The organism is Sphingomonas sp. ERG5 (assembly GCF_000803065.1).
In the GTDB taxonomy this organism is placed as follows: domain Bacteria; phylum Pseudomonadota; class Alphaproteobacteria; order Sphingomonadales; family Sphingomonadaceae; genus Sphingomonas.
Genome location: NZ_JSXI01000029.1, coordinates 1 through 57,671 on the forward strand (window position 1 = coordinate 1; position 57,671 = coordinate 57,671).

Genomic DNA, 57,671 nt, shown 5'->3' on the forward strand with positions numbered 1-57,671 from the left:
GATCAATTGCCGATGAGCTATCAGCGCTATCTCATCAACGGCATCCGACGCGACCTCGGCTTCGGCGCCGTCCCCGTCCGCCTCACACTCCGCGCTCCCAAAAATCCCTTCGATCGGTAAATTGGATGAATTTTTTCCGGATCGGATGAGGAACCCGCGAACCTCAAACCACACGCTTACTCCCGCAAGATGTGACCAGGCTGAGGAAATAGCGAAAGCCAGGTGATATCGAGCGTAGCTTTCTGTTCACTTGGCTGACCCTGAGCGGTAGAATGGCTTCCATCGATCGGCGCATCGGTCCTGCGGTCGTGTTGACGTCGCTGGCCGAATCGGCGCTGCCGTCGGTTTGACGGAAGCGGTAATGGACGGCAGTCGCGCATTGTCCCTACGGAGAAGCCATGAGCGAGCATCACGAAGATGGCCATGACGCCACAGCCGACCGCTCGGTTCCCGGCATTGCGCCCTATGACGGACCGGCGGGCGGTTGGGGCGCACTCAAGGCCGTGGCGCTGGCGGTGCGCGAACAGATGGGGGCATCGAGCGACACGCGTGCGCTGATGAAGATGAATCAGCCCGACGGCTTCGACTGTCCCGGTTGCGCCTGGCCCGATCCGAAAAAGACCTCCTCATTCGAATTCTGCGAAAACGGCGCGAAGGCGGTGACGTGGGAAGCGACCGCCAAGCGCGTCGATGCCGATTTCTTCGCGCAGCATTCGGCGACCGACCTTATCGGCTGGTCGGACCATGCGCTGGAGGATGCAGGGCGCCTGACGCATCCGCTGCGTTACGATGCCGACACCGATCATTTCGTGCCGATCGCATGGGACGAAGCATTCGCGCGCATCGGTGCCGGGCTGACGTCGCTGGCAGATCCCAACGAAGCGGAATTTTACTGCTCCGGTCGCACCTCGAACGAAGCCGCGTTCCTCTATCAATTGTTCGTGCGCGCCTTCGGCACCAACAATTTCCCCGATTGTTCGAACATGTGCCACGAAGCGACCAGCGTGGGCTTGCCGCTGTCGATCGGCGTAGGCAAGGGCACGGTCACGCTGGAGGATTTCGATCTGGCCGACGCAATCTTCTGTGTCGGGCATAATCCCGGGACCAATCATCCCCGCATGCTCACCACGCTGAGCGATGCGGCGAAACGCGGCGTCCCGATCGTCGTCGCCAATCCGATGAGGGAGCGTGGACTGGAGCGGTTCAAGTCGCCGCAACATCCCTTGGAAATGCTGACGCCGCATTCGACCGAGCTTGCCTCGGCCTATCACCAGGTGAAGGTCGGAGGTGACGGTGCGATGCTGAAGGGTATCATGAAAGCGCTGTTCGAGGCCGATGCCATGGATCTGGGTACGGGTGGGGCGGGGCTGCTCGATCGCGCCTTCATCGCCGAACACACGGTCGGGATTGAGGCGCTGCAGCGGGACATCGCCGCGACCGGCTGGGACGAAATCGTGGCTGGCTCCGGCCTGTCGCAGGATGCGCTGCGCAGCATGGCCGAAACCTATTGGAAAGCTGACCGTGTGATCCTGTGCTACGGCATGGGCGTCACGCAGCACGCCAATGGAACGGCCAATGTCCAGCAGATCGCCAACTTGCTGTTGCTGCGCGGCAATATGGGCAAGCCCGGCGCGGGCATCTGTCCGCTCCGCGGGCATTCCAACGTACAGGGTGACCGTACCGTCGGCATCACCGAAATTCCCGGCGAAGCCATGCTTGCCCGGCTCGATGCGCGCTTCGGGATCACCAGCCCGCGTGCGCACGGCCATGCTGCCGTGGAAGCGATCCAGGCGATGCGCGACGGGCGCGCCAAAGCGCTGATCTCGCTCGGCGGTAATCTGGCGGTGGCGATGCCCGATCCGGACATATGCTACGCCGCATTCGGTAAGCTCGACCTTTCGGTCAGCATCATCACCAAGTTCAACCGAACCTGTCTGATGCGCGCGCGGGAGACGATCGTGCTGCCGTGCCTCGGGCGCACCGAGCTCGACGTCCAGGCATCGGGACCACAATGGGTCACGGTCGAGGATTCGATGTCGATGGTCCATGCGTCGCGGGGGATGCTGAAACCCGTCACGCCCGATTTGCGATCGGAGCCCGCGATCATCGCCGGCATCGCGAATGCGACTTTACCCGGCGTGGCGATCGACTGGGACTGGTTGGTGGCGGATTACGACCGTATTCGCGACGGGATCGAGGCGGTATTTCCCGATTTCCGCGATTTCAACCGGCGCGTGCGCAAAAAGGGCGGGTTCCGCCTGACGGTGGGCGCGTCGCAGCGAAACTGGGCCACCGCCGATGGCAAGGCGCACTTTCTGGCTCATCCCTTGAGCGGCGCTTCTGGAGAGCCCGGCGTGCTTCTGCTGACGACCGTCCGTAGCCACGACCAATATAATACGACGATCTATGGCATGAACGATCGCTATCGCGGCGTGACCGGACGACGCGATATCGTCTTCGCCAATGCGGAGGATCTGGCGGACCTGGGATTGAACCATGGCGACCGCGTCGATATCCAGGCCGGACCGGGGCGGTCGCTCGATGGCTATACCGTGATCGCGCATGAAATCGCACGCGGATCGCTCGCGGCCTATTATCCCGAAGCGAATTGCCTGGTGCCGCTTGACGACCATGATGTGCAAAGCGGCACGCCGTCCTACAAATCGATCCGAGTGACGATGCGTGCGTGCGTCGCGCCAGACGTGACGGTTTCGGATGCCGCCTGACCCGCAGCCGGTCGAAACGGGTCAGGGAGCGGAAGACTACGCGTTCGAGCGCATCGCACCGGATGACGAGCGCACATCGCTCGCTCGCCCGATCGCCGAGGAAATTCCCGTCGCGATCGAACTTAACGGCATCGGTTATGCGGTGCTGATGGCAACGGGCATGGCGCTTGAAGATCTTGCCTATGGATTTGCCCTTAGCGAACGACTGATCGATACGGTCGACCAGATTGTCGATCTGGATGTTCACCACGCCGATCTCGGTATCATCCTCCGCTTAACTCTGGCGCACGATTGTACGGCCCGAATCCACGATCGCGTTCGCCACCGCAGCTCTGACTCATCCTGCGGGCTGTGCGGAATCGAAAATCTCGAACAGGCGGTGCGGCCCCTGCCCCGTCTTATAGATCCGGCACCCGTCGCGACCGCGGCGATCTTTGCCGCGCTCACTGCACTGCGCGATCATCAGCCGCTCAATGCCATCACTGGCGCAGTCCATGCGGCGGCGATGTGCGCGCCCGACGGCACGATCGTGATCGCGCGCGAGGATGTCGGGCGGCACAATGCGTTCGACAAGCTGATCGGGGCGATGCTGCGCGAACGGCGGTCATGGGGTGCGGGGTTCGCCTTGCTGTCGTCGCGCTGCTCGTACGAACTGGTCGAGAAGGCGGTGCTGGCAGGTTGTCCAACGCTGATCACGATCTCGGCACCGACCGACCTGGCGCTCAAACGCGCGGCGGCGGCCGGGCTTCAGCTCATCGTGCTGGCCCGGTCGGATAGCATCTTACGTACGGTGAAGCCGTGATGCGCATTCTCGGTGCGATACTTGCCGGAGGCGCGTCGCGGCGTTTCGGCAGCGACAAGGCGCTGGCGCTGGCGTTCGGCAAGCCGCTGATGGGCCATGCGATCGATTCCCTGCACGCGGTCGTGGGGCATACTGTCATCTGCGGGCGGGAATGGCCGAGCATGACGTCGCTTGCCGATCGGCCGGTTTCGGGGCTGGGGCCATTGGGCGGTTTGAACGCCGCGCTCCATCATGCCCGCGAAACAGGGTTTGATTGGGTCCTGAGCATTGCCTGTGACACGCCGTTCGTCGCGCCGGACGTGTTGCGATCGCTGATCGAGTATGCCGCACCCGGCTATATCGCAGCACATCCAGTCATCGGTCTATGGCCGACCGATCGGGCGGACTTGCTGGAGGAGATGCTGGGTGATGCCACGGACTGCTCGATGCGCGGCTGGGCGCGGCGTATCGCCGCGCAGCCGCTGCGGGGCGATGTGGAAATCGCCAACCTCAACTATCCCGAAGACCTGTCGGCATTGATTGCGGGCGGGCGATAAGGCGTTTCAGAGCGGATGCCGGTGTGACGAAGCGCCAAGAGCCTTGCGCATCACGGCGAAGTGAAGTGGCGGCTCCAGCGGCACAGGATAGGGGCTGATCTCGCCCGTCAGGACGTAGCCGCGGCGCTCATAATAGTGAAGCAGCTTAGGCCGCTGGGCGACGACGGACAATTGCATCGCCACCGCCTGGAAGCGATATTGCCCTTCCGTTTCCGCTGCCTCGACCAGGCGCTTGCCGAGCCCATCCGTCTGCTGATTTGGCGAAACAGCGAGCAGGCCGAGCTCCGCTATGCCGGAACCCCGATCGCTGACGCAAACGCAGCCGATCACGTCGCCATGCCGCGTCGCGACCAGCATCACATCCGTGGCGCCGTTGCATAGGGCGATGAGGGCGCTTCGCTCGATCCTCTTCCCCTCGGCCATGGGGCCTTCATGCACCCAGCTCGATCGCGCGCTTTCACCCCGATACGCGCTTTCGATCAGGTCATGGACTGCCGGGATGTCGGCAGATTCGATCCTGCGGATGAGAATGTCCGGAGTCGCTCCCGGGTCAATGTTATCATTTTCGTGCATGGAGATCCTGTTCGCTACCAGCGCATTGGCCGATAAGGCCGCCGGGTGGCAAGATATAGCGACGTGCGCTGACTTGCTTCGTGGGTCGTGCCCGTGTCACCTTGATCCGGGCGCGAGCGACCAAGACTCGCCAGCCTTTGACGGGAGGATTGCGATGGTTCGATCAGGACTTGCGGTGGCGCTCGGCCTCATGCTCTCGGCGTGCGGCGGTGCGGGAACGGGCGGCGATGCTGTTGATAACGCTGCCGCCAATATGCTCGCGGCCACTGACAATGCCGCTGCCGCCAATGCTGTCACCGACGTTGCGACCGGCGGTCCGCTCGACGCCTGGGCGGGCAAACACCCTTCCGAAAAGCTCGATGGCATGACTTTCCTTGCCCAGCCAATGGTCAAGGCGGCGGTCGCTGCGGCCATACCGGACGCAAAGGTCCGCGAGTCGGTGTTCAGCTTCAATGGCCCCGATGCGCCGATCGTGAAGAAGGAGGGGCGTCTGCTCGCCTGGGGATGCCAGGAACATAATTGCGGTTATCACAACTGGTCGGTCTCGATCACGCCGGATGGGTCTAACGCTGAGGTTTGTTCCTATCGCAACGATGTGAAGCCCGACGGCCCGTCGACCTGGTATGTCGCAGGCGGCAAGACCGAGCAGCGTCCAGGCAATTGTCCATCGCAATAGCCGATCTCGCACAGGCATTTGTGTGGCGTTCATTCGATGTAAGACGTTTGGTGGCATAGACTCTCCGCATGTCCGGTGCGCCCGGAGCGGATGGAGACTCTGGTGACAAGTGGATCGCGCCCGTGCGTACCGAACTGATCGCGGGCGATCCGATCCCCGAGATTGGGGAAGTGTGGGCCGATCTCGCGGCTTCGGCCGGCACGGCGAACATCTTTTATGAAGCCTGGATGGCGGAGCCGTCGCTGGCCCTTCCCGAAGCCACTGGGATGACGCTGCTGCTTGGCTGGTCCGACCTGCCCGACGGATCGTCACGGCTCGATGCGGTGTTACCATTGCAAGTCCGCACTGCGTTCGGCGGCAAGGTCCGTGTCGCGCTGCAGAATTGGGAACAACGCGTTCGCGCGCTTGGCGAACCGCTGATCCGGGCCGGGCAGGAAGCGGCATTCTGGCGCTCGGCGCTGGACACGCTCGATCATAGTCGCGGCAATGGCCTGTACCTGAGGCTGTCGGCGCTGGTCGCTGACAGCGCATCGACGATCGCGCTCCAGGCCGAGCTTGTGGGGCGGGGCATTCCTTGTGATGTCACCCGGATGCACACCCGCGCGGTGCTGCGCAAAGGGCCGAGCGCCGATGATTATATCGCCGCCAATATCCGCAAAAAGGCCTCGAAGGAGCATCGCCGGCAGCGCAACCGCTTGGCCGAACGGGGCGCGCTGGTGATCGACCGGCTGCCCGCTGCCGCCGCTGCCGGTCCGTGGATCGACGATCTGCTCCGGTTGGAAATGTCGGGTTGGAAAGGCCGCGAAGGCGTCGCCGCCGCTGCCGATGCCGATGCCGAACGATGCTTTCGTACGGTGCTGGTCGAAGCACATCGATTGGGAAGGCTCGAATTCCACCGGCTGCGCGTCGGCGATGAAGTGTTGAGTCTGTTGGCGGTGATCACGGCACCAGCGGTTATGGCGGGATCGACCGCGTTTCAGCTCAAGATCGCCTATGACGAAGCATATGCTGCTTTCTCGCCCGGCGTGCTGCTTGAAATGGCCTATCTCGACCACGCGTTGGCACCCGGAGGCCCCGATCTGGTTGACAGCTGCGCGCGCGCCGGTCATCCGATGATCGACCGGATCTGGGTCGATCGGCTGCCGATCGTTTCGCTCGCAATCCCGTTCGGGCGGCGATCGTCACGATTGGTGGTCTGGGCGCAAAGACTGGTCCGGCGTGCCAGGGCGCGCCCGCAATCGCCCCTGGTCGATCAACCCGATCAAGGTACCGATCCTTAACCACAGCCGGATTAGACAGCAGTCATGAGCGTTGCCGCAATTTCCGATGTGTGGGCCAGTCGCTGGGTCGCGCCTGACGGGCTCGACTCCTTTGCCGCCGCTTATCCAAACAAACCAGTAGGCATCCAGCATCTGTTGCAGGGTCATCCGCTGTTCGCACTCGATGCGCTTGCCGATCTTGCCGCACGATTGCCCGCCAGTCATGTCGAACATAGCCTAGGCAACCTCGCGATCGATCAGAGTCCGGATGGCATCACCCAGTCGGCGCTGCCGGTGGACGAGATCGTTCGCACCATTGCCGACAATGGCTGCTGGATGGTGTTGAAGAAGGTCGACGAGGATCCGGACTATGCTGAGCTGATCGATGCATGCCTGGAGGAGATCGACCCGGTCGTCCGCCCGCGCACTGGTGTGAACATGCGGCGCGAAGCATTCATCTTTCTGTCCTCGCCCAATTCGATCACGCCTTATCATATGGATCCGGAACACAATATTCTGTTCCAGATCGCCGGCATCAAAACCATGCGCGTGTTCGCTGCCGAACGATTCGCGATTGTACCGCAGGAACATGAGGAGGAATTTCATCGCGGTGGAGGTCATCGCAACATGCGGTTCGACCCCGCGTTCGACGCCTATGGCGTGGATTTCGTGCTGGACGCCGGCGATGCGGTATATGTGCCGGTCAAGGTGCCGCACTGGGTCCGCAACGGCCCCGCGCCATCGATCTCATTCAGCGTTACCTGGCGCTCGCGGTCGAGCGACAATGATGCCCGGCTGCACCGCGTCAACCATCGCTTGCGCAAGCTTGGCGTGACGCCGGGGCGGCCCGGCGATGTGCCGCTAATGGATGCGGCCAAGGTCGCCGCGCATCGTGCGGTGAAAGGGGTGACGCGGACGCTGCGCACGCTGGCCGGCAAGAAGACTCAGCGCGCCGCGTACTGAAGCCACCCGTCAACCGGCGAACAGCGCAAGTTGACGGGCGGCGTTCACCGCAAGATCGAATTCTGCCTCGACATGGGCGCGACCGCGCCGCGCCATATCGAGTGCGGCCTGCGGGTCGCGCTGGACTCGCAGCAGCGCGTCGGCCAGCGCCCGGGCATCGCCCGGCGGGATCAGCAAGCCGGTGTCGCCGTCACGGATCAGTTCGGGAATGCCCGATATAGCGGTTGTGATCGCCGGACGCTGATAGGCCAGGGCTTCGATCATCACGTTGGGGATGCCTTCCTGCCGGCCATCGGGTCCGATGATGCTGGGCGCTACACAGACACTGGCCTGGCGATAGGCGGCGGCGACGGCCTCGAACGGCTGCATGCCATGGAACCGGACCTGGTCCGACAGGCCGAGCGCCTGCGCCCTGGCTCGCAGTGCGTCGGCGCTCGGCCCATGGCCGATCAGGTCGCAGCACCAGTCGCCAAGTGACGGTCCCGCCATCACCAGCGCGTCGAGCAGATACTGGACCCCCTTTTTCGGCTCGAGCGCACCGACATAGAGGATGCGAAACGGTGCGGTCGCTGGTGGGGTGTCGACAGGAGCAATCCGGGTCACGTCGACGCTGGAATGGATGACCTGGATATCACGCGCGGCAAGACCCGCGACCTTGTCCTGCAGGAACGCGCGGCCGAAATCGCTGACGGTGCGGATCATGGCGGCCTCGCCCAGCTTGGCGTCGAGCAATTGCTGTGTGCGGAAGATATCGTGCGCACGGCAACTGACTGAATAGGCCGGGCCACCCAGCCGGCGGCCGACCCATGCCGCGGTGGCGGGATGGCCGGCGAACTCGGCGTGGACATGGTATGCGCCCCACGCCCTAGCATCCTCGGCGAGGGCCAGCGCCTTGGGCACCAGCGCGAGCGATTTCAGGGCGATCTTCGGGTGCATGCGATAAGCGAAAGCGATCCGCAGCATTGTGCCGCCGAGTATCAGCGGATGTCGCAGCGCAGCGCGCACGAAAGCGGCGAGCGCGGAGCGGCCGAACAAGCCGATCGGCCTCACCCAGTTGCGCGTTGGTTCGGCAAAGGCGTGCAACGTCTGGCCGTGACGGAACGGGGTCAGGTGATACAGCCTGATCTCGGCGCCGAGTTCGGCGAACTTGACGAGGTCGCGGTAGATGAAGGTCTCGGTCGATTTTGGATACTCGGTGACGATGACGGCGAGCTTCATGCCTGTGCTTCCTCGCCCGCGCGCAGCCTTCCGCACTGGATCGCCAGCGCGAACAACAGCCAAAGATAGCGCAGATCCTTGTGCGGCATGAAAAAGCACGCGACCAGCAGTGCCGCCAGCGTGATCGCGACGGCATAGCTGGCGGTGGCGAGCAGCGCCGACGCACCCTTCTCGAACCCGCGCCGCGCTGCCTTCAGCGCGGTGACGATCAGCGCGGCGAAGATCGCGAAGCCGACCAGGCCATATTCGGTCGCAACATCGACATAGGTGTTGTGCAATTCGCGCGGATAGAGCTCGCGCCCCGGCATATAGCGATACGCGTCTTCGATATAGTGTAGTGGGAAGTTGCCCGGCCCGACGCCCCAGATCGGCGATCCGCCGATCAGGTCGGCGCCGATGCGGATATAGGTGATGCGCCGGTAGAGTGTCTGGTCCTTGCCGAAATCGCCGATCGCGGCGAAGCGTTCGATCAGTGTCGGTGGCGCGAACAGGATTGCGGCGGCCCCGATGATCACTGCGCCGGCGACGATCGCCGGGAAGTAGCTGCGCGAGCGAAACCCCAGCAGCACCAGCCCACCGCCGACGCCAAGCCCCATGATCGCACTGCGCGCCGACATCAGCGCGAGTGCGGCGCTACCGACCAGCAGCACGCCGGCGAACATGATCCGCCCGCGCTTCTCGCCGGCGAACAACAGCCCCATCGCCAGCACCACGCCGACCATCAGCATCTGCGCGGCGGTGGTCGGGTTCTGGTCCGATCCGCCCGACGATCGTGCGACGCCGTCGAAATCGGCCGAGACGGCGGCCAACGCGGTCGCGACAAGCCGCGTGCCGGTCTTCGCTTCGATAATGACGATCGCCGCCGACACCCCCGCCGCCGCGATCATCGCCCACAGCACGGCATGGATTTTCCACGGCTTGTCGACGATCAGGAAGACGGTGCAGGCGGGCAGCACCGCAGTGCTGAAATGCCCTAGATACTTCAGCCCTTCCGACTGATGCGCGGACAGGGTCCAGCACACCACCCCCCAGAGGGGCACCAGCAGGACCAGGCGAATACCGACACTGCCGATCGCCTGCGCCGGCGCTTCGCGGCCGATGGCCACCGCCAAAAGGACAGCGGCGCCCAGCCCGCCGATGATGATTTCGAGCAACGAGACCGGCGACCCGCCCGACAGCCGGTTGGCGACCGCGTCGAGCTGCCCAAAAAAGCCGAACAGGCAAAGCATGAACAAGGCCGCGATCCGGATTGGCGCGGTATTGACGGCGCTGGTCGGGATTGTCGGCCAGTCGGCGGCTGGGGCGGCGTTACCCGCCGATCGCGACGACATAAGCCCGCCTCGACACCAGGCCGTCGACGTCACGGCTGCAGGCGCGTGCGCGGGCGATCGCGCTCTCGCCCGGATCGACGCCCGCCGCGATCACGATATCGATCCCGTCCGCGCGCGTCAGCATCTCGCGGTTGCCGCTTTCGGTGAGTCCGCCGCCATAGATCAGCGGCTTGGTGCCCGGCTGACCTTGCGACGGGATCTCCGCCGCGCCGGTTGCATCAAAGGTGCGGACCGTGACGCCCTGGTCGCGCAGATGCTGGTAGATCAGACGGTATAGGCTGCGCGCGTCGCCGTCATGCGCATCGCTTGCGACCAGGATGGGGCGGCCATCCGCCACCAGCGGATCGGCAAGCCAGGTCGCGATATGCGGTGCAAGCCATGCCTGTTCATCGGCATCATAGCCCTGAACATCGGCGGGTCGGGGCAGGACCTGGGGAAAGAGATGATCGTCGCCGATCTTGCGCTCAGCGACGACCGACGGCGCGTCGACCATGTGAGCCACCGGTTCCTCCTCGGTCCAGTCGACCGGTTCCGGCGCAACCGCGGCAATCGGCGTCGCAGCCGCATCATGGGCAAAGGCGCTGCCCGGTCTGATCGCCCAGCCCTGAGCCGGAGATGCCGAATAAGAGGCATGGACCGGGCGGACGGTCTCGACCTCGGGCGCCGCTTCCGCTTCTGCTTCTGTCTCCGCGCTCACCTTTGCCGGGAGGACGCGGTCGTCGGGGGCGTTCTCCTCCTCCCTATCTTCATCTTCGCTCTGGCTCCGCGGCCGGATAGGTCCGGGTCCCAGCAGCAGCAGCGCGCACCCGGCCAACGCGCAGCCAGCGAGGAAGCCGAGTGCGGTGTTGAGCAGCATCTTGGGCGAACTGCGCACCAGCGGTGGCACCGCGCGCTCGATCAGCTGGATGCGCGGCGCATTGGCGACGTTCTCAACGTCGCTGAAACTGGCGCGTTCGGTGAGCGAGGCGACTTCGGCCAGGAGCGCGGCGGCGCGGTCGTCGAGCATCTTGACTCGGTCGTCGCTCAGGCCGAGCCGGGCGAGCTGACCGTCGATGTCGCCGATGCGGCGCTGCCGGATCGCGATCCCATCCCGCAGTCCGGCGCCGCGTGGCCCCTCGACTGCAAGCGTCTGTTCGAGCACTTGTTGTGCGGAGGACAGCTTGCCGCCCGATTGTTGCTTCAGCCCGGCGACCTGCCCCTGGTTCGCCTTCAGCGTGGCGAGGTCATTGGTCAGCTGCGCCTGTTCGCCCAGCCGAGCCTCGAGTAGCGACTGTTTCTGGCGGTCGATATCGACCACGCCAAGCGACTTTTTCAGTGCACGCGATTGTGCGACCACGGTCGCCAGCTCGACCCTCTTGGCATCGAGCTTTGCGGTTAGCGACCCGGCGATCTGAGTGCCCGACGCATGCGACATACGCTCGGCGCGTGCGATGATGGCGTCGGCCAGCGCGTTCGACAGCCACGCGGCCGATTTCGGATCGTCCCATGTGACGGTGATGCGGATCAGATAGGTGCCCTCGACCGTCTCGATCAGGGTGTATTTGATCACCGCGTCGATCAGTTGATTCTTGAGCGATGCGGGCGGCGCGAAGCCATAGTTGAGGTGCGAATAGATCGCCATCGGGCTCCACGGATTGGGCACCGACCATTTGGCGATCCAGGCTTCCGGGGTAATTCCGGCGGCATGCGACTGTCGCGCGATATAGCGATCGACGATCGGTTCGACGATCGGGCGGGTATGGGCGAATTCGGCATAGGTCTGGAGCAGCACGCCACCGCCATCGAAGGTCGACCCGCGCACGAAACGGTTGGCATAGCCCAGCTCTTCACTGGTCGGCACGATGTTGAGCCGCGATGCGCTTTCGAACTGCGGATTGGCGGCAAGCACCAGTGTGCTGAACAGCCACGCGATCAGGGTGCAGCCGATGACGAGCCCGAACACCAGCCGCCATCGCGACAGGACGATGCGCAGATATTGAAGGCCGAGAGGCGTCATTGGAGCAAGGTGACCGAGGAGCCGATAGTGACGCCGTTGAACCCGATGATCGCACGGATCTGTCGCGCGCGATCGACGTCGCGCGCAATCTTGGTCGGCGGCACGATCAGGATGCTGAACGGGCTGAGATAGCCGAGCGACGCGCTTTCGCCGGTCAGCACGGCCTGCAGATCGACCATTCGCGCGACCATATGGTCATCAACGGGTTGGAGCAGGACGACGCGCCTTAGATCAGCATCGCGATTGCCGCCGCCGGAACGCGCCAGTCCCTCATACAGGCTGATGCCGTCGCGATAAGGATAAGCGCCGGGCTTCTGCACTTCGCCGAGCACGAAGATTTCCGGCTGTGGCGGTGGGCGGTTATATTCGAGCACCGATATGGCGACCGAAGGCTCCTTCAGCTTTGGGCGATAAAGCGTGATCAGCTTCGCCTGCAATTGCGATACGGTCAGGCCCTTGGTCTGGATCGGCGACAACAAGGGCGGGCTGATCAGCCCGGATAGTTGCACGCGCTGTTCCGATGTCAGCAATGGCGCATAGGGGAAGCTCAGGCGGATGAGATCATTGGGATGGAAATCACCGTTCAGCGCGAAATGATCCTCCAGCTTTGCGTTGACCTCGCGCACAATGTCGAGGCTGGGGCGTTCCATTGCGATGGTCGGAGCCGGCGCATAGTGCAATGGCGGCGCACAGCTTGCCAGCACGCCCAGCGCGGATGAGGCGATGATGAGGCGCAAGGCCGGCAGGGTTGGCAGTTTACTAGGCAAGGGACCCACCTGATCATCGGTTTTGGGCGAAGGCACCCATCAGCATTCATGGCAGAACGGCGTAACTTTATTATTAACCCGGTGTTGACCGTGCCGCGAGCAACTCGCTCGCCAGCGCTTCGAAATGGCGCGTGGCATCGTCGATCGTGAAATTGCGCGCCGTTTCCAGGGCCGGCCCGCGCACCGCATCCAGCATCGCGCGATCGGACAGCAGCCGGGTGATGTCGGCGGCGAGCCCGAGGGGATTGTCGGGTTCGACCAGAAAGCCGTTCACGCCATCGCGGATGAAGGTCTGCGGGCCCCCGGCGGCGGCGGCGAGTACCGGAACGCCGGCCGCCATCGCCTCGATCAGGACATTACCGAAGCCCTCGCGCCGCGACGCCAGCACGAACAGGTCGGCATCGGCGATCGCCGCGGTGACATTGTCGGCGTGACCTTTCAGGGTCACCGCATTGCCGAGATCGTCGTCATCGATCCGCGCTTGCAGGTCGTGCCGCAACGGGCCGTCGCCGAAAATGTCGAGCCTGAATTCGGTCCCGGCGGCGCGAAGCAGCACGCAGGCGTCAACCAGCGTGTCGAAACCCTTTGCCGTGACCAGCCGTCCGACCGACACGATCCGTGGCGGACGTCCGGGCGTGCGCACGGGAAGGGACGACACGACCGACGCCACGACCGGGTTGGGCAGGATCCGCGTCCCGATCGGCCGCCCGATCACCTCGGCAAGGTCGGCGGCGATCCGCCCGGTCGGAACCACGATCGCCGTCGCGCGCGGATAGAGCCAGCGCATCGCCCGCTGCCGGATCCAGGGCAGCTTCGCGGTGGCCAGATAATGATGCGGCGGGGTATGTTCCGACACGATGCGCACGGTTCGCTTGCCGCTCCGCGCAGCGAGCAGCGCAAGGTTCATCGCATTGGTGGCGCTATAAGCGAGCGCGATATCATGGTTGGCCAGCGCCGCAGCGATATGGTGTGGCAGGTGCAAGGCGCGATGCCCGCCGAGCGCGATCGGGATCACGTCGGCTGGCAGGCGAGCCAGAAACGGACCCTCGACCCGAGTCAGGAACAGATGCGGCGTGAAGCGATCGCGGTCGAGCGCCGTCAGATAGTTGAGCACCACCCGCTCGGCGCCGCCAGCGCGGAAATGCGGCAGCAGGAACGCGATCCGTTGCGGCGTCATGCGGCGCGGCGCTTCAATTTTTTGGCGGCGATGCCGCCAAGAATCGCGCGCGCCTTTGCGAGTTCGGGTACATGAAGCACGATCGCCGCGCCGATGTATAACGCCACCACGACGCAACCGATTGCGGTCAGCAGGATCAGGCGCGTGACGGTCGTGCCGGGCACCGGCGCGAGATACCACAGGGCATAGCCGCCCGCCGCCGCCGCCGCGCCGCACAGTCCGCTGCGCGCGAAATCGACCAGCTGGCCGATCATGTCGAAATCACGGAACCGTCGCGTCGCGACGAACTGCGCCAGCGCGAACGCCGCCAGGGTCGATGCCGCGGCGGCCCAGGCGATGCCGACCGCGCCAAAGGCCGGAGCGGCAACCGCCAGCATCAGGCCGCGGATCGTGATTCCGCCGATCGCGATGATCAGCAAGTGGCGCAAGCTGGACGCGCGCGGATCGGCATAGATCGCCAGGGTGATCGCGCCCATCGGCGCGAGGAAAATCGCGGCTGCGGCATATCCGGCGGTCGTGCCGGTGGCGAGCGCGATGCTGCTCGCGTCGAATTTGCCATGGCCGAACAGGATCGTCACCATCAACTGCGCGCCGATCATCATCCCGATCGACACTGGCAATTGTGCGAAGAAGGCGATGCGTTGAAACCGCGCCAACCCCGCAGATGCCTGGGCCGGGTCGGGGTGCCGCATTGCCCGGATCAGTTCGGGCTGGAGTACGGTATTCAAGCTCGACATCAGCAGGCCGGGGACCAGCGACACCAGTCGCGCGCCATATTCCAGAGCCGCAACGCCACCCGCAGGGGTGGTCGATGCGACTGCGAAGTCGAGCAGCGAGCAAGCCTGGAAATAGGCGTTCAGCACGATCGCCGCGGCCACGCCGCCGCCCAGCGCTACAGCGGGTGTTACGCCCGGTGCAGTTTGCGTGCTGGCCTCGGTTCCGGCCTCGGTCTCATCGGCGGGTTGCGAGTCCACTAGGCTTTCCGGCCGCCGTCGCACGATCGGCCAGGCGCCGACGAACAGGATGGCGGTACCGACGATCCCCGAAACCAGCATCGTCCAGGCGCCCGCGATGATCCCCAAAGGCGGAATGGCGAGCGCGAGGACGAACACCAGGATCGCGCGCTGGACGATGTTGGTGCCCTCGCTCAACCAGTAGCGCCGATTCGCCTGCAGCACGGCGACCAGCAGCGATCCGATCACCGCAAGCGGCAGCAACGGCATCATGATTGCCGTCATCCGCGCGGTCAGGTCATGCCGCTCCCCGGTGAAGCCAGGCGCGAACGCACTGACCAGCGCCGAAGGCACCAGCGTTCCGGCCAGCGTCAGCAGCACGAACAATGCGATGAACACATAGACCCGGCGTGGCAGGCCGTGAATCGACAAATGCTCGCCGCTGTCGATCTTCGAAACGACCGACGGCATCACGATATGGCCGACGAGCTTGCGGATCGCATCGGCGAACCCGACAGTGGTGCGCCGCGCCAGGAAGAAGGCGTCGAGCTGGCCGCTGGTGCCGAAGCGGTTGGCGAGCAGCACCGACACGAGGAAGCTCAGCCCGATGTCGATGCCGCGAATCGCCGCCACCACCACGGTGGAACGCACCAGCGTGGCCGTCGCCTGATGTTGGGGTATGGGCTTCGCCGTGCCGCTCATCCGCGGAGCATCTTTCGGTCCTTCGAATTGACCGTGCCGAGCACGCCATCGTAGCGCGACATGGCGGTCCAGCGCCATCCGAACAGGTGGTAATGGACCACTTTCACGCCGCGCTCGCGAAATCCCATGCGAAGCTGGATCAGATAGGAAGGCCGATTGACCCGATCGACCACGCCGAAGGAGCGATCGACCCCCAGATTGGCGAAATTGTTCAGCATGTAACGGCACATCGGCAAAGCGACATTGCGGCGCCGGTCGGCGGGATCAACCAGCCAGCAATAATGATAGGCTTCGCGCTCGCGCACCGGATAATGTTCGCGCGCGACGGGATCGTGATGATCCGCGAGCGCCAACCAGACACAGCCGATCGCGATACCGTCGTCGAGCGCGAATATCGCGACCTTGCCCGCCGCCTGCATCGCCGCGAATCCGGCGTCACGCCAGGCGAGCCAGTCGTTGAGTGGCGGCAATGGCTCGCCCTGGCGCACGATGACGAACGACAGCCAGGGCGGCGACTGCGCACCGTCGCCGACCGTGCTCCAACCAGCCTGATATTCGACGATCACACTGGTGCTGCGGCGCATGATCCGATCGGCGAACAATTTGCGCAGCGTTGCGGCAAAGCCAAGCTCGCGGACTCGCCGGACCAGGCGCTGAACCCTGGAATTGCCGTTGAGGGCGGGGGTTGGTGCGTTGCTGGCCATGGTCATGCCGCCGCGCGCGCGGCGCGATAAATCTGTCGCGCAGTGAACAGCAATGTATGGGCAAGGGGTCTCAGCGCGGCGATATGGACGGGCGGCATCACCCGGCGCGTCGGTGCGAAGGCATTCTTGAACTGCGAGCGATTCGCTTCACCATCGTCCTGCGTCTCCGCGACCGGCAGGCCGGCGAGATCATAGCCGATACAGCCCATGGTACGCGCCATGCGCATTCCTTCCCACAGCAACGGATAGGAGCGCGGTATCGACGGATCGTCACCCGATGTCGCCAGCGACAACCAGATCGCTTCATCGGCCTGGCGAACGAAAACATGCCCGCCGATCACGATTCCGTCGCGTTCGGCAAGCAGCATCGCGCCGCCCAGCCGTTCGATCAGTGCAGCCTGACCCGCCGCGTCGGGCAAGCCATTCATGTCGTAATCGCTCTTGGCGGCGCGGAAGGCGTCAAGCACGCGCTGATAGACTGCGACATCCGCTGCGCCATTTGCGGTGCGCACCGTCACCCCGGCCTTGGCCGCGGCCTTGAGCTGGCGGCGGCCGCGCTGCTTGAAGCCGGCGAGTATTTCCTCTTCGGGCTTGTCGAGCCACACGATGCCGGTGACGCTATGCAATGGCTGACGATGCGTGGGTAGTGGTGCGAAGCCCGCGCCGCGCAATGCCTCGGCCATGGTCGGCAAGTCGCGACCCCGCACGCGGGGGGCGAGCTGCATCGTGCAGCACCCTTGCCCTGCCGCCGCATCGATCAGGCTGTCGAGAACGGTCGCGAACAGTGCCGGGTCGTGCACGACCGGACCACGCTGGACCGTGGCGAGCCAGCGCCCGGCGAGCAGGCGCGTCCGGCGCACCACGGCGGTCCCGATCAGCGTTTCCCCGTCAAGGCAGCGGAAAAACAGATAGTCCTGGACCTTGCTCCGCGGAACCGCTTCGGCCCATGCGCGGCTTTGCTGATAAGCGGAAAAAGGGCTGGCCGCCACAAAGCGATCGAACACGACACCGGATTCCTGGTCCAGTTCGCTCGACAAATGGGCAATCGGCTGCATGCGTGGTATCCTGCGTGGTCCCAGGTTCACCAAAAATTACTCTTCTCTAACTAGTGTCTATTAACCGAGGTGAGTTGCCGAGAGATTAAATACTGCCGATGAGCATGCCCCTGCCTGCCGACGACTTTGCAACCTCGGGCCCGGACGCGGAAGCGTTCCACCTGAGCGCCGCCTGGTTCGAGACATGGCGGCGCGCCTATCTGGTCCCGGGCACGGCAACCAGCAAAATCGGCGGATTACCGATGATTGCCGACCGTGGAAAGCTTGGCCCGATCGGCTATGCCCGATTTCGCGCGCAGACCAATGTCCACTCCGCACTGTTCGACATACCGGTTGGCGAACCGATTGCCGACGGCCTGTTCGATGCACTGCGCGACGGCCGCGATGTGGTGACGATCGACTATGTGACGGGGCAATCGCGGTTAATGGCGGCGGCCCGCGGCTGGCCCGCGCATCGCGTGGCGATTCGTCCGCATGCGCGGTCGCCGATGGCCGATTGCCGCATGTCTTACCAACAATGGCTGGCGCTACGCAGCAAGCGCGCACGCCAACGCTGGTCGGGGCTGGAGCGTAAAGCGACCGGCGAGATCGGGATGACGTTCGAACTGCTCGATGGGCATACCGGCCTGCAGCCATTGCTCGACGAAATATTCGCGGTCGAGCAATCCGGCTGGAAGGGGCGGGAGGGAACATCGATCCGCGATAATCCGTCCGACCTGCTCTTCTATACTGAAATCGCGCGCCGTGCCGCCGCCATGGGCATGCTCAGGATCGCGGTGCTGAAACGGGCGGGGCGTATTGTCGCGTTCGAATATGGCATATTGGGCGGCGACCGGTTGTTCCTGCTCAAGGTCGGCTATGACGAGCAGTTCGCGGATTTGTCGGTCGGTCATGTCTTGGCGGTGATGCATATCCGCCATTGCTGCGGTGATCCGGCGATCGCGTGGTACGACAATATGGGCAATGGGATGACGCCCGCAGCGTACAAGCTGCGCTTCAACGATGTCGTCGACACGCTTTACCGGATCACGCTGTATGGCGACACCTGGCGTGGGCGGCTGGTGCAATATTATGATGCCGGGCGCGACCGTGCGAAGCGCGCGCGCGATCATTGGCGCGGACGATCGGTGCAGACGACATGACGCGGAAAAAAGAACGCCTGCGTCGCGTGACGCGCTGGTCGATCGTCGTCGCGATCGGCGCGGTGCTGTCGCTCTATATCTGGAGCCGCGCACCCGGCATCCTTGCCATTCTGCCGTTGATCGCGGCGCTGGTGGCCGGGCATCGGCTGATGATCGCGCCGAAAGGTGTGGCGGTTCTGACCTATCATTCGGTCAGCGCGGCGCCGTCCTGGCTGCCCTGGTCGCCCGAGATATCAGTCCATCCGGCAACCTTCGAACGGCATCTCGCAACGCTTCTGCGCATGGGATGCGTGGTTGTCGGAACGCGCGGCTATCTCGATCGCCGGCTGGCGGGCGAAGCGCCGCCGGGTGATACGGTCATCCTCCATTTCGATGATGGCTATCTCGACAATTGGCAGAACGCGGTACCGGCGCTCGATCGGCACGGGATGTCGGGAACGTTCTTCGTGTCGCTCGATTTCATCGAACCCGAGGAGGAACTGCGCCCCTGCGACGGCGATACCAGCGGCTATATGAACTGGAGCGAGATTGGCGCAATCGAAGAGCATCCGCTGTTCGAGGTCGAGCCGCATGGCGTCGGACATGCGCGCGTGCCGGTCTCGGATCGTCCGGTCGACCGGCTGACGGCGGACAATTGGCGCAGCCTGGCCTGGGTACAATGGGCAGCGACTCCCGGGCCCAAGCACAACTGGTTCCGGACCGACCGGCCAGTGGCGGTGCCGCTTGGCACGGTGGTTCTCGAATCGGGCCTCGCGCTTGCCGAACGGGCCTGGACCGCTGACGGTCTCGAAGATCAATCCGGCCTGGAACAGCGGATCACCGATGATCTCGAGCGCTGCCAGCGCGTGTTCCAGGAGCGCCTTGGTCGATCGCCGCGCATTTTCTGCTGGCCCGAGAATGTCGTTGGTCCCGAAGGGCGCCGGATTGCCGCCGCCTTGGGCTATCGCGGCACGACCGGCGGGCGAGGGCGCAATACCGCCACGGAGCCGCCCGCGATCATCTCGCGCATCCATATGGGCGACCGCGCGCTCGGTTTTCGCTGGCTGTTCGCGGAAGGCCTGCATGTGCGCGCCGCCGTGCGCCTAGCCCAGGGCAATCATTACTGGTATCTGCTGGTTGCCCCGATGAACCTGTTGCGCAGCCTCGTCATGGCCGCGCGCGCACGAATTGGTCCGCTGGTATGAGTGGCGAAATGCCTCGACCCGAACGCCGTCGCGATATCGCTCGGCGTGTCCGTTTCGAAGCCGACATGCGCGCCGTGCCGCTGCCGCTCGAGCATAAGGTCGGCAATTATGCGCGGCTGGTAAAACCGCAGATCGATCGCGTCATCGCGCTGATCGGGTTGATCATCCTGTCGCCGTTGCTGATCATCGTTGCGATCCTGATCAAGCTGACCGATCGGGGCCCGATCTTCTTCGTGCAGCAACGCACCGGCTATCTCGGCAAGCGCTTCCCGTTGTTCAAATTCCGCACCATGGTTCCCAATGCGGAAGCATTGAAGGAAAGCCTGCGTAGCGCCAATATCCACGGCGCGGACTCGCCCGATTTCAAATTGCTCCACGACCCGCGCATCACGCGGATCGGGCGCATCCTGCGCAAGACGAGCATCGATGAACTGCCCAATCTGTTGAATATCGTGCGTGGCGAAATGTCGATCGTCGGACCGCGCCCGACGTCGTTCGACGCGACGACCTATTCGATGTCGCATTTGCCGCGCCTCGCCGCCCGGCCGGGCCTGACCGGGCTGTGGCAAGTATCGGGCCGCGCCAATATCGGCTTCGATGAACGCGTCGAAATGGATATCGCCTATATCCGCACCATGTCGGCGCAGCGCGATCTGCAGCTGATCGTCAAGACGGTCAGCGCGGTGCGGCGCGGCGACGGCGCGCACTGATACCTGCGCCTTTCAGGTCGAGCGACCAGCCCGACCTAAACTGACGATGCCCGACACTGAGGAAGAGCGCGCCGGCATATGTCCGGCAAGGATCACTTGCCCGATCCCGGGGGAGGGTTGAATCGCCGCCGGCGGCAGGATTGCGGGGAGGGGCGGCGAGATATGTTACACCCTATTGTAACATATTCCCGGCGCGAGGTGGGCGAGACAGGCTGTCGATCGCGCCAAACGTCTCTATTATCGATATATTACAACTGGTTGACAGGTTTTATGGCGATTCCTGGTATAAGAAAATATCGGATAAATGCCGTTCAGCTATCCATGAAACTGATAGCTGGGCCCCTGATGTACCGAATTTCCCGTGGCCGGAGCCGTTTCGAGCCGGGTTGATCCGCCACCACCCGCTCGCTCCGGCCTGTCGGAGAGCATGCGCAACGCCGGGGCTTCGACAGGGTCAGCCCGAACGGCCGCTGGCGTGATCCCGCCCGTCCGACGTTGCCTTAGCGCCCCGGTCTGGCGCTGATCGCGACATTGTCGAAATAGAGCGAGACCGGAACCGGGTTCGAATTGGCGGTAATGCCGATCTGGACCCGGTCGATATAGCGCGCGGCGAGCGGCATGATCGTGGCGCCCTGTGCCGCCAGTACTTCCTGGCCATTGAGCGTCACGCGTGCCCCACCGCTGTCTTCCAGCCCGATGCGGACGGTCATGACGATCCGGTGCCAGCGATTTGGCGTCAGGACAGGCGCGTCGTCGCGGACCCAGGCATTGGCGATGCCGATCTTCGACCGGTCGATGCGCAGCCGGCCGTTGCGCAGATAGAGCCTGATCCCGGGATTGCCCTCCTCGCCGCAGGTCGCGCATTCCAGATCGAGCAACTGCATCGAATTGATCGGCGTCGCGGCGGGGATGTAGAGGTCGAATGCGGTGGTCAGGACTGTGCCGACCGGCATCGGGCCGCTGCGGAAGACGATGTCCGCCTTGGCCACGCCCGACCCCTTCGCCGCGGCGCGGGCATATAATGCCTGGCCGGCCCGACCTGGCGCCGGCGCGGCCGACACGGTGCCGTTCACTTCCTGGCGAATGGCCCATAGCGCGCCGGGGCATGATCCGGTGCACAGCCCGGCATCGAAATTGTCGGTGCGGGCGAATGGCGGAACCGGCGCGGTGCTTTGGGCGGACACGCCGACGGCGAGGATCGCGCCCAGCCCTGTCGCCAGTCCGATCGAGGCAAGATGTCGGTTCATGATCTTCATCCTCATGCAGCCGTCTTGTCGGGAGTCCATTGCGCATAGCGCCGTCCCAGAGCGAAGAGCGTGACGCCGGCAACAAGCCCCGCCAGATGCAGCACGGCACCATAGCCCAATGCCAGCGGGCGCGGCAGCCGCAGCCGGGTCAGATACCCGACCAGCCCGAGCAGGCAGGCACCCGACAGGCCGGCAAAGACCAGCGCCCAGAATAAGGCGCCCCAGCCCGGGCTGCCGCCAAAAGCGAGGATGCCCGACAGTGGCAATAGCGGCACCAGCGCGAGCGGGGCCAGCCGCCTGGCGACCTTGTGCAGGACCAGCGCGACCGCATACCAGCCGGTCGCTGCGGGGTTCATCAGCGCGCGCCGCTGCCACAGGCCGGTCAGCCCGCGCACGGTGATCCTGACGCGGCGGCGGAATTGCTGGCGGTCGCCGGCGATGCTTTGTTCATGGACGCGCGCATCCGGCGCGAAGGCGATGCGGAAACCGGCCGCGACCGCGCCGGTGCTGATCCAGAAATCGTCGGTGACGCTGGCCGGCACGACCGGCACCAGCGCGGTGCGGATCGCGTAGAGCCCGCCATCGGCGGAGATGCAGCCGAACAGCCGGTCCTCGGCACCGCGCAGCGACGATTCATACCAGCGGAACAGGATGTCGGATCCGGCAAAGCGCCCGCGTTTGCCGGCCCGGATCGTCTCGACCGCACCGGCGACCGCGCCGACCCGCGGATCGGCGAACGGCGCGATCAATGCCGGCAGCGTCGCGGCGTCGAACAGGGGATCGGCGTCGCTCATCACCACGATCTCGCCCTGCGCCGTCGGCACGACCCGGTTCAGCGCCGCTGCCTTGCCCCCGCGCGGCAGCCGGATAAGGTGCACGCCGCGCGGGGCGAAGCCTTCGACGATCGCCGCGGTCGCATCGCTTGACCCGTCATCGGCGACGAGAATTTCGCAGCGTCCCGGCCAGTGCGCGGCCGAAGCGACAACGGTCTCCAGCTTGGCGCCGATCCGCGCCGCTTCGTTATGCGCGCAGATCAGGATCGAGATCGATGCAGGAGCAGCCGTCACACAGGTGGGCCGGGGCCGCGCCAGTGTCGCGGCGGCAAGCAGCACGACCAGGTAGCCGGGATACACCAGGATCGGGGTCAGCAGCAAAAGGAGCGCGAGACTATCCACATGCGCACCATAGCAGATCAAATATTGCCGACGCTCTAACGCATATGATTCAAGGACTAACCGAGCCCGATCGTGAAACGTCCATCGGACGCGGCGCGCGCGACCAGCTGCGTATAGTCGGCAATGCTATGATGGGACGTTTCGACGGCATGGTCGTGCGTTGCCGTGACCACGACGACCGTCGCACCGGCGGCTTCCGCCGCTGCGATGCCGGCGGGAGCATCCTCGAAGACCAGGCAATCCCTGGCATCCACACCAAGCTTGTTCGCTGCGAGGAGGAAACAATCCGGCGCGGGCTTGCCATTCGCGACATCGTTGGCGGTCACCAGGACCGGTGGTACGGGCAACCCTGCCGCCGCAATTCTGCGCAGCGCGAGCTGACGCGGCGCGGAGGTGACGATTGCCCAGCGGCCGATCGAACCGAGAAACGCCGCCACGCCGGCGATTGCAGCGATCCCGTCGAGATCGTCCATCTCGGCCAGCGTGATGGCTTCGGCCTCCGCTTCGGGATCCATGCCCGGTATGGCTTGCCGCCTGATCGTCTCGATTGCCCGAACGCCATGAATGGTCGGCAGGAACTCGGCGACATCGATGCCGTGCCGGATCGCCCAGCTCGACCAGACGCGCTCGGCGGCGGCGAGCGAACTCAGGATCGTGCCGTCCATGTCGAACAGGCATGCGGTAAAGGCGCGGTCGGGAATCATCGGTTTGGGCGTCATCCGGTTAAGCATCGGCGTGTCCATAGCGCCGCCAGATCCCTTGTCCCCGAAAATTGCGCCCGGTCAGGAAATCTTGCCGGCAAGTTCCTTGTTGATGCCAAGCGCGGCCAGCGTCCCCACCGCGCCGGACAGCAGATAGCCGCCCGCTGCGATCAGGCCGAACTGGCTGGCCAGCACCAGGGCGGCCAGCGGCGCGAAGCCCGCGCCGACCAGCCAGGCCAGGTCCGAGGTCAACGCGGCGCCGGTGTAGCGATAGGCACTGGGCAAGTTCGAACTGACCGTGCCCGACGACTGGCCGAACGCCAGCCCCAATATGGCGAAGCCGATCACCATGAACGCCACCTCGCCGATATCGCCGCCGTCGAGCAGCTGCGGCGCGAAACCGCTGAACACGGCGATCGCGGCGGCGGATACGCCGAGCAGATAGCGTCGGCCGACCCGGTCGGCGATCAGTCCCGAGGCAAGCACCGCCAGCACGCCGACGGCCGCGCCGATGATTTCGATCACCAGGAAGCGGGTCGGGTTCTGACGCGTGAACAGGAACACCCAGGACAAGGGGAATACCGTCACCATATGGAACAGCGCGAAGCTGGCGAGCGGCGCGAAGGCGCCGATCACGATGTTGCGGCCTTGCCTGCGGACCGTTTCCAGCACGGGCGAGGGTTGCAGCTCGCGGCTTTCGAACAATTGGGCATAGGCCGGCGTCGAGACGATCCGCAGGCGTGCGAACAAGGCGACGACATTGATCGCGAACGCCACGAAGAAGGGATAGCGCCAGCCCCAGTCGAGGAAATCCTCCGCCGACAGCGAGGAGGCGAGAAAGGCGAACAGCGCGCTGGCCACCATCAGGCCGATCGGTGCGCCGAGCTGCGGGATCATCGCGTACCAGCCGCGCTTTCCCTCCGGCGCATTGAGCGCGAGCAGCGAGGCAAGGCCGTCCCAGGTGCCGCCGAGCGCCACGCCCTGGCCCATGCGGAACAGCGCCAGCAACAGCGCCGATGCCGCGCCGATCTGCGCATGCCCGGGGAGGAAGGCGATCGCCGCGGTCGATCCGCCGAGCAGGAACAGCGCGATGGTCAATTTGACGCCGCGGCCATGGGCACGATCGACGGCCATGAAGATGAACGACCCGATCGGGCGGGCGACAAAGGCCAGCGCGAAGATCGCGAAGGAATACAGCGTGCCGGTCAGCCGGTCGACAAAGGGGAAGACCAGGACCGGAAAGACCAGCACCGAGGCGATGGCATAAACGAAGAAGTCGAAGAATTCCGACGTGCGGCCGATGATCACGCCGATCGCAATCTCGCCGGGCGCGATTTCGCCATGACGGGCGATGGTCGTCCGGGCGTCGCGGTCGGACGGGCTGAAGGAGGGCGCGGCGGGATTCGTCATACGAGTCTTTCAAGGCACGGCTGGCACGGGCAGGGCTGGCAGGGGCAGGGCTGAGCCCCCACCATCATGGCATCTGACAATCGTCTGTGCGCGCAATTCGGCGATTGGGGGATTGGACAAAATGTCCAATGTCGGGGTGCGGTCCGTCGGCCTAGCGCGCCGTCATGCCGAAGCTGTTTCGCTCTCAATCGCCCGTCGCCACCGCCGTTCGTGCGCTGACGGTCCTTGCCCTGCCGGCCTTGCTTGGCGGCTGCAACATGGTCGTGCTCCATCCGGCGGGCGATGTCGCGGCGCAGCAGCGCGACCTGGTGGTCATCGCGACCGTGCTGATGCTGCTCATCATCATACCGGTGATCGCGCTCGTCGGGCTGTTCGCCTGGCGCTATCGCCACGCCAATACCGCTGCGCGCTACGAGCCGGATTGGGATCATTCGACTCAGCTGGAGCTGGTGATCTGGGCCGCGCCGCTGCTGATCATCATTTGCCTGGGCGCGATCACCTGGGTCGGTACGCATCTGCTCGACCCTTATCGCCCGATTGCCCGTACCGCGGCAGGCCAGCCAGTCGCCAGGGACGCGAAGCCGCTCGAAGTGCAGGTCGTGGCGCTCGACTGGAAATGGCTGTTCATCTATCCCGAATATGGCATCGCCACCGTCAACGAGATGGCGGCGCCGATCGACCGGCCGATCGCGTTCCGGATCACCTCCTCGTCGGTGATGAACTCCTTCTACATCCCGGCACTGGCCGGCCAGATCTACGCCATGCCGGGCATGGAGACCAAGCTTCACGCCGTGATCAACCGGCCGGGCGACTATGCCGGCTTCTCCGCCAACTATAGCGGCGACGGCTTTTCGGGCATGCGCTTCCGGTTCCACGGACTCAGCGATGCCGGCTTCGCCGCCTGGGTGGCCAAGGCGAAGGCGGCCGGCGGCACGCTTGATCGCGCGGGTTATCTGACGCTGGAACGGCCAAGCGAGAATGTCCCGGTGCGCCGCTACGCCAGCGTCGATCCCCAGCTTTACGACGCCGCGCTCAACCTGTGCGTCGAAAAGGGCAATATGTGCATGGCGGAGATGATGCGGATCGATGCGCGGGGCGGGCTGGGGCTGGCCGGCATCTATAATCTGCGGCCGCTGGAATATGACAAATATGCCCGTCGCGGCAGCCGCACCGTGCTGGGACCGCTTTCGGCCCGGGTCGGCGCCATCTGCACCACTGACGAGGGCATGGTATCGGCATTGACCGATCATTCCGCCGCCGCATCCCCGCCCAATGCCGCCTTACTGTCAGGGGCCGGCTTGCCGGTGCCGGGCCGCTCGTCGCGCGCGCAGCCGGCGATCGCACAGGCATCGCCCGTTCATCCGACCTCGCTTTGAGAAGTCCGTATTCATGAAATCCGATTTCGTCCCGATCAGCCCGATCTTCGGGCGCTTCACGCTCGACGCATTGCCGCTGCACGAACCGATCGTCGTCGCGACCTTCGCGGGCGTCGCGCTCGGTGGCATCGCGCTGCTGGGTGCGCTGAGCTATTTCAAGCTCTGGACCTATCTCTGGCGCGAATGGTTCACCACCGTCGACCATAAGCGCATCGGCATCATGTACATGATCCTGGGGATGGTGATGCTGCTGCGCGGCTTTGCCGACGCGGTGATGATGCGGCTGCAACAGGCGATGGCGTTCAATGGGTCCGAAGGCTATCTGAATGCGCATCATTACGACCAGATCTTCACCGCGCACGGCGTGATCATGATTTTCTTCGTCGCCATGCCGCTGGTCACCGGACTGATGAATTATATCGTCCCGCTGCAGATCGGCGCGCGCGACGTGTCCTTTCCCTTTCTCAACAATTTCAGCTTCTGGATGACCACCGCGGGCGCGGTGGTGGTGATGATGTCGCTGTTCGTCGGTGAATTCGCGCGCACCGGCTGGCTCGCTTATCCGCCGCTGTCGGGCATCGGCTATAGTCCTGGCGTCGGCGTGGATTATTACATCTGGGCGTTGCAGATCGCCGGGGTCGGCACGCTCCTGTCGGGCGTCAACCTGATCGCTACCATCGTCAAGATGCGTGCGCCCGGCATGACGATGATGAAGATGCCGGTCTTCACCTGGACCTCGCTGTGCACCAACGTGCTGATCGTCGCCGCTTTCCCGGTGCTGACCGCAGTGCTCGGCCTGTTGTCGCTCGACCGTTATGTCGGCACCAATTTCTTCACCAATGACTTCGGGGGCAACCCGATGATGTATGTGAACCTCATCTGGATCTGGGGCCATCCCGAAGTCTATATCCTGATCCTGCCGCTGTTCGGTGTCTTTTCGGAGGTTACCGCGACCTTCTCGGGCAAGCGGATCTTCGGCTATACGTCGATGGTCTATGCGACGGTGGTCATCACCATCCTGTCGTACCTGGTCTGGCTGCACCATTTCTTCACCATGGGGTCGGGGGCGAGCGTCAACAGCTTCTTCGGCATCACCACCATGGTGATCTCGATCCCGACCGGGGCGAAGCTCTTCAACTGGCTGTTCACCATGTATCGCGGGCGCATCCGCTTCGACTTGCCGATGATGTGGACGATCGCCTTCATGATCACGTTCGTGTTCGGTGGCATGACCGGCGTGCTGCTTGCCGTACCGCCGGCGGATTTCGTGCTGCACAACAGCCTGTTCCTGGTGGCGCATTTCCACAATGTGATCATCGGCGGCGTGCTGTTCGGCCTGTTCGCGGGGATCAATTACTGGTTCCCGAAGGCGTTCGGCTTCCGGCTCGACCCCTTCTGGGGCAAGATTTCCTTCTGGTGCTGGGTGGTCGGATTCTGGGTCGCCTTCATGCCGCTCTATATTCTCGGCCTGATGGGGGTGACACGGCGGCTGCGCGTGTTCGACGATCCATCCTATCAGATCTGGTTCCAGATCGCGGCGTTCGGCGCGGTGCTGATCGCGGTCGGGATCGGCGCGATGCTGGTGCAATTCTATGTCAGCTTCCGCAAGCGCGAAGCATTGCGCGACACGACCGGCGACCCCTGGGACGGGCGCACGCTGGAATGGTCGACCTCCTCGCCGCCGTCCGATTATAATTTCGCCTTCACCCCGGTGATCCATGACAATGATGCCTGGGCGGACATGAAGCGGCGGGGCTATCAACGGCCGGTCGATGGCTTCCGCGCTATCCATATGCCGAGCAACACCGGTACGGGCGTGATCCTTGCCGGGCTGAGCGTGGCCTTTTCGATCGGCATGATCTGGTATGTCTGGTGGCTGGCGGGCCTGAGCTTCGTCGCGCTGCTCGCCGTCGCGATCGCCCATACCTTCAACTACAAGCGCGACTTCTTCATTCCCGCCGAAGAGGTCACGCGCGTCGAAGACGCGCGCACGCGCCAGCTCGCCACGGGAGCCTGACGATGTCGACAGCCATCACCGCACCGCTTCACGCGGACGGCAGCCCGGTCTTCCATCTCGCCGAGGAACCGCATCACCCGGAAGGCAGCAGCACCATGCTGGGCTTCTGGCTCTATCTGATGAGCGATTGCCTGATCTTCGCGATGCTGTTCGCAACCTATGGCGTGCTGGGCGCGAATTATGCGGCCGGACCGGCGCCGCGCGATTTGTTCGATCTGCCGCTGGTTGCGCTCAACACCGCGATGCTGCTCTTCTCCTCCATCACCTATGGCTTTGCCATGCTGGAGATGGCGCAGGGCCGGGTCGGCCGCACTCAGGCATGGCTCGCCGTCACCGGGCTGTTCGGCGCGGCTTTCCTCAGCATCGAACTCTATGAATTCTCCCATCTGATCCATATCGGCGCAACGCCGCAGCGCAGCGCTTTCCTGTCGTCCTTCTTCACGCTGGTCGGCACGCATGGGCTGCACGTCACCTTCGGGCTCCTCTGGCTGGTCGTGCTGATGGTGCAGGTGGGACGGCGCGGGTTGATCCCGGCCAATCGGCGCCGGTTGATGTGCCTCAGCCTGTTCTGGCACTTTCTCGACGTCATCTGGATCGGCGTCTTCACCTTTGTCTATCTGATGGGAATGCTGCGATGAGCGCGCACGAACGTGGCCATGAGCCGGGCGAAACCGGCGAACACGGCCAGGCCCATGGATCGCGCAAGACCTATCTGATCGGCTTCGGCCTGTCGGTGCTGCTGACCGCCATCCCGTTCTGGCTGGTGATGACCGGTGCGCTCCCCAACCAGGTCATCGCGCCGATCATCATGGCGTTGGCGATGGTACAAATCGTCGTCCACATGATATTCTTCCTGCACATGGACGCGAAGTCGGAAGGGGGCTGGAACCTGATGGCGTTGATCTTCACCATCGTTGTCGTGGTGATCACGCTCGCGGGCTCGCTCTGGGTCATGTATCACATGAACACCAACATGATGCCGATGTCCGCGCACGACATGCGACAGATGCCGTGACCGCCGCCGGCCGGCGCGGCCCGCAGCCCCGGTCGCGGGCCGGGCTTGTCGCGCTTGGCCTGGTGGCGGCATCGATCTTCGCCGGACTGATCGCGCTGGGCGTCTGGCAAGTCCAGCGCCGGGCCTGGAAGCTGGACCTGATCGCACAGGTCGAGCAGCGCATCCACGCTCCCGCCGTGGCGGTTCCCGGCCCGGATCAATGGTCCGGGCTCACCGCATCGACGCACGCCTATCGCCGGGTGCGCGTGCGCGGCGTCTATCTCGATCGCCGTGAGAGCTTCGTGCAGGCGACGACAGTGTTGGGTGGCGGCTATTGGGTGATGACGCCGCTGCGCACCGATCAGGGCTTCATCGTACTGATCAATCGCGGTTTCCTGCCGCCTGAGCAGCGTCGCGTGCAGAATCAGGCAACGCGCGAAGACACCGCTCCGGTAACCGTTACCGGCCTGCTTCGCATGAGCGAAGCCGGGGGCGGCTTTCTGCGCGTCAATGATCCGCGTTCGGCGCGCTGGTATTCGCGCGACGTCGCGGCCATCGCCGCCGCGCACGGCCTGCACGACGTCGCTCCCTATTTCATCGACGCCGATGCCGATTCAGGCGCGGCCGGAGCAGCAGCGGGCGGTGCAGCAGGGGGCGATCGGGCCGGGCCGGTCGGCGGGCTGACCATTATCGCTTTCCCCAATAATCATGCCGTTTATGCGCTGACCTGGTTCGCGCTGGCGGCGATGGTCGCGGCCGGGGCCGCTTATGCGATCCGCAGCGAATGGCGTAACCGGCGCGACGGCGATAGGGAGGGCGCGTGAGAACGCGGCGCCTCCGACCGCGCAACGGATTGCGAGCGACAGCGATGGCGTCCTTATTGTCGGCCGATGCCGCCGGCCACAAGAACATGGTCCAGCTCATCCAGTTGCGCTGGCTGGCGGTCGCGGGTCAGCTGGCGACGATCCTGGCGGTTCATTTCGGCATGGGCGTTTCCTTGCCGCTCGTGCCGATGTTCGCGGTGCTGCTCGGGCTGGTGACGCTCAACAGCGTCAGCCTGGCGCTGCTGCGCAAACGCCGCGGCGTCGCCAATGCCGAATTGTTCCTGGCCCTGCTGCTCGACGTCGCGGCGCTCACCGTTCAGCTTTATCTCAGCGGCGGCGCCACCAACCCGTTCGCATCGCTCTTCCTGCTGCAAGTCGTGCTTGGCGCGGTGTTGCTCGAACGCTGGTCGAGCTGGGTGATCGTCGGTGCGACCATCGTGTGTTTCACGCTGTTGATGATGGTCTATCGTCCGCTCGATCTGCCGCACCGTTACATCGGCAATCTGTTCGGCCTGCATGTTCAGGGCATGGCGGTCTGTTTCGTGCTGATCGCCATCCTGCTAGTGTTGTTCGTCACCCGCATCACCGGCAATCTGCGCGCGCGCGACGCGCATGTCGCGGATATGCGGCAACAGGCGGTGGAGCAGGACCATGTCATCCGCATCGGGCTGTTGGCATCGGGCGCGGCGCATGAACTGGGAACGCCGCTGGCGTCGCTCGCGGTGATCCTCAACGACTGGCGCCGGATGCCCAAACTGGCCGGCGATCCGGAGATGGTCGAGGAAATCGAGGACATGCAGGCCGAGGTGCAGCGCTGCAAGGCGATCGTCACCGGCATCCTGATGTCGGCGGGCGAAGCACGGGGCGAGGCGCCGGCAATCACCAGCGTCCACGCCTTTCTCGACGAGCTGGTCGCCGACTGGCGCACCACGCGCAGCGGCACCATTCTGGCCTATGACAATCATTTCGGGGCGGACTTGCCGATCGTCTCCGACACCGCGCTGAAGCAAGTGATCTGCAACATCCTCGACAATGCCGCCGAGGCGTCGCCGCAATGGATCAGCCTGTCGGTCGATCGCAGTGCCGATGCGATCATCCTTGCGGTGCGCGACAGGGGGCCCGGCTTTACCCCGGCCATGCTCGAAAATTACGGCAAGCCCTATCAATCGACCAAACGGCGTCCCGGCAGCGGGCTGGGGCTGTTCCTGGTCGTCAATGTGATGCGGAAATTCGGCGGCAATGTCGTGGCGCGCAATCTCGACCGGCGCGGCGCCGAAGTCACGCTGACCTTGCCGGTCGCGGCGGTTGCGCTCGCGGGGAGGGGCGAGGATGACGGATAGCCGGACTCTGCTCATTGTCGAGGATGACGAGGCGTTCGCGCGCACCCTGCGCCGGTCGTTCGAGCGGCGTGGTTACAGGGTTCTGGTCGCGAACGGCCCCGAAACCATGGCGGCGCTGCTGCTTGAGGGGCATGTCCTGAATTATGCCGTGGTCGATCTGAAACTGGGTCAGGCGTCGGGGCTTGCCTGTATCCGCGCGCTGCATGCCCATGATCCGGCGACGCTGATCGTCGTTCTGACCGGCTATGCGAGCATCGCCACCGCCGTCGAAGCCGTGAAGCTGGGTGCCGCGCATTATCTCGCCAAACCATCGAACACCGACGATATCGAAGCGGCCTTTCACAAGGCGGAAGGCGATGTGGATATACCGCTCGACGGACGGCAAACGTCGATCAAGACGCTCGAATGGGAGCATATCCACGAAACGCTCGCCGATACCGGGTTCAATATCTCGGAGACTGCGCGCCGCCTCGGCATGCATCGGCGGACGCTCGCGCGCAAACTGGAGAAGCGGCAGGTGAAGTAGCGGGCAATCGCGCCGTGTCCGGCGATCGGCGGGCGGCTCTTCCGAGCGGGGCAAGGAGGAACCCCTGCGCTCCCCGGCATCAAATCGGCCAATTGTCACGGCAGGCGATTTCCGCGACGGAAATGCTGCTCTTGCCCATCTCATCTACTAGGAGGGGTGAATGGCGCGTGTCGATCTGGTCACTTGGGTGGCGCGGAATATTCTTCCGCACGAACCCGCGCTGCGCCGGTGGCTGCTGCGCAGCGTGGCGCGCCAGGATATCGAGGACGTCATCCAGGAGGCATATTGCAGCATCGCGGCGATGGACGACATCACACACATTCTCGAACCCAAGCGGTATTTTTTCCAGATCGCGCGCAACATCGTTCTGGCCGATCTGCGTCGCGCGCGCGTGGTGCAGATCGACGCGATCGGGGGCGCCGCCGAGATGGAGCAAGCCATTACCGGCTATACCGACGAACTGTCGCCCGAGCGCATTGCGATCGACCGCGCCTGGCTTGCGCGCATTGGCGCGCTGCTGGCAGGGTTGCCGGAGCGGCGGCGTGCCGTCTTCCGGCTGCGCAAGATCGAGGGCCTTTCGCAGCGCGAGGCGGCGGAACGCCTGGGTGTGACCGAAATGGTCGTCGAAAATGACCTGACCCGAGGATTGCGCAGCATCCTGGCTGGATTGAGCGATGAGGAGCGCTCCGAACTGTCCCTGTTTACCAGGAAGCCCATGTTCACGAAGAGGCAAAGCCATGCACGTCCGCGAAACCGCTGACGCGATCAACCGCGACGCCGCGGAATGGGTGGTCCGGGTCGATCGCGCATGCGACGATCCGGCGATCGCGGCGGAACTCGCCGCGTGGCTGGCCGGCGACACGCGTCGGCAGGGCGCCTATCTTCGCGCTCAGGCGATGTGGCGGCATCTCGACGATGTGGATGAAGATGTGTCCGAGACTCGTCGGGTGCCGGCGCGCCGCTGGATCATGACGCTTGGCGGCGGTCTCGCGGCCGCGGCGATGGCGGGCGTCTTCTGGCTGGGGGGCGATGGAAGCCGTGCCTATACGACGGCGCTGGGCGAGCGGACGCGCACCGAACTGACCGATGGATCAGTCATGGTGCTGAACACCGCCAGCCTCTCGCATGTGCGGATGACGCCGTCGCGCCGCCTGGTCGATATGGAGCGTGGCGAGGCCTGGTTCCATGTCGCCAAGGATCGATCGCGGCCGTTCGTCGTCTCGGCCGGGCCGATACGAGTCGAAGCGGTCGGGACGGCATTCGCGGTACGGCGCCGCAACGGCGCCACCGACGTCACGGTCACGTCGGGCACGGTGCGCGCCTGGTCCGAGGCGACACCGACGCGCTTCATCAGCCTCAGGGCCGGGCACCGCGTGCGGCTTCAGGATGCGACCGGGGCAAGCAATGCCGCGATCAGGAGCGACGGCGTCGGTCAGGCGCTGGCCTGGTCGCGCGGCGAGATCGTGCTCGACGGGATGACGCTGGCCGAGGCCGCAGCCGAGTTCAACCGCTACAACCGTCATCAGGTGACGGTCGAGGAAAGCCTGGCCAATCGCAGGCTTGTCGGCTGGTTCCAGGCCAATGATCCCGAAAGCTTCGCGCGATCGGCGGCGACCATGGTCGGCGGCCATACCGAACAGGATGAAGCGACGACACGGATCGTGAAATAATCGCGGTGCGGTGACGGAAGATCGCAGGCCGCCCATCCAGTTTCATAGACGCGCTTAAGACGCGTAGACGAAAAGAGGAGGGGGCTTTGCGCGCATTTATCTATCTTGGAATGACATCAATCGCGGCCATGGTCGCGGTGGCGCCCGGCGTTGCATGTGCGCAGGCGCGAGATTTCGATCTTGCCGTGCAACCCGCGGCGCGGGGGATCAAGGCATTCGCCCGTCAGGCGGGTATCCAGATCATCGCGCCGGATGAGGCGACACGCGGAAAACAGACGGCCGCGATCAAGGGGCATTTCGCGATCGTCGATGCGCTGACCCGGCTGATCGCGCCATCGCAATTGCGTATTGCTTCCTTTGACGGGCGAACCGCAGTGCTGATCGCTGCACCGATGCGAGTCACTGCGGTGTCGGACGTCGCGCCCGTGCCTGTCGTTGCGCCGCACGCGGCCGACGATCTGCAGTCCGGGCCGCAGCCCGACCAGCAGGGTGGACTCGAGGATATCGTCGTCACCGCGCGGCGTTCGGCGGAGCTCAGCCAGAAAGTGCCGGTCGCGGTCACTGCCTTCACGCAGAATGCGCTGCGCGAAAAGGGCATCAACAACGGCACCGACCTGCAGAACTACACACCGTCACTGTCGGTGCTGGGCGATGTCGCCCGCAATCAGGAAACCTACACGATCCGTGGCATGGGCGGCACTGGCGGCGCCGGCACCGGCAGTGGTCCGGGCGTCGTCGGGTATTTCGCCGAAGTGCCTTCGACCGTCAGCGGGCCGGGAAATTTCTACGACCTGGCGTCGCTCCAGGTATTGAAGGGGCCGCAAGGCACGCTGTTCGGACGCAACACCACCGGCGGCGCGGTGTTGCTCGAACCGGCACGACCCAAGATGAACGAAGTCGAGGGATATATCGACGGTACGCTCGGCAATTTTCAGCGCACCAGCGTGCAAGGCGCGCTCAACGTTCCGATCGTCAGCGACGTTCTCGCGATCCGCGTCGCGGGGCAGTTCGACAAGCGCGACGGCTATGTCCGCGACGTGGTGACGGGGCGCGATTATCTGAACCGCAACAATTATTCGCTTCGGCTCGGCGTGCAGTTCAACCCGACGGATGCGATCAGCAACTATACCGCGGTCAGCTATGTGGATGTGAACGAGCATGGCGGCGGCAGCATATTGATGTCGGTCAACCCCGACCGTCCCTATGCCGCTTTGCTCCTCCCCTATCTCCAGGCGCAGCAGGCGCGGGGCATACGCCGCACCGCGCTGAGCGTGCCGACCCGGGAGGTCGCCAAGAATCTGCTGGTGCTCAACAATACCGAGTGGCGGGCAAGCGATACGCTGACCTTCAAGAACATCGTCAGCTATAGCCGGACCAAATCGACCAGTGCGACCGACCGCGATTCGACTCCGTTGCCGATCGCCGACCTGCTCGGCGCTTATCCGGGCAGTTACAACAACAACCTGCGCACCTTCACGGAGGAAGTCCAGGCCCGCTACGACAATGGCAGTTTGCGCATCCAGGCGGGTGGTTTCTACCTCGACGAGAAGACGATGGCGCCGCTGACCTTCCAGACGGTCAATCCCTTGCAACTGGGCGGCATCCTGGGAGGCGGTCTGATCATTCTTCCGCCGGCCGTGCAGGCGCTGATCGGCGCCGACGGACCATTGCTGCCCGCACTCTCGCTCCAGCCGAGCGCCGAAGTCCATGGCCGCAGCAAAGCGGTCTATGCGCAGGTGCAATATAAGCTGGCGCCGACCCTGACCGCGACGGCGGGTTTTCGCTGGACCTGGGACACTTATGGTGGACATATCCAGGCCTATCAGTCGGCGGACAGCTATCAGGTGTTCAACAAGCTGGCGGCGATCGGATTGATCACCCCTGCCCAGGCGGCGCAAGTAATCGGGCTCAATGCCGGCCTGTGCACCTATGATGCGTTTCAGGCGGTCGCCGCGGGCGGCTTCCCCACATTGCACTATCCCAATTGCACCTCGCCCTCGTTCGAGGGCCGCAGCAACGGGCCGACCTGGCAGCTCGGGCTCGACTGGCAGGCCGATCCGCAGACCCTGGTCTATGCGGTATCGCGGCGCGGCTATAAATCGGGTGCGAACAACCCGATCGTCTCGCTGTTCCTCGGTCAGGAGCATCCGCTGTTCGGGGTATGGCCGGAAAAGGTGACCGACGCCGAAGTCGGGCTGAAGCGCGACTGGAATCTGGGTGGAGTCCGCGCGCGTACCAACATCGCCGCTTTCTATACCTGGTTCAACGATATCCAGGTGATCCAGCGTGCGGCGATCGCGGGATCGGACATCCTGACCAATGCCCAGAAGGCGCGTGTCCTCGGCCTCGAGTTCGAAGGCATGCTGATCCCGTTCAAGGCGCTGACGCTCAGCGGCACCTATTCATTCAACTCGGCACGATATCTCGAATATAATTCGATCGCGATCCCGGCGATCCCGCAAGCGCTGACCGCGGCACAGCCCAGCCGCGACCTTGCCGGCACGCCTTTTTCGTTCGTGCCAAAGCACAAATACAGCCTCGATGCGCGTCTTGCATTGCCCATCCCGGCTCGCGAAGGCGACATGGCGGTTCGGGCGATCTGGTCGTGGCAGTCGAGCCTGCGGGTCACGCCGGAGATTCAGCCGTTCGACACGATCCCGTCCTATGGTCTGCTCAACCTGCGGCTGGAATGGAACGATGTCCGCGGTGCGCCGCTCGACCTGGCGCTGTACGGCACCAACGTTCTCGACAAGCAATATCGGGTGGCGTCCAATCCGGGCTATAATAATTCGGGTTTCAACAATTCGATCTATGGTGAGCCGGCGCAGTATGGCGTCCAGCTCCGCTATCGTTTCTGAAAGGGGCGGCCGTGAAGCGAATGCTTTTTGGCATGATGCCAGCCGCGCTGCTCGTCGGGGCACCCGTTCCGGCGCAGCAGGCCCCGGTCACACCATTGTCGCCCTCCGCTGCATCGGGCCCGGCGGCCTTTTCGCCGACCGCTGAACAGGTCACGCTAATGGAGCAGGCGAAGCGCGTCGGCGCGACCGACGTGACGACGGCATCCGGTCCCGATGGCGGCATGATCCTGGGCGGCAAGCTCGACGGGCGGCTTTTCTCGCTCGGCGTGCCGCGGGACTGGAACCGGCAATTGCTGCTGTTTGCCGGCGGCTATGCCACGCCCGGTGCGCAACCGACCTTGCCCGACGATCCGATCGTCAAGGATCCGGCCGCCGGCATGCTGCGCGACGCCTATGGGCAGGGGTTCGCCGCTGGTGTCACCATCTATGACAAGAACGGCATCGGGACGGAGACGGCAACGCGCAACCTGCTCGCGCTGCGCGAATTTGCGGGCCGGTTGGGGGCCTCACGCGCCTATCTCGCGGGCGGTTCGATGGGCGGCAATATCGTCATGTCGCTGATCGAGCAGCACCCGCGCGCGTTCGTCGGCGCGACGGCATTGTGCGGTGTGACGCATGGTTGGCTGAGCGAGATCGGCGCGCTCGCCGATATGCGGGCGGCCTATATCGTGCTCGCCGCCGGCACGCCCTATACGTTGCCGGGCGGGCAGGACGTGACTCGGTCGGGATTGCCGGTGACCCCGCCGGCGGGCGACACGACCGATGGCGACACCTTTCGTACCGCGCAGAAGATGAAGCTGGCAGCACCCGTGCTCGCCCTGTTCACCGCGGCCAAGGCGCATCCGGACGGACCCGAGGCGCGGATCATCCGCCAGGTCGCGGCGATCGGCGGGTTCGCGCCCGACGTCGTGGCGGTCGCGACACCGCTTTATGTCGCAGCGCTCGGCATGGACGACATTGTCGCGACCATGGGCGGATTGCCGGTCGGCAATGTCGGCAAACGCTATCGCCCGGTCGAGATGACCGCAGCCGAGGTCGCGGCGTTCAACGCGAAGATCCAGCGTTTCCAGGCCGATCCGCGCGCGACCGCCTATGCCCGGAAATGGCATGAGGCGACCGGCCGCTTTTCCATCCCGCTGGTCACCGTCCACCAGACGATCGATTCGTTGGTACCGTTCAGCCAGTCCGAGGCGCTTGGGAAGATCGTCGCCAAGGCCGGCAACAGCCGGAACCTCATTCAATATGCGGTGCCGCCGACGCGGATGAAATTGCCCATTCCCGGCGATTTCGAGGGCTATACGCATTGTGGCTTCACATCGATGCAAGGTGCTGGCGCGTTCCGGGTACTGCGGTCGTGGGTGGAGACCGGTAAGCGGCCCGCCGCGGATGCGATCAAATGAGTTCCGCGGTGAGCCGACGCGACGCGCTCGGCCTCGCCGCTGCCGCCTCGCTGACCGCTGCGGCACCGGCGATGGCGCGCGGCAAATCCGATTTTCTGTGGGGTGCGGCAACCGCCGGGCACCAGGTCGAGGGCAATAATGTCAATGCCGACATCTGGCTGCTCGAACAGGTCAAGCCAACCGTTTTCGCCGAGCCCTCCGGCGATGCCTGCGATAGCCTGAACCGCTGGCGCGAGGATGTCGCGATCGTCAGGACGCTCGGGCTCAATTGCTATCGCTTCTCGGTCGAATGGTCGCGGATCGAGCCTGCGCAAGGGCAGTTCAGCCACGCCTATCTCGATCATTATCGACGCATGGTCGATCATTGCCGCGGACAGGGGCTGGCGCCGGTCGTCACCTTCAACCATTTCACCACGCCGCGCTGGTTCGCCGCCGCCGGCGGCTGGGAGAACCCGCAGGCGCCCGACTGGTTCGCGCGCTATTGCGACCGCGTGGCGCGGGCGATGGCTGGTGGAATCAGTCATGCGTTGACCTTCAACGAACCCAATCTCGCGCTTGGTGGACGCTGGTCGGCACATCCGCCCGACGCAACATTTCAGGCACTGATCGCTGCATCCGTCGCGGCAGCGGGCAGGGCAAGCGGATCGGATCGTTTCTCGCTGCTCAACGCCGGCGAACCGCATCCGATGATCCCCGGTGTCGTCGCGGCCCATGTCAAAGGCCGCGCGGCGATCAAGGCGGTGCGCGGTGACCTTCCTGTCGGCATGAGTCTCGCCATTCCAGACGAGGTGGCGGTCGGCGAGAACAGTGCGATCGAGCGCAAGCGCGCCGACGTCTATGGCCCGTTCTTCGCGGTGATGGACAAGGATGATTTCGTCGGCATCCAGACCTATGGCCGCGATTATATCGGACCGGACCGCGCGATGGACCTTCCCGCCGATGCGGCACGCCGGCCCAATGGCAAGGAATGGTACCCCGCTGCGGTCGGCAATGTCGCACGCTATGCTCATCGCGTGACGGGCAAGCCGATCCTCGTCACCGAAAATGGCATCGACGCCGCCGACGATGCCGAACGGGCGCGCTTCATTCCGGAAGCGATCGCCTCGGTTGATGCCGCACGTCGGGACGGTGTGCCGGTGATCGGCTATATCCACTGGTCGCTGCTCGACAATTTCGAATGGTTCTCGGGCTATGGTCCCCGCTTCGGTCTGGTCGCGGTCGACCGCACGACGTTCAGGCGCACCGTCAAGCCGAGCGCCCGGCTTTATGCCACACTCGTAAAGGGCCGCCGCTGATGCTGCGCGATACCATGATCTTCCTGCTCGGCCTGGCAATCGCCACTGCCGCGACGGCGCAGCAAGCCCTGCCGCCGCCAACCAATCTCAGCCCTGAAGCGCGGGCGGCACTTGCCGCGGACGCTGCGCGTCCGAACACCGCAAAGACGATGGTCGAGCGTCGTGTCCGGTCCGATGCGATCCAGCGCGAGATCGGCGACCGGATGCGCGCGCGCTACAAGGTGGCGGTGGAGGACGGGTCCATTGGCGGCGTGCCGGTCCGCATCTTCACGCCGAAGGGCTGGCGGCAGGGAACATCCCTGTTGATGAACCTCCATGGCGGCGGTTTCATGGTCGATTCCGGGTCGCTCACCGAGAATATCCCGATTGCCGCGCTGACCGGATACCGTGTGGTCGCGGTGCTGTATCGCCTGTCGCCCGAACATCGCTTCCCCGCGGCGGTGGAGGATGGCCTGACGGTCTATCGCGCCTTGTTGAAGCAGGCGCCGGCGCGACGGATCGGTGTCTATGGCACATCGGCGGGCGCGATCCTTGGCCCTGAACTGATCGCACGGCTGAAGACGGCGACGCTGCCGTTGCCCGGTGCGCTCGGCATGTTTTCGGGGAGCGCCGACCTGACCGGGTTCGGCGATTCGCTCACTCTCTTCGGCGATCCCGGCATGACCGGACTGGCGCGCATCTATGCCGGATCGGTGGACCTGGCCGATCCATTGCTCTCGCCGGCGCGCGGCGATCTGTCGGGGTGGCCGCCGACCCTATGCCTGACCAGCAGCCGCGACGTGCTGCTGAGCGCCACCGCCGATTTCTGCCGCAAGCTCGATGCAGCGGGCAGCGTGTCGCAACTGGTGATGTTCGACGGACTGCCTCACGCCTTCTGGGCCTATGTCGAAGCGCCGGAGAGCGATGCGGCGTTCGGCACGATGGCGCGCTTTCTGACCGCAAAACTTGGGAGCGCTGGGAAATGAAATGGATGATGGCCATCGCGGCGTTGTGGTGTGCCGCACCCGCATTGGCGCAGCACCCGGCTGCGCTGCAGGTGCCGTCCTTCGCGCTGCCGGCCTCGAACCAGCTCAGCGCCGAGGCAGTGCGCGTCCTGGAAAGGATGGAGGCGGCAAAAGCGCCGGATCTGAAGGGCGACATCGCGCGCTCGCGCGCCTTTTACGCGAAGTATAATGATGACCGCCTCGCCGAGATGCGGCGGCATTTCCAGACGCTGGAGCGACACGCGACGATCGACGGGGTCGGTGTGGACATAGTCACGTCGGCAAAGGGGAGCACGCCGCGCAACCTGCGCCGCGTGCTGATCAACGTCCATGGCGGTGCGTTCATCTGGGGCGCGGGCAGCGGTGCGCTGGTGGAGGCGATCCCGATCGCCGCCACGATGGGGATCACGGTGGTGACGGTCGATTATCGGCTGACCCCGGAACATCATTATCCGGCGGCGTCGGAGGACGTGACAGCGGTCTATCGCGACCTGCTGAAGCGTTATCGCCCGGAGAATATCGGCATTTATGGCTGCTCGGCAGGCGGGGTCATCGCCGCCCAGTCGATCGCCTGGATCAGGAAGCAGGGCCTGCCACGTCCCGGAGCGGTTGGGACCTTTTGCGGCACTGCCGCGCCCTATAGCGGCGACAGCCCCTATCTGTCCGGTCCCATCACCGGCGGTCCTGCGCTTGCGGTCGCAACGCTGCCGCCGACGCTGCCGACCCCCTATCTCGCGGGGGTGCCGGTGAGCGACGCCATCGCTTATCCGCTGGCGTCCGATCGCGAGATAAAGGCTTTTCCGCCCACATTGATGCTTGCCGGCGGGCGCGATTTCGCGGTCAGCGGGCTGACGCTGGCGCATCGCCGGCTGAGGGCAGCGGGCATCCCGGCCGAGCTCTATCTGTTCGATGGATTGCCGCACGCCTTTTTTGTCTGGCCCGACATGCCCGAATCCACCGAGGCCTATCAGGTCATTGCCCGGTTCTTCGACCGGCATCTCGGCACGCGTCCGCGCTGATCGGCACATCAGGAAGGGAAACCATATGAGGACGTCACATGCCGCCGGATCTGCGCTGATCAAATGGGCGGCTGTCATGCTGCTCGCGTCCGCCGCGCCGGTCATCGCCGCCGATGCTCCTGCCGCTCCTCCCGCACTCTCCGCGCCACAGGCGGCGATCGTCACGCGGGCAAAGGCACTGGGCGCCTCCGAGGTCACGACCAGGGCGGCGCCGGGCGGCGGCCTGATCCTCGACGGAAAACTTGCCGGCGACCAGTTCGCGCTGGCCTTTCCGGCGACCTGGAATCACGACGCGTTGCTCTTCGCCCATGGCTATTCGACTCCCGGCACGCCGGTCGCGGTGGCCGAAGACCCGTTGGACAAGACGGGGAGCGGCGGAGCGCTCGCGGCGGCATATGCCGAGGGTTTCGCGGTCGGGCACAGTGCCTATGACAAGGCCGGGATGGGCGTGCAAACCGGCGCCGAGAACACGCTTCGGCTGCGCGATTTCATGGTGAAGCTGGGCACGAAGCGAGTCTATGTCAGTGGCGCCTCGATGGGCGGCAACATCGTCCTCTCGCTGATCGAGCAGCACCCCACCGCTTTCGCCGGGGCACTCTCCGCTTGCGGTGTGACCGATGGCTGGGAAAGCCTGTTCGGCCAACTGATCGACATGCGCGCGGCGTATAATTTGCTCACCGTCGGCACGCCCTATGCGTTGCCGGGTGAACAGGATCTCGCGCGGACCGCGCTGCCCGTCGTGCCGCCGTCCGGTGACATGACCAAGGGCGAGGCGTTTCGCTGGGCGCAGATCGCCAGGATCGCGACGCCGGTATTGGCGTTGTTCAAGGCGGCCAATGCCAATCCCGGCGGGCGCGAAGCGAAGATCGTCCGGCAAGTGGCGGCGATTGGCGGTTTCGAGCCCGAACCCGCCTCGCTCGCTTTTCCGCTGGTTACCGTTACGCTCGGCGCCGACGATCTGCGCGAGACGCTTGGCGGCCAGATTTATGGCAATGTCGGCAAGGTCTATTCCATTCCCGAGATGACATCGCAGGAGACGGACGCTTTCAACAAGGGCGTACAGCGGATCGCGGCTGATCCGGTGGCGGTCGCGGCGGCCCGGCGCTGGCACCAGGCGACCGGCCGGTTTCGCACGCCTCTGGTCACGATCCACAACCGGATCGATTCACTGGTTCCCTATGCGCAGAGCGAAGTGCTCGGGCGGATCGTGGCGGCAGCGGGCAATCAGAGTCGGCTGGCCCAATATGCATTGCCCGCGGTGAAGGCGCCGCTGCCGATTGGCGGGGTCGAGGGTTATACCCATTGCGGATTCAGCCCCGAACAGACCGGCGCGGCGTGGCAGGCGCTCAGGTCCTGGGTCGAAACGGGCAAGCGACCGGCGATCGACGCAGTACGATGACCGGGCTCGCCCGCTAAGATCCCGGTCGATAGCGATGGCTGGCATGTGCAGCCAGATCGTCGGGGTAGAAATAGACTTGGCGCAGCTTGCCGCCGGCATAGCGTTCGATCTGGTCGGCGAAATGCGGTGACGCGGGATCGCCGCTTTCGCCGCCGGCGGTGACTGCCCAGGCGCGCACCCGGGGGGCGAACTCGACCACGGCGACGAAGCTGTTGCCGCTCGTGCCATAATAATTCCGCGTATTGTCGAACGCGCGCGCGCCAAATGATGCAAGCGATCCCCATTGCGCCGAGGTAAACGGTACCGGCGTGCTTGGCTTCGTATCGTCGAAATGCGGGTCGATCGCGTCGTCGAGCCGCTGGAAGCGGTTGATCCGCCCCCACGGGACGCGCCAGTCGCCGAAATCGCGGGTGAGGCGATCCAGTGCCGCCTGTAACGCGGCGAGCTTGGCATCAGGGGTGACGCGCGAGGCGATATAATCGGGCACGTTGATGCGTTCGGCGCGCGCGAACGGACCAACATCGCGCCATAGCGCGTCGCCCCAGAATACCGCCAGTGAAGTCGGCGCCGAGGTCAGCGACCAGCGGAAGTCCCATCGCCGGAGCGTCTCGACCGGCTCCGCAAGCGTCGCGCGGCGCGGGTCCTGCGCCGGCAGCGCATCGAACGCGGCAACCAGCCGGGGGATGAGGTCGGCAAAGGCGGGCAAATAACTGTCATAGGCAGCCGCCATCAGCCGGTCGGCGGTGAAATCATGGCGGTCGTTGAGCAGCAGCTCGGCATGAACCCCGCGCGCATTCTGCCCCGCTGTGTCCATATAGCGCGGGAAGTTCGCCGCCTTGGGGCTGTCCGTGCCGGCGGCGGTCCACGGCGCATTATTGGTGTTCACCACCCAGCCGGTGCCGGGGTCGATCGCTTGCGGCAGCGTTGCGAGCGCGTGCAGTCCCTTCCAGTCGGTTGCCGGATCGGCGCCGTCGACCGTATTGCTATAGTCGAACCGGTCGTTGCGAACCGGCACGAATTGCGGATGGAGATAGGCGATCCGCCCCGCGGCATCGGCGAAGATCGTGTCGTTCGACGAATTCGCCTGGCGCCCCGCGATCTTGAGAAACGCGGCAAGACCGGTCGCTCTGGTCCGCAGCCAGCTCTGTTCGAGTGCAGGCACCGGCTTCCACATCAAGGCTTCGGCGATCCAGCGGCCGTCGCGCTCGGCGACGATCGGGCCGTGATGCGTGCGATGCACGTCGAATGATCGCGTACCGCGCGATCCGTCGCTGCGCCGATAGGCGATCGTCACCGCGCTGGTTGTCACCGGACGCAATTCGTGGCCATAGCGATAGAAGCGCCGGCCATTTTTGGTGACGATCGTTTCGGCGAATTCGTCCACGACGTCGACACCCGATGAGGTGTGCATCCAGCCGGCATGCGCGTTGAAGCCCTGGTAGATGAAGAATTGCCCCCAGGTCGAAGCACCATAGGCATTCAGCCCGGCATCGCTGGTCATTTGCAGCTCGGAGCGGAAATAGAAGCTGGTATGGGGGTTGATGAGCAGCAGTGCATGGCCATCGACCGTGTTTTTCGGGGCGATCGCGATGCCGTTCGATCCACGCGGCTCGCGCGGGCGGGTGTCGTCCTCCGCCGCATTCAGCGCGACGGTGCGATCGCCGCCATAGAAGCGGGCGAGGTCGGGGAGTGAAATACGCTCGATATCGCCGCCGATGCTGCCTTCGGTGAAGGACAGCGCCATCCAGGGTTCGAAGCGGGTCAGCACCTTGGGCCGGGTCGCCGGATGCGTGCGAAGATAGAAATTCAGCCCGTCCGCCCAGGCTGTCATCAATTGCCGCAGCCAGGCCGGGCTGGCGCGGTATTTCGCCTGCAGGTCGGCCGGAGCGACATAGAGGCGCTGGCGCAAATCCTGCCAGATCGCGGCTTCGCCCTTGGCTTCGGCGGTGCGTCCGAGCGCGGTGAGGTAATTCTGTTCGATCCGCGCAAAGTCGTCCTCGGCCTGGGCATAGATCGCGCCGAACACCGCATCGGCATCGCTGCGGCCATGGACATGGGCAATGCCCCAATCGTCGCGCGTGATGGTCACGCGCGCAGCCTGGGCCTGCCATCGCGCCGCTTCGGACGGCGCCGCCGCTGCTCCCTGGACTGGTGCCAGGATCAGAATGAAGGCGAAGAGCGGGTTGCGGAGCAGGCGCGCGGGTCTATCCATGGACCAAGGCTATCGGGCGGCCGACCGGGGAGCAAGGAGCAGGGATCGATGCGCTGGATATTGACACTGCTGCTGCTGATCGCGGCGCCGGCCGTCGCGGAGGAGCCGGAGGCGATCCTGCTGCGCCCGGCGCAGGTGTTCGATGGTATCGACCCGGCGCCGCATATCGGTTGGGAGGTGCTGATCCGTGGCGACCGCATCGTCGCGGCTGGTCCGGCACTGACGGTGCCTGCCGGCACCCGCACGATCGAGCTTGCCGGTGAAACGCTGATCCCGGGCATGATCGAGGGGCATGGCCATCTGTTCCTTCACCCTTACAATGAAGCGAAATGGGATGACCAGGTGCTGCACGAGCCGCTCGCACTGCGCACGGCGCGGGCGGTGGTTGCCGCTCGCACGACATTGATGGCCGGGTTCACCAGCGAGCGCGATCTCGGGACCGAAGGGGCGGGTTATGCCGATGTCGGGCTCCGCCAGGCGATCGATCAGGGGATTGTGCCCGGACCACGGTTGATGGTCGCGACCCGCGCGATCGTGGCGCGTGGCGCTTATGGTCCGAAAGGGTTCGAGCCCGGCGTGGTGGTGCCGCAGGGCGCCGAAGAAGCAAGCGGAGCCGATGAGGTGGTGACGGCGGTGCGCAGTCAGATCGCTGTCGGTGCCGATGTCGTGAAACTCTATGGCGACTATCGCTGGCGCGCCGGCGAGGAGAGTCGCGCGACCTTCTCGCTTGCCGAATTGCGCGCTGCCGTTGAGGCCGCGCACGACGCCGGGCGGTTGGTGGCGGTGCACACATCGACCGCCGAGGGCATGCGCCGCGCGATCGCCGCGGGCGCGGATACGATCGAGCATGGCTATGGCGGGACGCCCGAGATCTTTGCGGCGATGCGTGACCATGGCGTGGTACTGTGTCCGACGCTGGCGGCTGCGGATGCCGTGGCGCGCTACGCCGGCTGGGATGGTGTCGCGCCACCTCCGGCGGGCGTGCTGGCGAGTCGCCGGGCCTTTGGTGCCGCGCTCGCTGCCGGGGTGTCGATCTGCGCGGGCGGCGATGTCGGGGTGTTCGCGCATGGCGATAATGTTCGCGAACTCGAATTGATGGTCGCGGCCGGCATGACGCCTGCGCAGGCGATGATCGCCGTGACTTCCCGGAACGCGCATGCCTTTCACATTGCGGATCGCGTGGGTGCGGTCAGGGCGGGGCTGCTTGCCGATCTGGTCGGCCTGGCTGGCGATCCGACGCGACGTATCGACGCCGCGCGTGCGATACGATTCGTCATGAAGGGCGGTCAGGTGGTTCGCCACGATCAGCCATGATCTGCGGGGAATAGCGGCCGGGGTCCGGCATAGGAGTGATATGCGTCAAGCAACCACCATGCTCAGCTTCGACACGCGCCGGCAGGGGTTGGTCGATATCACCGATCGCATCATCGACTGGGTCGAGGCGCAGGCGATGGGCGAGGGGCTCCTGACTCTGTTCTGCCGCCATACATCGGCATCCCTGCTCATCCAGGAAAATGCGGCGCCCGACGTGCGCAGCGATCTCGAAGCCTGGTTCTCCCGCATCGCGCCGGAGGATCCCGCCGCTTACGATCATGATGACGAAGGACCCGACGATATGCCCGCTCATATCCGGACCGCGCTGACTCAAGTACAGTTGGCGATTCCGGTGATCAGCGGCAGACTGGCGCTTGGTACATGGCAGGGCATCTATCTGTTCGAGCATCGCCGTCGGCCGCATCGGCGGGAGATCGCACTGCATCTGATCGGCGAATAGGCGGGGTCGCGGCGGGATACCTCGCGGTGTTCGCGGGTTGATATGGTCACAATGTCATGAAGGCAGGATGATGCTCGAACATATACCCGGATGGCTGGGAAGCCTGTTGCACAATGTCCGCGCCGGTCACGCCAAGCTGATCTGCGTGTCGCCCGAGCTTGGCGATGTCGGCGCGGAGATCGACCTGACGAGTCCGGCCTTTGCGAGCGGCGGGCGCTTGCCCGAGCGGTTCACCGCCGATGGTGCAGGCGTGTCACCGCCCTTGCTATGGGGTGCGGCACCGGCTGGGACGGCTTGCTTCGCGCTGATCGTCGAGGACCCGGATGCGCCGGCGCCGAACCCATTGGTCCATGCGATCCTGTGGGGCATCGCGGCGGACGAGCGCAGGCTGGCCGAAGGCGCGATCGCGCCCGATGGTGCCGGCGATGCACGCGGGGGCGATGTCGGGCGCAACAGCTTTCTGGTCGAGGGCTGGCTGCCGCCCGATCCGCCGACCGGGCATGGCATGCACGACTATGTCTTCCAGTTGTTCGCCTTGTCCGAAGCGCCCGTGCTCGATGCCAGCCCAGGCCGGTCGGCGCTGCTGGCCGCGATGAGAGACCGGGTGCTGGGCACCGGCCTGCTGACCGGTACTTATTCGCGCGGCGAGAAAGCCGTGGCGGGAGGAGGAGATTCCGGTGCGGCCGTCCCTATATAGCCGGCATGCAGACTGATCTTTTTGGTGCGTCGCCGCGCGCCACCGTGCCGCTTGGGCTGGCCTATGCCGATGATGTCCTGACCGCGGCGGAGGAAGTGGCGCTGGTCGCGCATCTGGAGGACGTGGACGTCGCTCCGTTCCGCTTCCAGGGCTGGCTGGGCAAGCGGCAGACTGCCTCGTTCGGTTGGCGCTACGACTTCGACGATGCGAGCTTCGGGCCGACCGAGCCGATCCCCGCCTTTCTCGCACCCTTGCGTGACCGGGCGGCGCGGTTCGCCGGCCTGGCGGCGGATGACCTCGTTCAAGTGCTTGTCACGCGTTACGATCCCGGCGCCGGGATCGGCTGGCACCGCGACCGACTGGTGTTCGAGCATGTCGTCGGTATCTCGCTTGAGGCGCCCGCGACGCTGCGCTTGCGCCGGCGCACCGGCCAGATGTTCGAACGAGCGGCGCTGCCGCTTGCGCCGCGCTCGATCTATCATCTCCACGATGCGGCGCGGCATGAATGGGAGCACAGCATCGTCGAGATGACGGAACGCCGCTGGTCGGTGACGTTCCGCAGCCTGTCGGTGAAGGGTTTGCGCAAGCTGCAGTCCGCCTGACCGTACCGGCGTTATTGCGACGCCAGTACGCCGTGATAGGTCGGGTCCTCCAGCGCGCGTCCTGCGCCGATCGCGACGCACATCAGCGCATCGTCGGCCACCACGACCGGAAGGCCGGTGGCGCGTGCCAGCACCTGGTCGATACCACGCAGCAACGCACCGCCGCCGGTCATGACGATGCCATGGTCGACGATGTCGGCCGCCAGTTCCGGCTGCGTATTTTCGAGCGCGGTCATGACTGCCTCGACGATCTGACCGACCAGCTCGGCGAGTGCCTCGGCAATCTCCGACTGGCTGATCTCGATCTCGCGCGGCACGCCGGCGACCAGGTCGCGACCGCGAACCCCCATCACCGGCCCGACCCCTTCGGCCGGTTTGCACGCCATCCCGATCTGGATCTTGACTCGTTCCGCCGTCGCCTCGCCGATCATCAAGCTGTATTTGCGCCGGATATAGCTTGCGATCGCATCGTCCATCTTGTCGCCGCCGACGCGAACCGAGATGCTATAGGCAAGACCGCGCAGCGACAGGATGGCCACTTCGGTAGTACCGCCGCCGATATCGACCACCATCGCGCCGACCGGCTCGGTGACCGGCAGGCCGGCGCCGATTGCGGCGGCCATCGGTTCTTCGATCAGCAGCACCTTCGACGCCCCGGCATTGGTCGCGGCCTGGCGGATGGCGCGCCGTTCGACCATGGTCGAGCTGGAGGGGACGCAGATCACGATTTCCGGGCGCCGCGGGATTTTGCTCGGGCCGCCATGCGCCTTGTCGATGAAATGCTTGATCATCTGCTCGGCGACATCGATGTCGGCGATCACGCCATCGCGAAGCGGGCGGATCGTCCGGACATTTTCCGGCGTCTTGCCCAGCATCAGCCGGGCGTCGGTCCCGATCGCCCTGACCCGAGACACGCCGTTGATCGATTCGAGCGCCACAACCGAGGGTTCGTTCAGGACGATGCCCTTGTCACGAAGATAGACCAGAGTGTTCACGGTCCCGAGATCGATCGCCATGTCGCGGGAGTTGAATTTAAGGAATCGGGAAGCCCACATCGTCAATAATCTCAATACAAACAGGGCGTGACCGAAACTCTCGGAAATTGCCTTACGCCGAATATTCGCGGTGTGAAGGTGATTGGCTCAGGTCAAGTGCACATCGGCCCGACGCCCCGGGAATGTGACGAGTTGGCGTAAAGCAGGCCATGCGGGCCTTGAAAACCAGCTTGCCTGGCCCATTCGAACGCATCCGCGATCGAGGAAAGGCATCCATTCCAGCTCGACAACAGCGGAAAAAGACGGGCTATTTCGCCGAAACAGGGGCAGTAAATCGCGCTTGTCGTTCACCGTGTGAAAGAGCGGGGCGAAGGCCAGGCTGGAACCGCATCCGGCTCCGCGCTGCCATCGATCGGGATCGGCGTTGAATTTGGTGGCGGTTCGAGCGTCACCTGCGCCTTTTTACGGCAATGAAGATGGTGACGATCATGATCGCAATGTCGGGACCGATCAGGAGGATCGATAAGGCTGAATTCGCATTCTCAATAGTCGCATTGGCAATGGTCGGCGCTAACAAAAGGACGGCCGGAGCGCGTGGAGCAGCTTTACGATCTTCGGGATCGCTGCCCCTATTTGCAGGATGCGCCTATCAGCATGATCATCATTCTGGAATAGCGTCGATTGATCTTGGTCCTGATCAGCGAGACCGTTGCATTTTGGGGTGAAATACACAATTCTTGTCGCGACAACGGCCAGGCAAGGAAATTGCGACCCTTTAAATTCACGCGCTGTCCCCCCTTTCCGCCATATCAAGCGTCTGGACATTTAGTGGTGATCGCGTCGTTGCCGGACAGGGAAAGCTCGCAAGATGGTTTTGGGTGAGACTGTGGCTCAACGGTCAAGTCGTCAGATCCTGTCTTGAACAGGCTCTCCCCTGACCCGGAGCGCGACCTGGCGGCGTGGATGACGAGCTATGGTCCAGGCCTGCGGCGCTTTTTCAGCCGCCGTGCGCATGATGCCGATGTGGACGATCTGGTGCAGGATGTCTTCATGCGGCTGCAGGCTGTCCAGCTGAGCGCGCCGATCGACAATGTCGAACGCTATCTCTTCACCATCGCGCGCAACGTGCTGATCAGCCGGTATCGCCGTCACAAGATCCCGCTTCATTCACTTCACGACGGTTACGAAGACACGCTCGAAGTCGCGGATGATATGTCGCCCGAACGCATTGTCATCGGCCGGCAGGAATATTCGCGCGCCGTGGCCGCAATCCTCAACCTTCCGCCGCGCGCGCGTGCGGCATTCCTCTTCCATCGTTTCGAGAACATGACTTACCAGGCAATCGCACTCCGCATGGGAATCTCCAAGGAATCGGTCAAGGAGCTGATGCATCGCGCCATCGTCCGCATCTCGCAGGAAATGGGGTCCGACGCATGAGCAGGAATCCACAGATGGACGACGCGCTGCGCTCGGAGGCGACCTATTGGTTCAATCTCAAACGCTCGGGCGACATGACCGCGCGCGATCAGCGCATCTTCCTGTCCTGGCTGGACCGCGCGACAGCGCATCGCCTGGCCTATGACGAACTTGAACAATGCTGGGCGATGCTGGAATCGGTCGCGCAGGACCCGGAAATCATGGCGGCGCTGGAGCACGACGCCGATTTCTACGATCGACCGTCATGGTGGCCCCGCATCGCGACGATGGCCGCCGCGGCCCTGTTGGCGGTGACCGCCGGCTGGGCCGCGATCGATTCCGGCCTGTTCGAGACCGGCTCCGGGCGGCAATTTGCCCAGACGTTCGAAACCGGGGTCGGCGAGCGGACATTGGTGACATTGCCGGACGGATCGCGCGTCACGCTCGATGCCGATAGCGAGATGCGGGTCGACGACATGCGCAACAAGCGGGCCATCGCGCTGTTGCGCGGCCGGGCTTTCTTCCGCGTCGCGCCCGATCCTCGACATCCCTTCATCGTTTCCGCCAACGGCAAGAATGTGCGCGCGATCGGGACCGAATTTGCCGTGCGGATCGATCAGGGCAATGTCGTGGTCACGCTGGTCGAGGGCAAGGTCCGTGTCGAGGAGCCCAAGGCGATACGCGGATCCGTCCACCGCGCGGATATGACCGCCGGTGCCCAGCTCGTGGCGCGCGAGGATGAAGACTGGTCGATCGATCGTGTCGATCTCGCGAAGGAGACGAGCTGGCTCAAGGGACGGCTGACCTTCCTGCGCGACCCGCTCTCCACTGTCATCACCGAGATGAATCGCTATTCGGACAAGAAGATCGTCTTTACCGGTGGCGCCGTGCCGGACACCAGGATCGTTGGTGTGTTCAAGATGGGTGATGTCGACAGCCTCGCCAAAGGCCTGGAGATGAATGGCCTGGCGCGGATAACGGCCGACACCGACAAGGAAATCGAACTGTCGGCAAAGTGAGTCGCCGGCCTCGCCTGGTCACCCCTATTCCAGATCCGCGGGTGGAATGAGTGCGCCGCTCTGACGATCGGAGAGCGAGCGGGAGGGCTAGGTTATGCCTTCCCGCCGTTCGATACTGTCTTCACGACTGGACTACGGGGCGAGAGATGCCCAGGCCGCTCATGGGTACGCCGTTGATATCCGGGCTGCTCGTCATCGTCAGCTTGGCGTTGGCGGTGCGGTTTGGGGACAGTGGGCCGGTGGCCGTGATCGTCGAGGCCGGCTGACCAGAGCGTCGAGAGTCATACGGGTCCAAGCCGTTCCGACTTAGGGGAAAACCAGGAGGTTCGGGACGCTCGTAATCGTCAGCCCAGCGGTGAAAGTGCAAGTCGTGCCTGGGATCAGACCGCCGAACCCGATCTTTGAGGGCGAACCGTTCGTGAACGTGAACGGCGTCGGGCCGGAGGCCGTGCAGATGGGCGTTCCACCCAGTTTGACAACCAGGCCGGTCAAGAATCCCGTTCCGCCGGCGGAGTTCGCCGACGTGATCGTGAAAGTCGCGGGGCCGATGGTGACCGCCGGGCAGAGTCCGAGTCCGGTACTGGTTCCTCCAGAGATCGTGCCGCCGGCCGCGCCGGCCGGGAAGGGAGGCGTCGGCAATGCGGGACCGGTCCCCCCTTTGATCGTCAAGGTACAGCTGAATGAGATTGGCGGGTTGCTCAACGTGGCCGGCCCGGTGGCGGTGAAGGCCGTATTGGGAGGAGCAATGCGCGGGGCAGCAAAAGCCGTCCCCGCCAGGCTGACTGCGGCCAATGTTCCTACGCAGGTTAACAGGATCCTGTTCATGGTATCATCCCCTTTATATGCGGCAAGGCCATGCTGCCGGGAAGAATGTCTCCTCGCCTGGTGTCATTGCCGGTTTCACGACGATATGATCTGCGGAACAGGACGCCCCGGCCCGGGCGTGAGATGCCTTGACCGGGGCGTCGAGAGTCAGACGGGTCCAGGCCCCGCCGAGCTTATGGGTAAACCGTGAGGTTCGGAGTGGGCGTCAGGGCGGTGACGACGCTGCAGGTCGTGCCCGGGATCAGGCCGCTGAAATTGATCGTCGAGGGGGTGCCGTTCGTGAACGTGAACGGCGTCGGGGCGGTGGCCGTGCAGATGGCCGAACCACCCAGTCTGACAATGAGGCCGTTCACGACACCCGTCCCAGTGCCGCTGCCCGACACCGTTAAGACCGTGAAGGTTGCCGGATCGATGGTGACCGCCGAGCAGAGCCCTGGCCCGGTATTAGTTCCCCTGATGATGTCGCCGCCTGGCGCGCCGGCCGGGAGTGGCGGCGTAGCCAGTGGGTTCCCGGTTTTCCCTTCCAGTTTCAAGACGCAGCTCAATGAGATTGGCGGATTGCTCAACGTGGCCGGCCCGGTGGCGGTGAAGAGGGTATTTGGCGGGGCGACGCGTGGGGCCGCAAAGGCGGTCCCCGCCATGCTGACGGTGGCGAGTGTTCCAATGCAGGTTAACAGGATCCTGTTCATGGTATCATCCTCTTTATATGCGGCAAGACCGCGATGTTAGGGAAGACTGTCCTCCCAACGGCTTTGACGCGGACCATTGTGAACAGGGGGGATGGGTTTTGCGGAAAACATCTTTTGGAAAGATGGGTTAAAATGATCATCATGATGTGATCGTGATTTATCCCGTGATTCTCGAACTTTGTACTGCGTATATGTCTTATGAAACAGTCAAATCGGATCATTTTGTTTGGTGTGGAGTCCAAAAGGACAGAAGTCGTTTTGAAGGATCTGTAGAGGGGTTTCGGTAAGGGCGTGGGGTTCTTGCCGCAATGCGGGTGCTTTACGATGCTCCTCGTTTCGGCGTCCGGCTATCGATCGCGATAATGCGGGTCGCGATGCGGTGCCCAAAAAAAGCCGGCCGCCGGCTTGATGCCGGCGGCCGGTCAAATACCAGCCGCGGAGAGGAAACGGCTGGGAAGGATCAAGGCAGCCCCGATTCAAACGGAGGGTCGAGGCCTCGGCTTCGGCGCACGATCAGAACTTCTTCGTCACGTTGAAGCCGATGATCCGCGGGTCGAGTGTGAAGACGTTTGTCGTGAGGCCGCTGTCGTCACTGTTGATGAACGCATCGGTGATCGGCGCATCGTTGAACACATTCTTGACGTAGAACTGGATCGCCAGATCCGATTCCGGTCGAGCCAGTGTCAGCGACAAATTCGTGTTGTCCCACGCTTTCAGCCGATCGATCGCGGTGTTGTAGGCACGAGCCCAGCTGCTCGACTGACGATAATAATCGCCGCGCAACGTCACAGACCAACTATCGAGCGGGATGGTATATTGCGCGCCGACATTCAGGGTCCAATGCGGCGAGTTGGGCAGTTCGTTTCCGCCGAGATCGGCATAAAAACCCTTGCCGGCATTGGGCCCATCGGTCAGCGGGTCATACTGGACGCCGAAAATCTGTGAATAGAAACTGCCCGGCTTATAATCGCCGATATAGGATCCGCCGCACAACGGCGTCAGATAGGCGAGCGCCGATTGATCGGAATAAAACGGACTTGAGACGATCTTGTCGACCACCGCCTTCGGCGCAACGCAGTTCGATGCCAGCTGAAGCCATGGTTTGACCAGCACCCAGTCCGGATTGCCCTGAGTCCGGTTCATGACGTCGATCGAGCGCATTCCTTTGGCGATCCGGGTGCCGAGATATCCCAGATTGGCGTTGAGGCGGAGCTCGGGCACTGGACGCCAGCTCGCTTCCAATTCGGCGCCCCAGATATTGGCATTGTAATTCTCGTTCAGCGCAATCCGGTCGACGATCTGCGATACCTGATAATTGCTGTAATTGTAGAAGAACGCATTGGCGTTGAGCGTCAACTTGCCGCCCGCCAGCGTATTCTTCATCCCGACCTCGAACGCGTTGACGCCTTCCGGTTTGAAGGTCTCCGGCAGCGGAGCAAAGAAGAGCGCGGTGGGATCACCGTCGATGCTCGGCGGATTGGCCCCGCCACCCTTGTAACCGCGGGAATAGGATGTGTAGATCAATGTTTCGTCGGTGAAGTCGAGCTTTGGCTGCCAGTCCAGGACAAGCCGGCCCGTTACCCGGCCCCAATGCTGGACGATGTCGGGCGAGTTGCGGAAGCCGATCCCGATAACCCCGCTGCCACCGAACCCCGGCGCAAGCAGAAGCTGGGTCTTGATCGGCGTCGATGTTTTCCGGTCGTCGGTATAGCGCAGGCCGGCGGTGAGTTTCAGATCATCAGTCGCTTGCCAGTAGAGTTCGCCAAAGGCGGCGAGCGAGCGCGTCTTCGACAGATTGCGGCTGCGGAAATAATTGTGCCCCTGACCGTTGATCTTGTTCAGTGGATTGGGATCGACATAGACGCATCCCGGCTGATTGGGGGGATTGGTGCAATCGAGCACCGCCCCGCCGTAATTTCCGCCACCGAAAAGGCCCTGCGCCAGCGCGGAGAAGAGATTGCTGAAGACGTAATAATCCTCGTCGATCTTGAAGTGCAGATAATTGGCGCCGATGCTGAAATTAACGGGTCCGGCGAACGATGATTGCAGACGAAATTCCTGCGACCATTGTGAGCTACGCGACTTGACCATGTCGACTGCAAGAATGCTGCTGGATGGCCCGAGTTGCGGATCATTGTAGATTCCGCCCGGTGCGATACCAGGCCTTGGCAATGGGTTGCCGAAGAAGTCGGTGAGTCCTGCGGAGTTTCTGAACACCGGGCCGGAATTGAAGCGGTTATAATCCTGGGTCGAATAGTAGAAATCCTTGGTGTACGCGCTTTGCGAAAAGAATTTCAGATCCGACTGGACATCGACTTCCAGATTGAGCTGATACACGTCATTCCGGGCGCGAAATGTCGGATCATAGGCAGTGGCGATCTCGCGCAGATTGCGGGATTGCGTCAGCCCGGCATAGGGATCGCGCGTCGGATCGATCATCGTGATCGGGTTTGACAAATCCGGCGGAAGATAGCCGAACTGCAGCAAGGCCGTGGCGCCGTTGATGTAAGGCAGGCTGAACCCTTTGGGCACGCCGAACGCACCATCGTCATAGAGCGACCCGGGCTTGCAGCTCTGGCTGAGCACGCCGCGGGTCAGCAAATCTCCGCTGATGTCGCGCCCGCCGACCATGCTCGGTCCCGGATCGGTGTGGCAAAGCTGCTTGCCGGTGCGCGAGCGATCATCCTTCTCGTTGAAATGCTCCCAGATGAAATTGGCCTTGAAGCTGCTGCTCGGTTCCCACCCGGCGCTAACCCGGGTCGACCACAGGTCGCGGCCGTTCACGCGCTTGTCGGTCACGCTGTTATAATCGAAGCCGTCGCGCTTGGTCAGCGCGCCCGCTGCACGGATCGCGATGGTATCCCCCAGCGGCACGTTGATCATCCCGCTCATGCGGCGCGTGTCGTAATTGCCCACTTCGGCCTTCAGCGAGCCTTCGAAGGAGCCGAATTTCGGCTTGTTCGTGATCATGTTGACCACGCCGCCGGTTGCGTTGCGACCGTACAGCGTGCCCTGCGGACCGCGCAGCACCTCGACGCGCTCGACATCGAAATATTCCTGTTCGAACAACCGATTGCGCAGCAATGGCGTGTTGTTGAAGCTGATCGCCACCGCAGGATCGGTCGACACCGACAGTGCCTTGGTCCCCACACCGCGGATCGAGAAATTATAGCTGGCGAAATTGGTTTTCGAGAAGGTGACATTGGGCACCGCGCGCAGCAGTTCTGATCCGCCTTCGATCTTGAGTTCGTCGAGCGCCTTGTTCGAAAAGGCCGAGACGGCGATCGGCACGTCCTGAATGCTTTCCTCGCGCTTCTGCGCGGTGACGATGATATCGGGGCCGTCACCGCTCGCGCTGTCGGCCGCTGCGGTGGATTGTCCGTCGTTTCCCGCTGTCGTGATCACGAAGACATTGCCGTCGCGCGTGTAGCGCAATCCGGTCCCCTGGAGCAGCGAGCGCAGCGCGGTCTCGGCACTCGCTGTGCCGCTATAGCCGCCGCTTCGCTTGCCGTTGGTGATCGTCGCATCGGCGAGAATCGTGACGCCGCTTTGCAGGCCGAAATCGCGCAACGCGCTGTCCAGCGCCTGAGGGGCGATCCGATAACTTGGCGCGGCCTGTGCCTGGACCGCATCGGGCAATGTCAGCAGGCACGCCGTTGCAATGCCGCTCAGCAGAAATTGATTGATACGCCTGGCACGAAGATTCATCGACTATTCCCCTCCCCATAAGCGGGGACGGGTTCATCTCGACCCTCCCCCTTTTTTGGCGCCGATTACCGGCTCTCCATTTGGGATGACGCAGAATATTCGGTGAGGGGGGGATTGCGGTAAAGAAACTATTGTCCGTTCTGTTCGTCGGGGCGGATCGCGGCTGGGCTGGCCTAGTGTGGCAAAACCCTGTGTCCCGGCGACAATCAACTTGCGTCCAAAGGCCGTGGATGCGCCTATGGCGCGGGAACCGGCCTGGATTCGAAGGGTATGCGCTTGGAGCTGAATCATGATCACGCCGCGATCGTCCCCGCGCGATCCAGATGGCACCGCGCTGACTGATGCCCAATTCGGTCTGGCTGCTGTTCGCGATCGTCATGGAAGTCATTGCGACGTCATGCCTGAAGGCATCCAGCGGGTTCACCAGACCATGGCCGTCCCTGGTGGTGGTGATCGGCTATGGCTCGGCATTCTATTTCCTGTCGCTGGCGCTGCGCACCATGCCGGTCGGCGTTGCCTATGCGATCTGGTCGGGCGCAGGCATCGTCCTGGTCACCGCGATCGCGTGGATCATCTATGGTCAAAAACTCGACGCGATCGCGCTTGCGGCGATGGGCCTGATCATCGCCGGCGCCGTCATTCTGAACATGCGCGCCGGTCATGGGTGAGGCGTCGTTCCTCAATCGCCACCCCCCAATCATTACCCATCATGCGGCCTTGTGCCCGGGGCTGCCGTGTCTCACATTCTCCACTGGGTGAGTTCGGCGCTGCCAGGCCCGGACTCATCGTTCCACGCGGGAGATCATGATGACCGAAGCCTATATCATCGACGCCGTCCGCACCCCGCGCGGCATCGGCAAGGCCGGCAAGGGCGCGCTGTCGCACATGCATCCGCAGCATCTCGCGGCAACGGTGCTGAAGGCGATCGCCGAGCGGAATCATCTCAATACCGCGGACGTCGACGACATCATCTGGTCGACCTCGACCCAGAAGGGCAAGCAGGGCGGCGATCTCGGGCGCATGGCG

General features: G+C 64.1%; 51 protein-coding genes (1 of these 51 running past the window's edge). 33 read left to right on the forward strand and 18 right to left on the reverse strand.

Annotated features, from left to right (window positions below):
• The 4 genes from OO12_RS28020 to mobA all read left to right on the forward strand — a co-directional run.
• Nucleotides 1-120: hypothetical protein (locus OO12_RS28020; RefSeq protein WP_152616379.1), on the forward strand; the 120-nt coding region annotated here is incomplete at its 5' end.
• Nucleotides 121-398: 278 nt separating this feature from the next.
• Complete coding sequence (locus tag OO12_RS11800) at nt 399-2,726, forward strand: FdhF/YdeP family oxidoreductase (RefSeq protein ID WP_052215782.1); 2,328 nt, start codon at nt 399-401, stop codon at nt 2,724-2,726.
• A complete protein-coding gene (gene fdhD / locus OO12_RS11805; protein WP_034158902.1) occupies nt 2,716-3,528 on the forward strand; it encodes a formate dehydrogenase accessory sulfurtransferase FdhD in 813 nt (270 codons plus the stop codon). The genes OO12_RS11800 and fdhD overlap by 11 nt, the downstream gene beginning before the upstream one ends.
• Nucleotides 3,528-4,064: a molybdenum cofactor guanylyltransferase gene (gene mobA, locus OO12_RS11810; protein ID WP_034158903.1), complete on the forward strand. Its 537-nt coding sequence runs from the start codon at nt 3,528-3,530 to the stop codon at nt 4,062-4,064. The genes fdhD and mobA overlap by 1 nt, the downstream gene beginning before the upstream one ends.
• A gap of 6 nt (nt 4,065-4,070) precedes the next feature.
• On the opposite strand, the gene OO12_RS11815 is transcribed toward mobA, so the two are convergent.
• Nucleotides 4,071-4,637, reverse strand: a complete 567-nt coding sequence (locus OO12_RS11815; RefSeq protein WP_052215784.1) for a GNAT family N-acetyltransferase — start codon at nt 4,635-4,637, stop codon at nt 4,071-4,073.
• Between the two features lie 154 nt (nt 4,638-4,791).
• On the opposite strand from OO12_RS11815, the gene OO12_RS11820 reads away from it, so the two are divergent.
• From OO12_RS11820 to OO12_RS11830, 3 genes are all read left to right on the forward strand, one after another.
• Nucleotides 4,792-5,313: a hypothetical protein gene (locus OO12_RS11820; protein ID WP_152616380.1), complete on the forward strand. Its 522-nt coding sequence runs from the start codon at nt 4,792-4,794 to the stop codon at nt 5,311-5,313.
• A gap of 122 nt (nt 5,314-5,435) precedes the next feature.
• Nucleotides 5,436-6,593 carry a GNAT family N-acetyltransferase gene (locus tag OO12_RS26885; protein ID WP_160296791.1) on the forward strand — a complete coding sequence of 386 codons (1,158 nt, stop codon included), beginning with the start codon at nt 5,436-5,438 and terminating at the stop codon, nt 6,591-6,593.
• 24 nt (nt 6,594-6,617) lie between these two features.
• Nucleotides 6,618-7,535 carry a JmjC domain-containing protein gene (locus tag OO12_RS11830; RefSeq protein ID WP_052215787.1) on the forward strand — a complete coding sequence of 306 codons (918 nt, stop codon included), beginning with the start codon at nt 6,618-6,620 and terminating at the stop codon, nt 7,533-7,535.
• A 9-nt stretch (nt 7,536-7,544) separates the two neighbouring features.
• On the opposite strand, the gene OO12_RS11835 is transcribed toward OO12_RS11830, so the two are convergent.
• From OO12_RS11835 to OO12_RS11870, 8 genes are all read right to left on the reverse strand, one after another.
• Complete coding sequence (locus tag OO12_RS11835; protein WP_034158904.1) at nt 7,545-8,753, reverse strand: glycosyltransferase family 4 protein; 1,209 nt, start codon at nt 8,751-8,753, stop codon at nt 7,545-7,547.
• Entirely contained in the window at nt 8,750-10,084 is a 1,335-nt protein-coding gene (locus tag OO12_RS11840) for an O-antigen ligase family protein (RefSeq protein WP_034158905.1), read from the reverse strand. Before OO12_RS11840 ends, OO12_RS11835 begins: the two co-directional genes overlap by 4 nt.
• On the reverse strand, nt 10,062-12,080 hold the full coding sequence (locus OO12_RS11845) for a hypothetical protein (protein WP_034158906.1): 2,019 nt from the start codon (nt 12,078-12,080) through the stop codon (nt 10,062-10,064). The genes OO12_RS11840 and OO12_RS11845 overlap by 23 nt, the downstream gene beginning before the upstream one ends.
• Complete coding sequence (locus OO12_RS11850; protein ID WP_152616381.1) at nt 12,077-12,847, reverse strand: polysaccharide biosynthesis/export family protein; 771 nt, start codon at nt 12,845-12,847, stop codon at nt 12,077-12,079. The genes OO12_RS11845 and OO12_RS11850 overlap by 4 nt, the downstream gene beginning before the upstream one ends.
• Nucleotides 12,848-12,920: 73 nt before the next feature.
• Complete coding sequence (locus OO12_RS11855; protein ID WP_034158908.1) at nt 12,921-14,024, reverse strand: glycosyltransferase; 1,104 nt, start codon at nt 14,022-14,024, stop codon at nt 12,921-12,923.
• Nucleotides 14,021-15,679: a lipid II flippase MurJ gene (locus OO12_RS11860; RefSeq protein ID WP_034158909.1), complete on the reverse strand. Its 1,659-nt coding sequence runs from the start codon at nt 15,677-15,679 to the stop codon at nt 14,021-14,023. The genes OO12_RS11855 and OO12_RS11860 overlap by 4 nt, the downstream gene beginning before the upstream one ends.
• Nucleotides 15,676-16,389 (reverse strand): GNAT family N-acetyltransferase, encoded by a 714-nt coding sequence (locus tag OO12_RS11865; RefSeq protein ID WP_152616382.1) that lies wholly within the window; start codon nt 16,387-16,389, stop codon nt 15,676-15,678. The genes OO12_RS11860 and OO12_RS11865 overlap by 4 nt, the downstream gene beginning before the upstream one ends.
• Nucleotides 16,386-17,438, reverse strand: coding sequence for a lipid II:glycine glycyltransferase FemX (locus OO12_RS11870; protein ID WP_034158911.1), 1,053 nt, complete (start codon nt 17,436-17,438; stop codon nt 16,386-16,388). The genes OO12_RS11865 and OO12_RS11870 overlap by 4 nt, the downstream gene beginning before the upstream one ends.
• 98 nt (nt 17,439-17,536) lie before the next feature.
• Here OO12_RS11870 and OO12_RS26890 point away from each other — a divergent pair, with 98 nt between their 5' ends.
• The 3 genes from OO12_RS26890 to OO12_RS11885 are packed head-to-tail and all read left to right on the forward strand — an operon-like array spanning nt 17,537 to nt 20,474.
• On the forward strand, nt 17,537-18,580 hold the full coding sequence (locus tag OO12_RS26890) for a GNAT family N-acetyltransferase (protein ID WP_052215788.1): 1,044 nt from the start codon (nt 17,537-17,539) through the stop codon (nt 18,578-18,580).
• Complete coding sequence (locus tag OO12_RS11880; RefSeq protein WP_034158912.1) at nt 18,577-19,764, forward strand: polysaccharide deacetylase family protein; 1,188 nt, start codon at nt 18,577-18,579, stop codon at nt 19,762-19,764. Before OO12_RS26890 ends, OO12_RS11880 begins: the two co-directional genes overlap by 4 nt.
• An 8-nt stretch (nt 19,765-19,772) precedes the next feature.
• Nucleotides 19,773-20,474 carry a sugar transferase gene (locus OO12_RS11885; protein ID WP_200887451.1) on the forward strand — a complete coding sequence of 234 codons (702 nt, stop codon included), beginning with the start codon at nt 19,773-19,775 and terminating at the stop codon, nt 20,472-20,474.
• Nucleotides 20,475-20,974: 500 nt separating this feature from the next.
• Here the strand turns inward: OO12_RS11885 and OO12_RS11890 are convergent, their stop codons facing one another.
• Genes OO12_RS11890 through OO12_RS11905 form a run of 4 tightly spaced genes read right to left on the reverse strand, consistent with a single transcriptional unit; the run spans nt 20,975 to nt 25,007 of the window.
• Nucleotides 20,975-21,721: a heparin lyase I family protein gene (locus OO12_RS11890; RefSeq protein ID WP_152616383.1), complete on the reverse strand. Its 747-nt coding sequence runs from the start codon at nt 21,719-21,721 to the stop codon at nt 20,975-20,977.
• An 11-nt stretch (nt 21,722-21,732) separates the two neighbouring features.
• On the reverse strand, nt 21,733-22,896 hold the full coding sequence (locus OO12_RS11895) for a glycosyltransferase (RefSeq protein WP_034159141.1): 1,164 nt from the start codon (nt 22,894-22,896) through the stop codon (nt 21,733-21,735).
• A gap of 56 nt (nt 22,897-22,952) precedes the next feature.
• Nucleotides 22,953-23,627: an HAD-IA family hydrolase gene (locus OO12_RS11900; protein ID WP_235364766.1), complete on the reverse strand. Its 675-nt coding sequence runs from the start codon at nt 23,625-23,627 to the stop codon at nt 22,953-22,955.
• 51 nt (nt 23,628-23,678) lie between these two features.
• The gene (locus OO12_RS11905; protein ID WP_034158914.1) at nt 23,679-25,007 is read right to left on the reverse strand and encodes an MFS transporter; all 1,329 of its coding nucleotides are present in this window, start codon (nt 25,005-25,007) and stop codon (nt 23,679-23,681) included.
• Nucleotides 25,008-25,171: 164 nt separating this feature from the next.
• Here OO12_RS11905 and cyoA point away from each other — a divergent pair, with 164 nt between their 5' ends.
• From cyoA to OO12_RS11980, 15 genes are all read left to right on the forward strand, one after another.
• A complete protein-coding gene (gene cyoA, locus OO12_RS11910; protein ID WP_052215790.1) occupies nt 25,172-26,383 on the forward strand; it encodes a ubiquinol oxidase subunit II in 1,212 nt (403 codons plus the stop codon).
• A 13-nt stretch (nt 26,384-26,396) separates the two neighbouring features.
• Nucleotides 26,397-28,400, forward strand: coding sequence for a cytochrome o ubiquinol oxidase subunit I (gene cyoB, locus OO12_RS11915; protein WP_034158915.1), 2,004 nt, complete (start codon nt 26,397-26,399; stop codon nt 28,398-28,400).
• 2 nt (nt 28,401-28,402) lie between these two features.
• Complete coding sequence (gene cyoC, locus OO12_RS11920) at nt 28,403-29,038, forward strand: cytochrome o ubiquinol oxidase subunit III (RefSeq protein WP_034158916.1); 636 nt, start codon at nt 28,403-28,405, stop codon at nt 29,036-29,038.
• On the forward strand, nt 29,035-29,415 hold the full coding sequence (gene cyoD, locus OO12_RS11925; protein ID WP_034158917.1) for a cytochrome o ubiquinol oxidase subunit IV: 381 nt from the start codon (nt 29,035-29,037) through the stop codon (nt 29,413-29,415). The genes cyoC and cyoD overlap by 4 nt, the downstream gene beginning before the upstream one ends.
• Nucleotides 29,412-30,218, forward strand: a complete 807-nt coding sequence (locus OO12_RS11930; RefSeq protein ID WP_034158918.1) for an SURF1 family protein — start codon at nt 29,412-29,414, stop codon at nt 30,216-30,218. The genes cyoD and OO12_RS11930 overlap by 4 nt, the downstream gene beginning before the upstream one ends.
• 44 nt (nt 30,219-30,262) lie before the next feature.
• Complete coding sequence (locus OO12_RS11935) at nt 30,263-31,558, forward strand: ATP-binding protein (RefSeq protein ID WP_034158919.1); 1,296 nt, start codon at nt 30,263-30,265, stop codon at nt 31,556-31,558.
• Complete coding sequence (locus tag OO12_RS11940; protein WP_034158920.1) at nt 31,548-32,084, forward strand: response regulator transcription factor; 537 nt, start codon at nt 31,548-31,550, stop codon at nt 32,082-32,084. Before OO12_RS11935 ends, OO12_RS11940 begins: the two co-directional genes overlap by 11 nt.
• A gap of 160 nt (nt 32,085-32,244) precedes the next feature.
• Nucleotides 32,245-32,844, forward strand: a complete 600-nt coding sequence (locus OO12_RS11945) for an RNA polymerase sigma factor (RefSeq protein WP_052215791.1) — start codon at nt 32,245-32,247, stop codon at nt 32,842-32,844.
• Nucleotides 32,822-33,754 carry a FecR family protein gene (locus tag OO12_RS11950; RefSeq protein WP_052215792.1) on the forward strand — a complete coding sequence of 311 codons (933 nt, stop codon included), beginning with the start codon at nt 32,822-32,824 and terminating at the stop codon, nt 33,752-33,754. Before OO12_RS11945 ends, OO12_RS11950 begins: the two co-directional genes overlap by 23 nt.
• Before the next feature lie 110 nt (nt 33,755-33,864).
• Entirely contained in the window at nt 33,865-36,612 is a 2,748-nt protein-coding gene (locus tag OO12_RS11955; protein ID WP_235364767.1) for a TonB-dependent receptor domain-containing protein, read from the forward strand.
• Between the two features lie 32 nt (nt 36,613-36,644).
• Nucleotides 36,645-38,012, forward strand: coding sequence for a hypothetical protein (locus OO12_RS11960; RefSeq protein WP_160296792.1), 1,368 nt, complete (start codon nt 36,645-36,647; stop codon nt 38,010-38,012).
• Between the two features lie 8 nt (nt 38,013-38,020).
• The gene (locus OO12_RS11965) at nt 38,021-39,307 is read left to right on the forward strand and encodes a glycoside hydrolase family 1 protein (RefSeq protein WP_235364768.1); all 1,287 of its coding nucleotides are present in this window, start codon (nt 38,021-38,023) and stop codon (nt 39,305-39,307) included.
• Nucleotides 39,307-40,272, forward strand: coding sequence for an alpha/beta hydrolase (locus OO12_RS11970; RefSeq protein WP_034158923.1), 966 nt, complete (start codon nt 39,307-39,309; stop codon nt 40,270-40,272). The genes OO12_RS11965 and OO12_RS11970 overlap by 1 nt, the downstream gene beginning before the upstream one ends.
• Entirely contained in the window at nt 40,269-41,309 is a 1,041-nt protein-coding gene (locus OO12_RS11975) for an alpha/beta hydrolase (protein WP_034158924.1), read from the forward strand. Before OO12_RS11970 ends, OO12_RS11975 begins: the two co-directional genes overlap by 4 nt.
• A gap of 25 nt (nt 41,310-41,334) precedes the next feature.
• Nucleotides 41,335-42,708, forward strand: coding sequence for an alpha/beta hydrolase family protein (locus OO12_RS11980; protein WP_034158925.1), 1,374 nt, complete (start codon nt 41,335-41,337; stop codon nt 42,706-42,708).
• A 13-nt stretch (nt 42,709-42,721) separates the two neighbouring features.
• Here the strand turns inward: OO12_RS11980 and OO12_RS11985 are convergent, their stop codons facing one another.
• Entirely contained in the window at nt 42,722-44,920 is a 2,199-nt protein-coding gene (locus OO12_RS11985) for a penicillin acylase family protein (protein WP_034158926.1), read from the reverse strand.
• Nucleotides 44,921-44,968: 48 nt separating this feature from the next.
• Between OO12_RS11985 and OO12_RS11990 the strand changes: the two genes are divergently transcribed.
• The 4 genes from OO12_RS11990 to OO12_RS12005 all read left to right on the forward strand — a co-directional run bounded on the left by OO12_RS11990 (nt 44,969) and on the right by OO12_RS12005 (nt 47,993).
• Nucleotides 44,969-46,234, forward strand: coding sequence for a metal-dependent hydrolase family protein (locus OO12_RS11990; protein ID WP_034158927.1), 1,266 nt, complete (start codon nt 44,969-44,971; stop codon nt 46,232-46,234).
• A 40-nt stretch (nt 46,235-46,274) separates the two neighbouring features.
• The gene (locus OO12_RS11995; protein WP_034158928.1) at nt 46,275-46,694 is read left to right on the forward strand and encodes a secondary thiamine-phosphate synthase enzyme YjbQ; all 420 of its coding nucleotides are present in this window, start codon (nt 46,275-46,277) and stop codon (nt 46,692-46,694) included.
• A gap of 70 nt (nt 46,695-46,764) precedes the next feature.
• Entirely contained in the window at nt 46,765-47,391 is a 627-nt protein-coding gene (locus tag OO12_RS12000; protein WP_034159147.1) for a YbhB/YbcL family Raf kinase inhibitor-like protein, read from the forward strand.
• Nucleotides 47,392-47,396: 5 nt separating this feature from the next.
• On the forward strand, nt 47,397-47,993 hold the full coding sequence (locus OO12_RS12005) for an alpha-ketoglutarate-dependent dioxygenase AlkB (protein WP_034158929.1): 597 nt from the start codon (nt 47,397-47,399) through the stop codon (nt 47,991-47,993).
• Between the two features lie 11 nt (nt 47,994-48,004).
• Here OO12_RS12005 and OO12_RS12010 read toward each other — a convergent pair whose 3' ends face one another.
• Nucleotides 48,005-49,048 (reverse strand): rod shape-determining protein, encoded by a 1,044-nt coding sequence (locus OO12_RS12010; protein ID WP_034158930.1) that lies wholly within the window; start codon nt 49,046-49,048, stop codon nt 48,005-48,007.
• A gap of 858 nt (nt 49,049-49,906) precedes the next feature.
• Here OO12_RS12010 and OO12_RS12015 point away from each other — a divergent pair.
• Together OO12_RS12015 and OO12_RS26895 are read left to right on the forward strand one after the other, a co-directional pair.
• On the forward strand, nt 49,907-50,425 hold the full coding sequence (locus OO12_RS12015) for an RNA polymerase sigma factor (RefSeq protein ID WP_152616387.1): 519 nt from the start codon (nt 49,907-49,909) through the stop codon (nt 50,423-50,425).
• Complete coding sequence (locus OO12_RS26895; protein ID WP_082006498.1) at nt 50,422-51,423, forward strand: FecR family protein; 1,002 nt, start codon at nt 50,422-50,424, stop codon at nt 51,421-51,423. The genes OO12_RS12015 and OO12_RS26895 overlap by 4 nt, the downstream gene beginning before the upstream one ends.
• Nucleotides 51,424-51,729: 306 nt before the next feature.
• Here the strand turns inward: OO12_RS26895 and OO12_RS12025 are convergent, their stop codons facing one another.
• The 3 genes from OO12_RS12025 to OO12_RS12035 form a co-directional block, all read right to left on the reverse strand.
• Entirely contained in the window at nt 51,730-52,248 is a 519-nt protein-coding gene (locus OO12_RS12025) for a hypothetical protein (RefSeq protein ID WP_152616388.1), read from the reverse strand.
• Between the two features lie 173 nt (nt 52,249-52,421).
• Nucleotides 52,422-52,937 carry a hypothetical protein gene (locus OO12_RS28025; protein ID WP_152616389.1) on the reverse strand — a complete coding sequence of 172 codons (516 nt, stop codon included), beginning with the start codon at nt 52,935-52,937 and terminating at the stop codon, nt 52,422-52,424.
• Nucleotides 52,938-53,450: 513 nt separating this feature from the next.
• On the reverse strand, nt 53,451-56,645 hold the full coding sequence (locus OO12_RS12035; RefSeq protein ID WP_034158934.1) for a TonB-dependent receptor domain-containing protein: 3,195 nt from the start codon (nt 56,643-56,645) through the stop codon (nt 53,451-53,453).
• 341 nt (nt 56,646-56,986) lie between these two features.
• On the opposite strand from OO12_RS12035, the gene OO12_RS12040 reads away from it, so the two are divergent.
• Nucleotides 56,987-57,313, forward strand: a complete 327-nt coding sequence (locus OO12_RS12040) for a DMT family transporter (RefSeq protein ID WP_034158935.1) — start codon at nt 56,987-56,989, stop codon at nt 57,311-57,313.
• 139 nt (nt 57,314-57,452) lie between these two features.
• Nucleotides 57,453-57,671, forward strand: partial view of an acetyl-CoA C-acetyltransferase gene (locus OO12_RS12045; RefSeq protein WP_034159149.1) — the beginning only. Its footprint extends 1,035 nt past the window's final position; only the first 219 of its 1,254 coding nucleotides appear in the window; the start codon lies at nt 57,453-57,455; its stop codon lies off the right edge, out of view.

Excerpts from the sequence above, each read along its gene's own strand:
- OO12_RS11800 (WP_052215782.1), top strand. The coding sequence starts at position 399 with ATGAGCGAGCATCACGAAGATGGCCATGACGCCACAGCCGACCGCTCG.
- fdhD (WP_034158902.1), top strand. The coding sequence starts at position 2,716 with ATGCCGCCTGACCCGCAGCCGGTCGAAACGGGTCAGGGAGCGGAAGAC.
- mobA (WP_034158903.1), top strand. The coding sequence starts at position 3,528 with ATGCGCATTCTCGGTGCGATACTTGCCGGAGGCGCGTCGCGGCGTTTC.
- OO12_RS11815 (WP_052215784.1), bottom strand. The coding sequence starts at position 4,637 with ATGCACGAAAATGATAACATTGACCCGGGAGCGACTCCGGACATTCTC.
- OO12_RS11820 (WP_152616380.1), top strand. The coding sequence starts at position 4,792 with ATGGTTCGATCAGGACTTGCGGTGGCGCTCGGCCTCATGCTCTCGGCG.
- OO12_RS11830 (WP_052215787.1), top strand. The coding sequence starts at position 6,618 with ATGAGCGTTGCCGCAATTTCCGATGTGTGGGCCAGTCGCTGGGTCGCG.
- OO12_RS11835 (WP_034158904.1), bottom strand. The coding sequence starts at position 8,753 with ATGAAGCTCGCCGTCATCGTCACCGAGTATCCAAAATCGACCGAGACC.
- OO12_RS11840 (WP_034158905.1), bottom strand. The coding sequence starts at position 10,084 with ATGTCGTCGCGATCGGCGGGTAACGCCGCCCCAGCCGCCGACTGGCCG.
- OO12_RS11845 (WP_034158906.1), bottom strand. The coding sequence starts at position 12,080 with ATGACGCCTCTCGGCCTTCAATATCTGCGCATCGTCCTGTCGCGATGG.
- OO12_RS11855 (WP_034158908.1), bottom strand. The coding sequence starts at position 14,024 with ATGACGCCGCAACGGATCGCGTTCCTGCTGCCGCATTTCCGCGCTGGC.
- OO12_RS11860 (WP_034158909.1), bottom strand. The coding sequence starts at position 15,679 with ATGAGCGGCACGGCGAAGCCCATACCCCAACATCAGGCGACGGCCACG.
- OO12_RS11865 (WP_152616382.1), bottom strand. The coding sequence starts at position 16,389 with ATGACCATGGCCAGCAACGCACCAACCCCCGCCCTCAACGGCAATTCC.
- OO12_RS11870 (WP_034158911.1), bottom strand. The coding sequence starts at position 17,438 with ATGCAGCCGATTGCCCATTTGTCGAGCGAACTGGACCAGGAATCCGGT.
- OO12_RS26890 (WP_052215788.1), top strand. The coding sequence starts at position 17,537 with ATGAGCATGCCCCTGCCTGCCGACGACTTTGCAACCTCGGGCCCGGAC.
- OO12_RS11880 (WP_034158912.1), top strand. The coding sequence starts at position 18,577 with ATGACGCGGAAAAAAGAACGCCTGCGTCGCGTGACGCGCTGGTCGATC.
- OO12_RS11885 (WP_200887451.1), top strand. The coding sequence starts at position 19,773 with ATGCCTCGACCCGAACGCCGTCGCGATATCGCTCGGCGTGTCCGTTTC.
- OO12_RS11890 (WP_152616383.1), bottom strand. The coding sequence starts at position 21,721 with ATGAACCGACATCTTGCCTCGATCGGACTGGCGACAGGGCTGGGCGCG.
- OO12_RS11900 (WP_235364766.1), bottom strand. The coding sequence starts at position 23,627 with ATGCTTAACCGGATGACGCCCAAACCGATGATTCCCGACCGCGCCTTT.
- OO12_RS11905 (WP_034158914.1), bottom strand. The coding sequence starts at position 25,007 with ATGACGAATCCCGCCGCGCCCTCCTTCAGCCCGTCCGACCGCGACGCC.
- cyoA (WP_052215790.1), top strand. The coding sequence starts at position 25,172 with ATGCCGAAGCTGTTTCGCTCTCAATCGCCCGTCGCCACCGCCGTTCGT.
- cyoB (WP_034158915.1), top strand. The coding sequence starts at position 26,397 with ATGAAATCCGATTTCGTCCCGATCAGCCCGATCTTCGGGCGCTTCACG.
- cyoC (WP_034158916.1), top strand. The coding sequence starts at position 28,403 with ATGTCGACAGCCATCACCGCACCGCTTCACGCGGACGGCAGCCCGGTC.
- cyoD (WP_034158917.1), top strand. The coding sequence starts at position 29,035 with ATGAGCGCGCACGAACGTGGCCATGAGCCGGGCGAAACCGGCGAACAC.
- OO12_RS11935 (WP_034158919.1), top strand. The coding sequence starts at position 30,263 with ATGGCGTCCTTATTGTCGGCCGATGCCGCCGGCCACAAGAACATGGTC.
- OO12_RS11940 (WP_034158920.1), top strand. The coding sequence starts at position 31,548 with ATGACGGATAGCCGGACTCTGCTCATTGTCGAGGATGACGAGGCGTTC.
- OO12_RS11945 (WP_052215791.1), top strand. The coding sequence starts at position 32,245 with ATGGCGCGTGTCGATCTGGTCACTTGGGTGGCGCGGAATATTCTTCCG.
- OO12_RS11950 (WP_052215792.1), top strand. The coding sequence starts at position 32,822 with ATGCACGTCCGCGAAACCGCTGACGCGATCAACCGCGACGCCGCGGAA.
- OO12_RS11955 (WP_235364767.1), top strand. The coding sequence starts at position 33,865 with ATGACATCAATCGCGGCCATGGTCGCGGTGGCGCCCGGCGTTGCATGT.
- OO12_RS11960 (WP_160296792.1), top strand. The coding sequence starts at position 36,645 with ATGATGCCAGCCGCGCTGCTCGTCGGGGCACCCGTTCCGGCGCAGCAG.
- OO12_RS11970 (WP_034158923.1), top strand. The coding sequence starts at position 39,307 with ATGCTGCGCGATACCATGATCTTCCTGCTCGGCCTGGCAATCGCCACT.
- OO12_RS11975 (WP_034158924.1), top strand. The coding sequence starts at position 40,269 with ATGAAATGGATGATGGCCATCGCGGCGTTGTGGTGTGCCGCACCCGCA.
- OO12_RS11980 (WP_034158925.1), top strand. The coding sequence starts at position 41,335 with ATGAGGACGTCACATGCCGCCGGATCTGCGCTGATCAAATGGGCGGCT.
- OO12_RS11985 (WP_034158926.1), bottom strand. The coding sequence starts at position 44,920 with ATGGATAGACCCGCGCGCCTGCTCCGCAACCCGCTCTTCGCCTTCATT.
- OO12_RS11990 (WP_034158927.1), top strand. The coding sequence starts at position 44,969 with ATGCGCTGGATATTGACACTGCTGCTGCTGATCGCGGCGCCGGCCGTC.
- OO12_RS11995 (WP_034158928.1), top strand. The coding sequence starts at position 46,275 with ATGCGTCAAGCAACCACCATGCTCAGCTTCGACACGCGCCGGCAGGGG.
- OO12_RS12000 (WP_034159147.1), top strand. The coding sequence starts at position 46,765 with ATGCTCGAACATATACCCGGATGGCTGGGAAGCCTGTTGCACAATGTC.
- OO12_RS12005 (WP_034158929.1), top strand. The coding sequence starts at position 47,397 with ATGCAGACTGATCTTTTTGGTGCGTCGCCGCGCGCCACCGTGCCGCTT.
- OO12_RS12010 (WP_034158930.1), bottom strand. The coding sequence starts at position 49,048 with ATGTGGGCTTCCCGATTCCTTAAATTCAACTCCCGCGACATGGCGATC.
- OO12_RS26895 (WP_082006498.1), top strand. The coding sequence starts at position 50,422 with ATGAGCAGGAATCCACAGATGGACGACGCGCTGCGCTCGGAGGCGACC.
- OO12_RS12025 (WP_152616388.1), bottom strand. The coding sequence starts at position 52,248 with ATGAACAGGATCCTGTTAACCTGCGTAGGAACATTGGCCGCAGTCAGC.
- OO12_RS28025 (WP_152616389.1), bottom strand. The coding sequence starts at position 52,937 with ATGAACAGGATCCTGTTAACCTGCATTGGAACACTCGCCACCGTCAGC.
- OO12_RS12035 (WP_034158934.1), bottom strand. The coding sequence starts at position 56,645 with ATGAATCTTCGTGCCAGGCGTATCAATCAATTTCTGCTGAGCGGCATT.
- OO12_RS12040 (WP_034158935.1), top strand. The coding sequence starts at position 56,987 with ATGCCCAATTCGGTCTGGCTGCTGTTCGCGATCGTCATGGAAGTCATT.